This is a genomic window from Pectobacterium peruviense, assembly GCF_002847345.1.
Taxonomy (GTDB): Bacteria; Pseudomonadota; Gammaproteobacteria; order Enterobacterales; family Enterobacteriaceae; genus Pectobacterium; species Pectobacterium peruviense.
The window spans coordinates 57,672-105,575 of record NZ_LXFV01000026.1 but is presented as its reverse complement, the minus strand read 5'-3'; the positions used below and the strand labels follow the sequence as shown (position 1 = coordinate 105,575).

The following is a 47,904-nucleotide window of genomic DNA, read 5'->3' as shown; positions in this document are numbered from 1 at the left end:
TCATCTTGGGTTGCAAAAATAGTAATTGCATTATCTCAAGTTGCATCTATTCGTTACCTTTTGGATATGATGGGGGAAAAAGGATATGCTGCATTTGTTCTTCTGTCGGGACTTTTGGTTTGGGGCGGTATAGCTGATTTTGGTATAGGTAGTAGTCTCCAAAATTATATTTCAGAGTCAAGAGCAAGAGGTGAAAATTATAATCAATATATAAAAGCATCTTTTGATATTGTGTTTTTAGGGATGTTGTTTTTAGTTCTTATACTCTATGTATCATCTGATTTCTTATCTGGTATATATTTATCTAATTTCTCCTATTTAGAAATAGGTAATAAAGGTAATGTTTTCTTTGTTGCGAGTGTAATATTTTGTTCTGTTGGTATCGGTAGCATCATCTGTAAAATATGGTTCGCAGAACAAGCTGGCTGGAAAGCAAATGCAGTAAATGCAGTTTCTTACTTATTTGGTTTTTTTGGAGTTTGGTTTGCCCATAAAATGCATATGGGATTAAGTGTAAAATTATCATTGGCTATAATGTTTATTCCTTTATCTTTCTTTACTATGTTTTTTTTGGTTAATAGATATCTTAAAGATATTAATGGAGATGTGAAAGTAAAGGACTATGTCGCACTTATAAAAAGAGGTCGGGGATTCTTCTTTTTCGCTCTTTTATCTGTCCTTGTATTGCAAGCTGATTATATTGTTATGTCTCAGAAGCTATCCGCATCTGACATTGTCGTGTATTCTGTGTTAATGAAAATTTTTTCTTTGCTATTTTTTATCTACAGCGCTGTTTTGCAAGCGCTATGGCCTGTATGTGCTGAGTTGTGTGTGGGGAAAAATTGGGAGAGGTTAAATAAAATAGTAATAATAAACATAATCCTTGGCTCTGTTTTTATTTTTTTATTTACTTTTTTTATCTTTCTTATTAAAGATGAAATAATACCATTTATTTCTACTAAAATAGATTTAAATATAAATTACTCTGTTTTTTTAATGTTTGGTGCTTATTTTATAATTCGAGTTTGGTGTGATACGTTTGCTATGCTTTTACAAAGTATGAATTATCTGAAACCACTGCTTTATCTCGTACCTATTCAAGTGGTGGTAGGTTTTAGCGCGCAATGGTTTTTTACTGAAAAATATGGAATTGTAGGGATGCTTTTAGGACTTTCATTATCTTTCATTGCCACTGTTGTTTGGGGGCTTCCATATTTTTATTGCAAGTTAATTAAGGCTAAATAAGATGAAAATTTCATTTTGCATCCCAACGTATAATCGATGTGATGTTCTGGGGGAGTTAATAAATAGTATAAGCATCCAAGAGGGGCATTCATTTGATATAGAGATATGTATCTCCGATAATGCTTCAACTGACGGAACCACTGAATCAATAGAAAGATGGAAAGATATGTATGGGATTCAGATTGTCTATAAGAAAAATGAAAAAAATATTGGTCCTGATAGGAATTATTTATCGGCAGTCTCCTTAGCTTCAGGAGATTACTGTTGGTTACTGGGAAGTGACGATATATTATCTTCTGATGCGCTTCAGCAATTAGAAATTTTTATTTCGAAAGAATGTGATTTATATCTATGCAATCGAAAAGAGTTTGATGTAGATATGAAGAACATAAAGTTTGAACATCGAGAGTGGTTGAGTTCTGATAGTGCTGTTTTTTCATTTGAAAATAAAAAAGACTATATAGATTATTTCAAGAAGTGCCGAACATTAGGTGGTGTCTTCAGTTATCTAAGTTCTTTAATCGTAAAAAGAGATAAATGGAACGCAGTTTTTTTTGACGAAGATTATATTGGTTCAGCATATGCACATGTTTATGTTGTATTATCAATGATAAAAAATTCTGATTTATTTAAGTTGCAATATATTTCTCAGCCTTTAGCTTGGTGCCGGGGGGGGAATGACACATTTTTAGAGAATGGACTTGCAAAAAGAATAGAAATTGATTTAACCGGATATGTCAATCTTGCATATGATTTCTATGAAAATCAAGGTGTCAGGCATGAGTTTTTGAGCGTGCTGCTGAGAGAACGCCCTTGGTTTTATAGTTCATTGATTGTGGGCCATTCTGGTTCAGAAAGTGTAAAAGAGAGTGTTGCTGAGTGTTATAGAAAAATGGGAAAAAGAAAAATTTTCACTCAGCTTTTTTTTAAATTTGGGACTCTGGGTTTTTATGCCTACAAACTTCCATTTATTCAGAAAAAAGTAGCTCCGTTAATTAAATCTGTTAGATAGTGAAATTTCTCGTTGTCTTACTTTTTTTTGTACCCGAACGGAAACGTATTTTATGTTTTTTTCGATGTAAAAGGAAATGAAATGATTTTCCCTGTTATTATGGCTGGCGGTTCAGGAACTCGTTTATGGCCACTCTCTCGTACTCAATATCCTAAACAGCTAATTGCGTTATGTGGCGATGAGACAATGCTCAAAGCAACGATAAAACGTCTGAAGCAGTTAAAGGCAGAGAAGCCATTAGTTATTTGCAACGAAGAGCACCGATTTATAGTCGCAGAGCAACTCAGAGAGCTGAACACGAGTGGAAAAATAGTATTGGAGCCAATAGGTCGTAATACTGCACCAGCTATTGCTGTGGCAGCGTTGCTATCGATGAGAGAAACACCTACACATGATCCTATATTGTTAGTATTGGCCGCAGATCATGTAATTCAAAATGAATCGGCTTTTACTGATGCTGTTAAGCTGGCAGAGCCATTAGCCGCTTTAGGAAAATTAATTACTTTTGGAATTGTACCAACTGAAGCACATACAGGATATGGCTATATCCGCCGTGGTATTAGCGCTGATGGAATAGCATTTCCTGTTGACTGTTTTGTTGAAAAACCTAATCTAAGTACAGCCGAGGAATATTTTTCATCGGGCGACTACTATTGGAACAGTGGAATGTTTATGTTTAAGGCAAGTTCTTACCTTAAATCGCTCCAGGAACATCGACCAGATATTTTCGCTGCCTGTGAACAGGCTTGCGCTGATTCCAGTGAAGATCTAGATTTTACACGTCTTAATGAAATAGCCTTTACTCGTTGCCCAGATGATTCTGTCGACTATGCCGTCATGGAGAAAACCAGTGATGCGGTCGTTATTCCATTGGCTGCTGGATGGAGTGATGTCGGCTCATGGTCATCGCTATGGGACATTTTAGAAAAGGACGAATCGGGTAACGTTAATATTGGTGAGGTAATCGCGCTCGATAGCCATAATAACTATATCTCTTCTGACTCGGCATTGGTTGCAACAATCGGCATTAATGATGTTGTCATTGTTAATACCGGAGATGCGCTTTTGGTCGCCGCTAAAGATAGATCGCAAGATGTAAAAAAAGTGGTCGATCGGCTGAAAGAAAGTAATCTCCATCACTACCGTGAACACCATGAGTCATTTCGTCCTTGGGGTAAAATTAGCAATATTGATTCTGGCGATCATTACCAGGTAAAAAAAATAATCGTTCACCCTGGGCATGGCCTCTCTCTGCAACAACATTTCCATCGGGCAGAGCATTGGGTTGTGTTAGTGGGCACGGCCAAAGTCAATATTGATGAAAAAGAGTTTTTCCTTTCAGAAAATCAATCTACGTTTATTCCGCCTGGGGCTGTTCATACTTTAGAAAACCCTGGCGTTATTGATCTTGTAATGATTGAGGTACGTTCAGGACACTATTTGGCTGACGATGACATCGTCAGACTGCAAGATCGATACGGCAGAATATAAAAGGTATTATTGATGTCTACGCTCACCTGTTTTAAAGCCTATGATATTCGGGGTCGTCTGGGCGACGAACTTAATGAAGATATTGCTTACCGGATTGGTCGGGCTTATGGTCAGTTTACAAGAGCCAAAAATGTTGTTGTTGGCGGTGATGTCAGGCTAACCAGCGAGAGTTTGAAATTAGCGTTGTCCGATGGCCTACGGGATGCAGGAACAAACGTATTAGATATCGGATTAGTCGGTACAGAAGAGATCTATTTCGCGACACATCATCTGGGGATTGACGGAGGCATTGAAGTCACCGCAAGCCATAACCCAATTGATTACAACGGTATGAAATTGGTTTGCAAAGGTGCTAAGCCAATTAGTGGTGATTCGGGATTGCGCGATATTCAGGTATTGGCAGAGAACAATGTTTTTACCCCGATACTTGCCGAAGAGAAAGGTGAATACACAAAGATTTCTGTGCTTGATGATTATGTTCAGCATTTAATGACCTATATAGAGCCTGCGAATTTTAAACCGTTAAAGCTAGTCATCAACAGCGGTAATGGTGCGGCAGGACACGTTATTGATGCGCTGGAAGCACGCTTCAACCAATTAAATATTCCCGTCACTTTTATCAAAGTACACCATCAGCCCGATGGCTCTTTCCCTAATGGTATCCCTAATCCGCTCTTACCAGAGTGTCGAAAAGATACCTCTGATGCGGTTATTGCCCATTCGGCTGATATAGGGATTGCCTTTGATGGCGATTTTGATCGGTGTTTCTTGTTCAATCATCTCGGTGAGTTTATTGAGGGATACTATATTGTTGGTTTATTGGCCGAGGCTTTTCTCCAAAAAGAGCCCGGTGCCAAAATCATTCATGATCCTCGGCTGAGCTGGAATACCATTGATATCGTTAATTCCTGCCAAGGCAAACCGGTTATGTCAAAAACAGGACATGCCTTTATCAAGGAACGGATGCGGCAAGAAGATGCCGTCTACGGCGGAGAAATGAGCGCTCATCATTATTTCCGCTCATTTGCGTACTGTGATTCTGGAATGATCCCCTGGTTATTGGTCGCTGAATTGCTTTGTGTAAAAAATAAAAGCCTGCGCGATTTGGTGAGTGAAAGGATGCAGGCTTATCCGGCATCTGGAGAAATTAACTCCATATTAAGCGAACCTGCTAAGGCGATAGAGCGAGTGAAAGCGACTTACTTGCCGAAAGCGTTATCTATTGATGAGACCGATGGTATCAGTTTAGAATTTGAAAACTGGCGTTTCAACCTTCGTTCTTCTAATACAGAATCAGTTGTTCGCTTAAATGTAGAATCAAAGTCAGACAAAGCGTTAATGATTAAAGAGACGCAAGGTATTTTATATCTACTTAATAAATATATTTAGGTGTGGAATTTCATTGCTATAATTAAATTAAAAAACGTTGGTAGATATGAATGTTTTATACAGAAAAAGCAGTGGTAGTCTTGCTATAAGTAGAGGATATCGTGTTCACAAAGATGTGGTGGTATCTAATTTAATCGGGTTGGCGGTTTTTTCCACGTTTTTGCCATTTAAAATATATCCATTTTTCTATTTAATTGCTTGCATTTCTCTTATGGGGGCGCTAAGAAATAAAACTTACCTCTACAATATTTTTCTGTTCCTTTTTTGTTGTGTCTCTGGCGTTGTTTTTTTATTGCATCCTATAGATGATGATACGATTTCAGCATTAATTAAACTTTATCTTAATGCTATTTTACTGTTTTTTTTATCTATATCTGAAAGGAAAGTTTCGGGAGGTTTTAATTCGTTAAAGACAATTGAATTATACTTGCGATTTATAATGTTACTTTGTTTTATTCAGATTCTTACTTTGCAATTGATTTCTGGCGGGATATCTATAACGGCTGGAGATTCTTATTCAGCTGGTCAGATATTTGACAGTGATTTTGCTTTATTTGGTGGTGGTGATAAAAATATGTTTGGCGCAAAAGTTGCGTTATTTGGATATTTACATTATGTATTATATTCTATTATATATAGGAAATATCATTTTTTATATGCAGGGTTAACTGTTTTGACTGCTCTTCTCAGTTTATCAAGAACGTCTTTTATATTTATACTTATTGCTATTTTTGTTTTTTATTTCTTAAAAAAAGATAGGCCTTTTGCAAAGATTTTTTTTGTGCTAACAACTATAATTATTGTTTTCTTTGCGATGCCTTATATTTTAGATTACATTAGGATTTCATCAATAACAAGCTTTGAAAGAAATGATGGCATGTCCATTAGGCTTTTATATTGGATTTCTGTTTTTAAAGAGTATGATGAGATTGGCTTTTTGGGACAGGGTATCCTTTCTGCAAGGCAATTTTTACCGAGGTTTAGTGAATATTATAATGGAGAGCCAAATGTCCATAATTTATTCCTTAATACATACTTAGATATCGGTTTTTTAGGTTTTGTTTTATATCTTTCATTCTTTTTCTCTCTTTTTATTAATATGAGAAAAAAAGATAGTAAGTTAACGTTGATTGTTTTTTTACCATTATTGTTAATGATAAATACATTATATACTGCTTATGATAGTGAGCCTTGGGCATATTATATATTATCAATATTAATTATCAGATCTAAGCAGTTAGTTTCACCGTTGGAACGTAAATGTTAAATCTATTGCTTAAATTAAGTTTATTATTTTTTACATCACGTTATGGTTTTTATTTATAAGTAAATGACACTGTTTGATTTTTAAGGCGCTTGTTTTTTTACACAAGCGCCTTGTGCCTTGTGACGACATGAGGAAAGTATCAGATAAAATCACCAATTTTTCTATATGACCGTTAATAGTGATTGTTAATATCTAATTATTCCTTTAAGCCTTTGCTCCCAATTAGAGCATTTTATACTGATTCTTTCTATTTTTTCACACGACAATGAAGAGTATTGAGGCCGATATGCTGGGGTAGGATATTGCTCAGCTGTTATCGCCGTTAACTGTGGGAGTTTATCGATAACGCCTTGCTGTTTTGCCATTTCAAAAATGGTTTTTGCAAATTCATACCAGCTAACTTCTTTATCACCGCAATAGTGATAAATTCCACATTCCGCATTTTTCTCAATAAGAGAAATAATCGCCTGCGCTAAATCCCCTGCATAAGTTGGACATCCCTTTTGATCGGCAACGATACTTAATGTGTCACGTTCTTTTGCCAACCTCAGCATCGTCTTAACGAAATTATTACCGTATTCACTGAACACCCAAGCGGTACGAACGATGATGGCGTCGGGGGCTGCTTTCGTTACGGCCTGCTCGCCAGCTAACTTTGTTTTACCGTATACACTTAAGGGATTGGTAGTACTGGATTCAAGATAAGGCGTCGTGGCATTTCCATCAAAGACATAATCCGTCGAAACGTGGACTAATCGGATCCCCTTTTCATGTGCTACGGTAGCCAAATTATGGGGACCTGTGGCATTTATCTTTTCTGCTAATACTGATTCTGATTCCGCTTTATCAACGGCGGTATAGGCTGCCGCATTAACAATCGCGTTTGGTTGATAACGTGCTATAGCCGCTTCAATCTGCGTTAAATCAGTGATATCAAGTTCGCTAGCATCCGTTGACCATATTTGCCAGTGGGCGGGAAGACGATCCTGAAAGCAGCGACCCAATTGCCCATTTGCACCCGTCAGTAATATTTTCATTTTGCTAGATCCTTGAATAACTTTCCTACTTTGTCTTTCTCGGATAACTGTGGGGTTGATATTGGCCATTCGATACCAAGATCAGGATCGTTCCATAATAGGCAACCCTCATCGCTAGGATCATAATAATCTGTACACTTGTACTCGAAATCTGCGATATCTGAGAGGACAACAAAACCATGTGCTAGCCCCGGAGGGAGCCAAAATTGAGTTTTGTTCTCTTCAGAGAGGAGTGCTCCATACCATTTCCCATAGGTAGGAGAATCTTGACGAATATCTACTGCAACATCAAAAACTTCGCCACGTACAACGCGGACAAGTTTCCCCTGCGGGTTTGTTTTCTGGAAATGCAGACCTCGTAATACACCTTTACTTGAGCGGGAATGATTATCCTGGACAAAGTCTACATCGATATCCAGCATCTCCTGATAACGTCTCTTTTCAAACGTTTCCAGAAAAAAACCTCGTGCATCACCGAATACCTTCGGCTGAATAATTTTTGCGCCGTGAACAGCAGTATTAATGATTTGCATATTATTTTTCTGCGATGAGTTGGGTTAAATATTGTCCGTAAGACGTTTTGAGCATCACTTTTGCTTCATCGGCAACTTGCTGTTTAGATAGCCACCCTTTGCGAAATGCAATCTCTTCCAGGCAGGCAACCTTCAGTCCCTGACGCTTTTCGATGGTGTGAATAAATTGTGAGGCTTCAATCAGACTGTCGTGTGTGCCGGTATCTAGCCATGCGAAACCTCTGCCCAGCAGCTCGACATCCAGTCTGTTTTGTTCAAGATACATTTGGTTCAGAGTGGTAATTTCTAACTCGCCGCGGTGCGACGGTTTTACCTGCTTCGCCATTTCAACGACATTTCTGTCATAGAAATAGAGCCCAGTAACGGCCCAGTTAGACTTTGGTTTAATCGGTTTTTCTTCTATCGATAACGCTCTGAAATCCTGATCAAATTCGACAACGCCAAACCGCTCGGCGTCGGTGACTTGATAACCGAAGATTGTTGCCCCTTCTTCTTTAGCTGCAACGGCTTCAAGTTTTTTACCAAAGCTCTGACCGAAATAAATATTATCACCGAGTACCAGCGCACAGCGTTCCCCATTGATAAATTCTTCACCGATGATAAAGGCCTGAGCAAGTCCATCAGGGCTAGGTTGAATCGCGTAGCTAAGTTCGATGCCAAAACGGCTACCGTCCCCCAGAAGACGCTGAAATGCTGGCATATCCTCAGGCGTAGTGATAATCAATATTTCACGGATACCAGCGAGCATAAGAACCGAAATAGGATAATAAACCATCGGCTTATCATAGATCGGCAGTAACTGTTTGGAAATTCCGCGAGTAATTGGATACAACCGAGTACCACTTCCCCCCGCGAGCACGATCCCTTTCATCAACTAGTCCACCCTTTGTCTTTATTTCATTAAAAATATCTTTGAATAGTCGATCCATTATATCACTCTGCTCCACCAGAATTGTCTGATGTATCAGAAAAAGTCGATGCTTGAGATCGCTTTGTGGCTGATTGGGTGTAATCTTAGTGTCATGCGTGGCGTGTGGCATTACCCCCCGCAGGGTGAAAACGATCGGCCAGATCAACACAGTTAGATAAAAACCATCAGATTGAAGAGAGTCAATCCATGACATCATTAAAAGCTATTATCCCTGTAGCAGGTTTAGGGATGAATTTGTTACCGGTGACCAAGGCCATTCCTAAGGAAATGTTGCCGCTGGTTGACCGCCCTGTGATTGAGAAGATCGTCAATGAGTGCGTGAGGGCGGGGATTAAAGAAATTGTCCTGGTGACGCATGCGTCAAAAAATGCGATCGAAAACCACTTCGATACCTCGTTTGAGCTTGAATCTTTGCTGGAAGAGCGCGCTAAGCGCCAATTGTTGGCTGAAGTTCAGGCCATTTGTCCGAAAGGCGTGACGATCATGAACGTCCGCCAAGGGGAAACGCTGGGGCTGGGGCATGCCGTTTCCTGTGCTCGCCCAATCGTAGGGGATAATCCGTTTGTGGTGGTGTTACCTGATGTGGTGCTGGATGAAAGCACGGCCGATCAGACGCAGGAAAACCTGGCGCTGCTGATTTCCCGCTTTGAAGAAACTGGGCGTAGCCAAGTGCTGGTGAAACATCGCCCTTATGAGGTGTTGCCAGAGTACTCTGTTGTCGATTGTGAAAAACCGCTAGTGAACCCAGGCGATGCTGCCGCGATCACCTCAATGATTGAGAAACCCGAGGCACCATCCGAAACGGGATCCGATCTTTCTGCGGTAGGGCGCTATGTGTTAACTGCCGATGCTTGGGCATTGCTGGATAAAGCCGAACCTGGCGCATGGGGACGTATTCAGTTAACAGATGTGATTGCCGATATGATTGCGACTCAGCAGGTCGATGCGGTGCAGATGTCGGGCAAGAATTTTAACTGCGGCCGTAAATTGGGTTACGCGCAGGCATTTGTGTCTTATGGATTACGCAATCCTGAGTTTGGTGCCGAATTTAAAGAAAGTATTAAGGCGCTGCTGAAAAAGTAATATTGAGTGGTAATATGCAGTAAAACCGTAGATCGCTGAATCGTTCTGCGGTTTTTTCTTTTGCCCGCCATATGTTCATGTTGACGGGGCTTTCGCTATCAAACCAATCACTACCCACTCACGCAAAGCTGAGTTACCATGTCGACCTGTTTTTAAATTGCTTGCGAGGTCGCAGCGCGAGGCGTTGTCGCCGTTTCAGGCAGGTTATCCTTCAGACTGGAGTTGCTTTAATGTCCAAACAGCAAATTGGCGTTGTCGGTATGGCGGTGATGGGGCGCAATCTGGCGCTGAACATTGAGAGCCGTGGCTATAGCGTTTCCATCTTTAACCGTTCTTCCGATAAAACCGATGAAGTTATCGCGGAAAATCCGGGCAAAAAACTGGTGCCTTCTTACACCGTTGAAGCGTTTGTTAAATCCCTGGAAGAACCCCGCCGTATTCTGCTGATGGTGAAGGCTGGCGAAGCAACCGATAAAACCATTGAATCGCTGAAACCTTATCTGGAGAAGGGCGATATTCTGATCGATGGCGGTAATACCTTCTATAAAGATACCATTCGCCGTAACCGCGAACTGTCTGCTGAAGGGTTTAACTTCATCGGTACTGGCGTATCCGGTGGGGAAGAGGGGGCGCTGAAAGGGCCTTCTATCATGCCGGGTGGTCAGAAAGAAGCCTATGAACTGGTCGCGCCGATTCTGGAGCAGATTGCCGCACGTGCGGACGGCGAGGCCTGTGTGACCTACATTGGCGCTGATGGCGCAGGTCACTATGTCAAGATGGTGCATAACGGCATTGAATACGGCGATATGCAGCTTATTGCTGAAGCCTATGCATTGCTCAAGCAGGCGCTGAATCTGGACAACGACGAGCTTGCTACCACATTCTCTGAGTGGAACAAAGGCGAGTTAAGCAGCTACCTGATTGAAATCACGGCCGATATCTTCAAGAAAAAAGATGAAGAAGGTAAATATCTGGTTGACGTGATTCTGGATGAAGCCGCTAACAAAGGTACCGGTAAATGGACCAGCCAAAGCTCTCTGGATCTGGGCGAACCGCTGTCTCTGATCACGGAATCTGTTTTTGCCCGCTACCTTTCTTCACTGAAAGATCAGCGTGTTGCGGCATCTAAGGTGCTGACGGGCCCGACGACTCAGCCATTTGGTGGTGATAAAGCCGAGTTTGTTGAGAAAGTACGTCGTGCGCTGTACTTAGGCAAAATCGTTTCTTATGCTCAGGGCTTCTCACAGCTGAAAGCGGCATCAGACGAAAACAGCTGGGATCTGAACTACGGTGAAATCGCCAAAATTTTCCGCGCGGGTTGCATCATTCGTGCACAGTTCCTGCAAAAAATCACCGATGCGTACGATCAGAAGGCGGATATCGCTAATCTGCTGCTGGCGCCTTACTTCAAGAAAGTGGCGGATGAATACCAGCAAGCACTGCGCGATGTCGTCTCTTACGCCGTTCAGCAGGGTATCCCGACGCCAACCTTCTCAGCGGCAATTGCCTATTACGACAGCTACCGCTCAGCCGTGCTGCCAGCTAACCTGATTCAGGCTCAGCGCGACTATTTCGGCGCGCATACCTACAAGCGTACAGATAAAGAAGGTGTATTCCATACCGAATGGTTGGAATAATCATTTCTTATGCTTAGGTAATGCGGTTTGTTAATAAAACGCCAGATTAGGAAATATCTGGCGTTTTATTATATTGGTGAATCAATGGATTGATATCGCTAAGATATTTATGACTTTTTTTCTGGAATACTGTAAATTTCATTAAAGAAATCTGCTTTTTTACCGAGATCATTGCTGTTTATTACATCGGGATCTTGCTATTTTTAACGGTGTTGCAAAAATTGAGTTGTAGTTTTGCTTTCTGGTATTGCTTATCAGAGGTGGTAGCCTCTCAAAAATGCTTTGCGTGATAGAGAATTTTATCGCCATTGGATTGAACGCATTGCTGGGAGGATCCCGGTAACGGTCGGTAACGGGCTAAATAGAGATGTTTGCTGTTGTGCTGACTAGAATGAAGGACGGGGTATGGTCTTTTTGACGGTACTCCACCCTGAAGTACTTCATGTTAAAAAGGAAATCGTAATGAAGAAAACGTTAATCGCGCTGGCCGCTGTTCTGGCTATGTCGTCAAGTGTGTATGCAGCTGGTCCTGCTGGTGCTGCTGCCGCTGGTAGTGCTGGTGCTGGTGCGGGTGCTGCTGCAGGTACTACGGCACTGATTGCAGTGGGTGTTACTGCCGCTGTTGCTGTTGGTGTTGCTGTTGCTGTTGCTAGCAATGACGATAACAACAGCACGGGTACGACAACGACGACGGGCACCCGTTAATTTTATATCTACTCTAAGGCCACTTCGGTGGCCTTTCTTTTTCCAGGCTGCGCTGTTCAACGAGAACTGCATTTCATGACAAAAATAAAACGAATGGCAAAGGTACGTTCGCTGATTGCCATACCTCTTTTATCGATTGTGTTGACTGGCTGTTCCCAAAATGTGGAGCAGGTGGGGAAAACGTTCAAACTGGCGTTTTTTGGTCAGGATGACACCCATGTGACGGCCAAACGGGTTTCCGATACACCCTATGCGTCGGCCTATCTAAAAGTGGGAGAGGCGCCACAGGCGTTTGTCATTCTCGTTTTTGCCGAACAGAACCAATTGAAATGGATTGGGGCTGATAAAAATATAATATCGACCCAACATGGTCGTTTAGTGAAAACGCAGGGCTTTGGCGAAGACATTACCTATGTGGATAACCTGCAACAGGATCCGCTGACATTAGGTCTATTGAAGACATCAACGCCAATGACATGGCAAAGCCGTGTTGAGTGGTCTCAGGTCTTCCGCGGTGGGTACGATACCCGGTCCGTTTTTCAGGCCCGTGGCAAAGAAACAGTAAAAATTCTGGATACCTCGCGTGAGCTGTTGCGCTTTGATGAACAGGTTACCGTCCCCGCCTTGAATAAATCTTACACCAATAGCTACTGGCTCGATCCGATTAACGGAAGTGTGATTCAAAGCCAGCAGTATATGGGGCCGGATATGGCATTGGTAACATTCACCGTATTAAAACCCTACGTACAATAAGGGGCTGCAATGTTGGCACTCAATCGTATCGCTACCTTGTTGCTGCTGGTTTCCGGTGTCGCGACGTCTGCACAGCTCACTGTGAAATCGCCTCAAGAGACGATCGCCGTTGTTAAACTGGACGACGGTACGCGTCTTGAAAAGTTTTATGAGCAGGTTTCCTGGCCACAGAACATCAACTGGCGAACCGCGCTTATTTCTGATTTCGCGACGACACAGAAAGTTCGTGTACAGGGCGATGTCTTAATGCAAAAACTGGCTGAGCTGGAAACGCGCTGGCGTAACTCCGGTGATGGCGATCTGGCGATCTCCGCCTGGCTTCTGAGAAAAGCCCTTAACCCCATTGATGTGGCCGGCCGTATCCGTACCGATCTGGATCCTGACCGCGTGCGTGTTTATATAGAAAATAATCACCCTCTGGTGGGGGAATATGCACTGTATGTGGCTCCTCATGATGACAGACTGTCTCTGATCGGTTTGGTGAATACCTCCGCCGATGTGGGTGAACTGGAGACGTCGGGAAATGTTGTGCTACGTGCAGGATGGTCGGTCGAGAATTATCTCGCTGGACGGCGGCTTTTAGCGGGAGCAGATAATAGTTACGGCTATCTGATTGGGGGAAATGGCCAGTGGCGCAAGGTACCGCTAGCGCTGTGGAATCGTCAGCATATTGAACCTGCTGCGGGCGAAACGATCTTCATCGGTTTCAATCCTTCTGTTTTACCACAGGATATGTCATCACTTAACGAGCAGCTTGCTGACTACCTTGCTAACCGGATCCCACTCGAATGACCAAGAACAGAAACGTTAAACTAGGCTGTCTGTCGTTGGCGATTGGCGGCATTCTGAGTGCGCAGGCTATGGCGGCTGAAACAGAAAACAGCCGTACTGCGACGAACCCGAATCTGCGTTTTCAGCCTGCGGGTGTGTCGCAGTCTGATTTCGGTGGCACGGGCTTATTGCAAATGCCAACCGCACGCATGGCGGAAACGGGTGAATTTAGCCTTAACTACCGCGACAATGAGGAGTATCGACGTTACTCCGTGTCCCTCCAGCTCTTTGACTGGCTGGAAACAACGGTGCGTTATACCGATATCCGTACCCGACTTTATAGCGACGACGCGTCTTTCAGCGGTAATCAAACCTACAAGGACAAAGCCTTCGATCTCAAGGCTCGCTTGTGGCAGGAAAGCTACTGGATGCCGGATGTATCGCTGGGGTTGCGCGATATTGCTGGTACCGGGTTGTTCGATAGCGAATATCTGGTAGCCAGCAAGCGTATGGGGCCGTTTGATTTCACCTTGGGTATGGGGTGGGGCAATATGGCGGAGAGCGGGAATATTAAAAACCCAGCCTGTTCGCTTAAAGCCAGCTTCTGCAATCGTACTCAGAATACAGAAATCGGTCAGTTTGAGGTTAAGAATTTCTTACACGGTCCGGCGGCACTGTTTGGTGGAATTGAATATCAGACGCCATGGGATCCGCTGCGCCTGAAACTCGAGTATGACAGCAACGATTATAGTAATGAGACTGCAGATGGTGCGCGAAGCGAGAAAATCAAGCAGGATTCTCCTTTCAACATCGGAGCGGTTTACCGTGTGGGCGATATACTGGATACCACGCTGTCGTGGCAGCGGGGCAATACCCTGATGTGGGGCTTTACCCTACGTACCAACTTCAACAGTTTGAAACCAAACTATTTAGACGATGCGCCACCAGTCTATGCGCCAGTGCAGGATGGTAAAGGGACAAACTGGCAGCTCGTTTCGAAAGAGCTGAATGATAAGGCTGGCTTTAAGGACGCCGATATCTACGCGGACCAAAAGCAGGTCACCATTGTTGCCGATCAGACAAAATATCGTGATAGTGAGCAGGCCACACAGCGTGCTGCCACCGTATTGGCGAATCATGTCCCAGGTAGTCTTGATGAATATCACATTGTTCAGCGCAGCCAGCGCTTACCGATTGCCAGTACGGAAGTCGATGCCAAAGCCTTCCATCAGGTTCAACAGGCTGCTATTCCGCTTGGTCAACCTGAACCTGCTACGCATCGCAAAGAGCCGGTATCTGACGTGCGCGGTCAGCAGGTGCTGCTCGCAGAGCCCGATCGCCTGACGTATTCATTAGATCCGACGCTGGTGCAGTCTTTCGGTGGTCCTGAATCCTTCTATATGTACCAAATCGCGCTTAAAGGCAATGTGGACTACCGTCTAAGCGATCACTGGAGCGTGGGGGGAACCGCGCTGCTGAATCTGGTGAATAACTATGACAAGTTTAACTATAAATCACCGCCGGCCGATGGCGCGGCATTGCCGCGAGTCAGAACCTGGGTGCGTGAATATTCCACATCTTCCGATCTGTTATTGACCAATCTGCAATTGACCCGCAGGGATAATCCCGCGCAGGACTGGTATACGCAGGTCTACGGCGGCTATCTGGAAATGATGTATGCTGGCGTTGGCTCTGAAGTGCTGTATCGTCCGTTCGGTAAAAGCTGGGCGCTGGGGATGGATGTTAACTATGTCAAACAGCGTGACTGGAACGACATCATGAGAATGGCCGATTACGATGTGGTGACAGGTCATCTGACCGCGTATTGGGAACTGCCGTTTGTAGAAGGTGCTGTGGCGAAAGTGAGCGTAGGTCGTTATCTGGCTGGTGATAAAGGGGTCACGCTCGACTTGTCTCGCCGCTTTGACAGCGGGATTGTTGCGGGTGCCTTTGCAACCAAAACTAACGTCAGCGCCGCTGAATACGGTGAGGGGAGCTTCAGCAAGGGCTTCTACGTCTCCATACCGTTTGATCTGCTGTTCACTGAGCCTACGGTGAAACGTGGCGCGGTTGGTTGGGTACCGCTGACGCGTGACGGTGGTCAAATGCTACAGCGTCGTAGCTCGCTGTATGGCCTCACCGATCACTAATCGATCCCGTTCGTTTAGGGCGTAAATCAAGCCCGTCATGGCCAAGTGCCACGACGGGCTTTTTTGTGCGCGTTTGCTTTATCGATCAATATCGCCACTTGATAACTTATTTGAACTATTTCATTTGGTCATTGTTTGTATCTTAATCATCCAATGTTGATGATTGTGCTTCTGAGACATGATTCCGTAGTTGCTTGTAATTTAAAACGTTAATGGCAGGAATTGCGACAGATGGGGAAATTTTTAAGAGGAAGTGTGTCCTATGGGTAATGATTGAAATAGTTTCGTCATGGAAGATTCATATAGCGAAATCTATTATCTCCTGCCGCAATGGCAAAATAAAAACATAGCCATAGATGTTCATGGTAGTGCTGACAGGAGAGTGCAACCCAATGAATTTGCCTATTTCCGCTGTTATCTCGTTAGTGATGAGTTCTGCCTGGTGTCTCCCTCTGCATGCAGCCGTGCAGGATGATTCTCTTGGTATCTATCAACTTATTCAGGAGAGGATGGCGCTCATGAAAGATGTTGCGGGGTACAAAGCCCGTCAACACCTGCCGGTTGAGGATTTGAAGCAAGAGGACCGTATTTTGAGTAAGGCGCGGGAACAATCTGCTGCCGTTGGTTTATCCCCTCAGAGTACACAGCTGTTCTTTACTTCATTAATGAATGCCAGCAAAGCCATTCAGTATCGATACATGGCGGACTGGCTCGCGACACCGGAGAGCGACTGGACACCTCGTTCGCTGAACGACACGATCAGGCCCACGTTACTCACGATTGACGACCAACTTCTGATTAGTATTAAACGTTATCTCGCGAATGGTGGGCATTTTGCGCCTCAACAAGAGGCCACGTTTCTTTCTTCTATTAATGTTGAGCATCTGTCACAGAACGACAAACGCCAGATTTACGTGGCATTGAGTCACATTGAACCAGACGGCAAATAGCTGAGTGGGAGAGAAGACGATGACTTACCAATTATTGAAAGGGAGTGAGCGCGGAAACATCGCTGACGCAGCGTACCGTGAGCGCTGTAATGTTAATGAGAGCGTCAGGGTCATGTTGGTACTGCGTTTTACTACGCCAGATGATGAGTATTACACCGAACTGCACGATAGCATCGATCCACAATTTGGCGGCATCAACGCCAATAAGCCGCTGTCGCGTGCCAGTTATGCCAGAAAATTCAGCGCTGATGATGCTGATATCGAGCATGTTCGTGCGTTTGCGCGACATTATCGGCTATCTATCGAACGTGAACATCCTGCCAGCCGCACCGTCTTCTTGACGGGTACTGCAGGGCAGATAGAGCAAGCGTTTCGCGTGAGCTTAGCCCGTTATGATCACAAAAACGGGGCTTTTCGTGGGAGATCGGGAGGGATTTATCTGCCCGAATATCTACAGGGCGTGGTTATCGCCGTGCTAGGGCTTGATGAGCGTCTGGCGACGGATTGTTGCCTGCGTATGAATCGTCCGTTCTCTAATACAGAAAAGCGCCCGCTGGGCTATACGCCGCTAGAGCTGGCTGAGCATTATCACTTCCCTGAGCATGATGGCGCCGGGCAGTGCATTGGCATCATTGAACTGGGGGGCGGGTATCGCTTACCGCAGTTGGAGCACTATTTTAAACGAATGGGCGTTAATCCACCGCAGATTGTCGATGTTTGTGTGGGAGGTGCCAAGAATGCCCCAGCATCGTTGGATAGCGATAAAGAAGTGAACCCGATTGATATCGAAGTACAGATGGATATCGAGATTGCTGGCACGTTGGCACCGGCGGCCAAAATTGTGGTGTATTTTGCCCCGAATACCGATGCAGGGTTTTTAGAAGCAATCAATACCGCGATTCATGATGAGAAAAACGCACCGTCGGTTATTTCGATTAGCTGGGGCGGCAGTGAGTCGAAATGGACAGCGCAATCGTTACAGGTTTACAACCAGGCTTTTCAAACCGCCGCTGCATTAGGTATCACTGTGTGCGTGGCCTCTGGCGATCAGGGAGCGAAAGATGGCGAGCCTCACGGGCTGCATGTGAACTTTCCTGCTTCCAGCCCCTACGTTTTAGCCTGTGGCGGCACTCGGCTGCAAAAAGCAATGGAAGAAACTACCTGGCACAGCCGAGACGGCAGCGCGACGGGGGGCGGCGTCAGCCAATATTTTGCGCTTCCCGGTTGGCAGTTAGGGTTATCTCTGGCAGACAAATACGGTGGCCATCACCCTCTGCAACACCGTGGCGTACCGGATGTCAGTGGTAATGCCGACCCCGAAACGGGCTATCTGATTGAAGTCAACGGACGGGAAGGCGTGGTTGGCGGAACCAGCGCCGTCGCGCCGCTGTGGGCGGGATTGCTGGCGCGAATGCTCGCACTGACCGAGTCGGCATCGTTGTTTATTCCCCCCTTGCTGTACCGTAATCGTAATAGCTGCAAGGATATCGTGCGGGGGAATAATGGGGCGTTTGTGGCTTCAGAAGGATGGGACGCCTGTACGGGATTGGGCTCGCCCGATGGAATGAAGCTACTCAGGCTGTTGAAGCGGCTCGTTAGGCTTAACGGTGCACGAGACCATGATGGTGGTGAACGGTAGTCTGCATTCTTGGGATGGCTGGCGTAGGGGACGAATCATGCTCAGACGAGGGGATTATCGGTGATATTCATCACAGATTGCCCGACCTTGGTTTGAGTCTACGACGGTTAGCAGATATAACCCGATAAGAAGGACGTGATCGGGCTTAGGCCTGAGCGAAACCTGATACGACGCATGTGATTCAGACATGTCCGTATCAGGTTTTTTTTTGCCTGAATTCAACCCGATCGCGTGCCACCCATAACATCAGCGATGTCTTGCTGACATTATCTCGTTAAGGAAAGGAGAAAAACTGTGAAATACCGTCATCTTAAACGTTTCCCAGAGGGGTTTTTATGGGGCGCGGCGACATCGGCTTATCAGGTTGAAGGGGCATGGAATGAAGACGGCAAGGGGCCGTCGGTGATTGATGCCAGAACATCCTATCCTGAGGGCACCACGGATTTCAAAGTCGCCAGTGACCATTATCATCGCTACAAAGAAGATGTCGCACTGTTTGCCGATATTGGCTTCAAAACCTACCGTTTTTCCATCGCGTGGAGCCGCATCATCCCCGATGGCAGCGGTGAGGTAAACCCGGCAGGCATTGCGTTTTATCACAACCTTATCGATGAGCTGCTGCATTACGGTATTGAGCCGATCGTCACGATGTACCACTTCGACCTGCCGCAGGCGCTACAGGAAAAAGGTGGCTGGTACAACCGGGAAACGGTGGACGCGTTTGAACGCTTCGCCAACGTACTGTTTGATGAATACGGCGAAAAGGTGAAGTACTGGCTGACCATCAATGAACAAAACATGATGATTTTGCACGGTTCTGCATTAGGCACGTTGGATCCGACGCTGGAAAATCCTAAGCAGAATCTCTATCAGCAGAATCACAACATGCTGGTGGCTCAGGCAAAAGCAATGAATGCGCTGCATGAAAAAGTGCCCGGCGCGAAAATTGGGCCAGCACCCAACATTGCGTTGATTTATCCGGCCTCAGCGAAGCCTGAAGATGTGATGGCGGCGTTCAACTATAACGCGATCCGTAACTGGCTCTATCTGGATATGGCGGTATACGGACGTTACAACACGGCGGCCTGGCGCTATATGGAAGAAAAAGGCTATACGCCGGAGATTCTGCCCGGTGATATGGACATTCTGGCATCGGCCAAACCTGATTTCATCGCGTTTAACTACTACACCTCGCAAACGGTTGAAGCCAGCAAAGGCGACGGGTCGGATGAGATCGCTCGCGGAGGTGACCAACACCTAAAATCGGGGGAAGAGGGCGTGCACCGTGGCGCAAGCAACCCGTGGTTGCAGAAAAATGCCTTTGGCTGGGAAATCGATCCTATCGGCTTCCGCAATACCTTGCGTGAGCTGCACGATCGCTATCATTTACCGCTGATCATTACAGAAAATGGGCTGGGCGCGTTTGATACGCTGGATGAAAACGGTGAGGTTCAGGACGATTATCGCATCGACTATCTGCAACGCCACGTTGAGCAAATTCAGCTTGCGATTACCGATGGTGTGGATGTCTTCGGCTATACGCCATGGTCGGCGCTGGATCTCATTTCTACCCATCAGGGATGCTCGAAACGCTATGGTTTTATTTACGTTAACCGTGAAGAATTCGATCTGAAAGATTTGCGGCGCATCCGTAAAAAAAGTGCATACTGGTATGCTGATGTCATTAAAAACAATGGGCTGGATAGCTCAGAAGCGTAAATGATGAAAGAAGACGCCTCGACAATATGACGTTCGAGGCGTTAAACGGCAGGGAGGGTCGCAAGCCTTCCCGTGAGACAGGACGGCTGATGCGATGATCATTGAAAAAATACTGAGCAATAACGCCGTGCTGGTGCTGGCTGATGACCAACGGGAAATTGTGGCGATTGGTAAAGGTGTCGGCTTTGGCAAAAAGGTCGGCGATCCTATCGATCCGCTACGCATTGAAAGTCAATTCGTGAAGAAAAGCGACGGTATCGCGGACGTGCTATCACAACTGCTGGCGGATATTCCGCCTGACTGTCTGGCGGTCACGCAGCAGATTATTACTCTGGCGCAAAAAACGCTGCGGCTCGATGTGCAGGACACGTTGTTTCTGGCATTAAGCGACCATATCAACTTTGCAATCCAACGCCATAAGAAAGGACAGACGATCAAGAATCTGATGCTATGGGATATTCGCCAGTTCTATCGCGGTGAGTTTGCCGTTGGGTTAGAGGCGCTAGCGTTGATTCGCTCCAGATTGGATATCGATTTACCGGAGGATGAAGCAGGGTTTATTGCGCTGCATCTGGCGAATGCGACAAATAACAGCGACATGCAGAGCACGATGCAAAGCGCGGGTATCATTAAAGATATTTTGACCATTCTGAAATACGATCTCCACATCACGTTTGACGAGCACTCTCTCAATTATCAGCGTTTGATTACGCACCTGAAGTTCTTCGCGCTACGTTTGTTAAACCGGGAAACGGTGAGCCACGGTGACGACTCCATCTATCAGGGAATTACCGAACTGATGCCGCGTGCCTATGCCTGTGCGATGAAGGTGTATGAGTATGTGGAGAAGAATTACGACTGCCGGCTGACCACCGACGAAGTTATGTTTCTGACCATTCATATTAACCGTTTACAACCCTCTCCCTCTTAGCCACATCGGCCATCATGACTGACATGGCGGCGCAATAACAGGTACGGCGCGAAAGCCACGGGTAAGACCACCGGGAGTTAACATTCGTGTTACTCTGTTTAGCCGTTACGACACGAGTCTGTTATGTAACAGAATAAATTAAAATACTGTTCACTGATGCTCACATGCTTTCAGTCATAATGTTCTTTTTTCTCGCTATTCGTTAGTGAACCGCATGGGGGTCGCTATGTCAGCCTCGTCGCCGATGTTTTTGACGGTAGATGTACGTCGCTCAGGGCTACGCTTTTCCCAGCGAGTCTATATTCCACGTATTGTCGGTACGATACTGTGCTCTCTTTTTATTTCCTCGGTATTGATTGCCAAACCCGTGCCGATTCTCGCGTGGGGGCTCCTTTTTCTTAATGCCTTTGTCTGGCCTCACATTGCTTACACGCTATCCCTACGTTCGCGCGATCCTATGCGGTGTGAGAAGCGTAATTTATTGATTGATGTGGCATTTGGTGGCATCTGGATAGGATTCATGGGCGTGAATCTTTTGCCCAGCGCACTGATTGTCGCGATGGTTGGTATGAACGGTACGGCGGGTGGTGGAATCAAGCTATTTGTTCAGGGCATCGTATTACAGTGTGTGACCTGCGTGCTGGTTCTTATGTTGTTTGCTGTACCCATTTCGCTGGATACCACGCCGGTTCAGCTTTATACCTGCTTGCCGATGTTACTGATTTACCCGATTTTTTTGGGTTATGTCACCTACACGACCGCGCTAAAACTGGCAGAGCACAAGCGTATGTTGATGGAAGTCAGCATTCATGACGGTATGACCAGCCTCTATAACCGTCACCACTGGGAACGCCTGCTGAAGCACGAGTATGATATTTGCCAGCGTTATAAGCGTACCGCCACGTTAGTCCTGTTTGATATCGACCATTTTAAAGCCTTTAACGATAACTTTGGGCATAACGTCGGCGATCAGGCGATATTGCTGCTGGCGCGTGAACTGACGTCAGGTTTTCGGGAGACGGATGTGATCGGGCGATTCGGCGGCGATGAATTTGCCGTTATTTTACCGCAGACTAGCGCGGGGGATGCGTTGGACGCGGTGAACCGCATCCGAGAGAGTTTATCGCTGAAGTTCCTGAACCAGACGCCGCAGTTGGCGGTTTTTGTCAGTGTCGGGATTGCGGAGATTTCACCCACTATGGCCCAATACATTGACTGGTTAAAGGCGGCAGATATGGCGCTTTATCGGGCAAAAAATAAAGGTCGTCGCCGAACCGAAGTGGCATGAATACACAAGATAGCCGATTGATATTTTGATGTGTTCTGGGTAAAAGACAAAAAAGCCCTTATTGCCATTGCTATGGTGATAAGGGCTTTATCTTATTATAAGACTACTTATTATAAGGCGAGGAATAACGTATTAATGGGGTAATGCTTCTTTTGGATGCAGCCCTAAGTTACCCGGAGACGGTTCGCCTTTCACTTCGCCGAGATACAGACCGATCTGAGCGCGGAATGATTCTACCGCAGCACGATCGCTCATGAAGTCGGCAAAGGCTTGCGGACTGGTGTTCTTATATTCCCAGATAGGCTTATAGCCAGCTGGTGGCGCAACGTCAGTACGAACTGACCACATATACCAGACATTGCTCTGCGTCTCTTTATCCAGCAACCAGCTCAGATACAGCTTGGCGCTTTCCGGGTGCTGAGCCTGTTTGAAAATAGCCGCACGCTGTGCCCAAGAGACAAACGGATCGTTTTTAGGCAGAACAAAACGGGAGTTGGCGTTTTGATCGGGAGCGAGCGCGCCGTCTGTAGAGAATGTCGCTGCTGATTTGCCGCTTTCAACATCGTCTGCGGGAGCCTGTGTGCCGCGTACATAAACCGGATTCTGTTCTTTGAATTTAGCGACATATTCCCAGCCGTATCTATCAACAACCTGTTTAAACCAGAACAGTACCGCGTCGTCATCATTCGGGTAGGTTAAGACAATACTGCCTTTCAGATCGGGACGCAGATAGTCATTAGCTTCTGTCGGCCAAGCGTTTTCGGCAATCAGCTTGGTATTGACCACGTTGCTGAACGCATCGACAAACACGCCAGTCCAGGCGCCGTCTTTGTCTTTAAACGCAGGGTACACTTTATCCCAGCCGATCGGCTTGTAATTCAGTAATACGCCATCTTTCTTCCAGCGCGGGTAATCCTGAAGGGTTTGTAGCTGTACCACATCCGGCACCAGCGTCTTGGTCGCTAGCTGGTTATCAATACGTGCATCGTGGAATTTACTGTAATCCACAATGACGTTGAGTTTCATGCCCGGAAAGCGTTTTTCAAACGCTTGTTTGATGCCATCCTGCTGACCCGGTGTGTCTCCACCAGCATAGACGGTCACAATACCGCCTTCTCGAAGCGCGTTCTGATAAAGCTCATTGATCGGACGCTTATCGGCCTCTACTGCCGCATAGCTGGTCGCTGCCGCCGCCATCAGCGCCGTAAATGCGACCACCTGTTTTATTTTAAACATCGATTCCTCCTGAATGAGTGCCGATATCTACCGACACATTATTTATCCCTTAATATTGTTGGTTGGATAAGAATGCGTTGGCGATATTATTAGAATGATTATCAAATTATTTCATTTGTTTGATATTCATTATCCTGCTGAGTTAACAGTAAAATGACCTGTTGTCAGAGGGTTTTTGTATGTTATCTGGTTGTGAAAAATGTGAAACAGGAAAAAATTGAGATTTTAATTCAAAAAAAATGAATTAAATTTGAGTGTGAAAAAAAGCAAAATGAGGAAGGCGTTGTGACGATATGTAGGCCGCATGGCGACCTAAAATTGGATTGATTCAAACGGTGGGAATATTACTGTCAAATGGATCCATCAGCAGAAATGTGCACTCGGCTCGCTGGTGGCTATTTATCATGGGAACCAGACGCTGGAAGTGTTCGGTCTGGCAGTGAATGTCCAGTGCCGCTCTATCTGGCCAGGTTTCGATAAAGGTGAAATGCCCCGGATCTTTCTGGTTGATAAACAGCGCGTAGGAGATGCACAGCGGTTCCTGTCGCGTTTTCTCTACTAATTCGCGGTACAGCGGCATGACGATCTCAATGCTCTCAGGTTTAATAAAATCCTGTGCGATGACTTGAAGCATAAAACGGGTCTCCCTATATGTTGCATCCTGCTACGTAAATAGTTCCGGCTAGCCGCGCTGCTGTTTTTCGCTCTGTTCTGCGCCGTTTCCCTGCCGATAGGCTAGCGATACCATCAACGACTGCACCAGACACAGCGTGGCAGACTGTGAACGGAACGCATCAACCTGCGCTTCCTTCACCACAAAACAAACGTCGCTGAGCGTTGCCAGCGGACTGATTTGGCTGTCGGTAATCACAATTTGTCGCGCACCAGCTTTAGCCGCCATTTCGCTGACCATCACGGTTTCCTGTGAATAGGGTGAGAAACTGATGGAGACCACCACATCGCGCGAGTTAACGCGGCTGAGTTGTTCGCGAAACATGCCACCCAGACCGTTGACCAGAATCGCACTGCTTTCCAGATGGCTGAGTGCATAGGTGAGGTAGGTCGCGACGCTGAACGAGCGCCGTAGCCCCACGATATAAATCGTGTCCGCCTGCGCCAGCAGATCGACCGCTTTTTGCAGATCCTCTTGCGGAGTGCGTGCTGCCAGCTGTTGCATCGCCTGCGCGTTTGAACGTGCAAACTCATGCAGAATATCCAGCGGCGTTTCTGGCACCGCGTCAGCTTCCATCGCTCGAAACAGCCGTGCACGGTCGGTATAGCTTGCCGTCTCCTCCACCAGATTCATACGGAATAGCTGTTTCATTTCATTGAAGCCGCTGAAATCAAAGGCGTTGGCGAAGCGGATCAACGTTGAGGGGGGAACATCCGCGCGTTCGGCGATCACCGCAACGGTATCGAACGCGATACTGTTGGTATTATCCAGCACATAGTGCGCGACCTGCTGTAACCGCTTGCTGAGCGAATCATAACGCTCACGGATCTGTTCCTGTAACTCTCTCAGGCTGGTTGCCATGGGCATATCGGGTCATCTCCCAAAGACGTATAAGACTCACATATCACAATTCTGCCCACTTCCGTCGTGCCTGTGATGATTGGCGCTTGAAACGGAACAGAAAATTCATTTCTGGATACGGCTGTTTTATCTGTACGGCATTTCTGGCGACAAACCTTTTATCGATAAGGCTATTTTCAGAGGCTGCTCGCCTGTCTTTGTGGACAGCTGGCTTCAAGTTTACATAAAAATTCGCAGCGGATCACAATAATCAACATTTATTTTATTTTTACATTAAATGGAATATTCATTTCATATACTGTAATCCGATGTCAGCCGTTTGTCTCCTCAAAACCCACAAAGGTGTAAACATGGAAACCGTATCTAACTTCGTTCAGGGGGCGATTGCCTCCAGCAACAGCCAGCGCTACGCGGCGGTGTATAACCCGGCGACGGGCGAGCAGATTCGCCAGGTTATGATGTCTGATAAGGCGGAAGTTGAGCAGGCCATTGCCAGCGCGGCGGCGGCATTCCCTGCGTGGTCGAAGCACTCTCCGCTACGCCGTGCGCGCGTTCTGTTTCGCTTCAAGGCGCTGTTGGAAGAACGAATGGATACGCTGGCTCGGCTGATTTCACAGGAACATGGCAAGGTCTATTCCGATGCCGTGGGTGAGGTGACGCGCGGGCTGGAAGTCGTTGAATTTGCCTGCGGTATTCCGCACCTACAAAAAGGTGAGCACTCGGCGAATGTTGGCACGGGTGTGGATAGCCATTCACTCATGCAGCCGCTCGGTGTGTGCGTCGGAATTACGCCGTTTAACTTCCCGGCGATGGTGCCCATGTGGATGTTCCCGATTGCACTGGCGACGGGTAATACCTTTGTGCTTAAGCCGTCGGAAAAAGATCCGTCACTCTCGCTGTTGTTGGCGCAGTTGCTGAAAGAAGCCGGTCTGCCAGATGGCGTGTTTAACGTGGTTCAGGGCGACAAAGAAGCGGTGGATGTGCTGTTGACCGACCCACGCGTGCAGGCGGTGAGTTTTGTGGGGTCGACGCCGGTGGCGGAATACATTTACCAGACTGCATCGGCGCACGGCAAACGCTGTCAGGCGCTGGGTGGAGCGAAAAATCACTGCATCCTGATGCCGGATGCTGACATGGACATGGCTGCCAGCGCGATTATGGGCGCGGCATTTGGTGCGGCGGGCGAACGCTGCATGGCGCTGTCGGTAGTGGTCGCGGTAGGTGATGACACGGCAGAAGCACTACACCAGCGTCTGAGCGCGCAGATAAAAGCGATGCGCGTTGGACCGGGTCTGGTAGACGGGCAGGAAAATGAAATGGGGCCTGTAATCAGCGCGCCGCATCGGGCGAAAATTGCCGACTATATTCAAAGTGGCGTCGATCAGGGTGCGACGCTGCGTATCGATGGTCGCACGCTGTCTGTTCAAGGGCACCCGCAAGGCTATTTTATCGGGCCAACGCTGTTTGATAACGTCACGCCAGAGATGAAAATCTATCAGGAAGAAATTTTTGGCCCAGTGTTATCTGTCGTACGCGTGCCAGATTACCAGACGGCGGTGACGCTGATTAATAACCATGAATACGGCAACGGCACGGCTATTTTTACTCGCGATGGCGAAACGGCGCGCCAGTTCTGTGAAGAAGTGCAGGTCGGCATGGTTGGCGTAAACGTACCGATTCCGGTGCCGATGGCGTTCCACAGCTTCGGCGGCTGGAAGCGCTCCATTTTTGGGCCACTCAACGTCCACGGCAACGACGGCGTGCGCTTCTACACCCGCATGAAAACCGTCACCAGCCGCTGGCCCGCCAGCGTCCGTCTGGAACACCACACCAGCAGCTTCATCATGCCCACGCTGGAGTGAGTTGAGTATCTATCAGTTAATGGGTAACAAACCGCGTGCGCTGGTTTTTCTCTTCTGGCGTTAAAAATTATGCTGAGGTTAGGGGCACCGCCGAAAGAGCGACAGGGATGTCGCGAAAGCCAGTGCCGTGCATGACAAAAACGTCTGAGACGTTTTTGAACAGCACTTGTGCTGGACCGGCAGGGTGAGCCCCGTTTATGGGGCGAGTAATCACGTCACTGGCGGTTCGGATTGCGGTGACACATACCGAAGGACCCGCGTAGCGGCATAATTTATCGCCACTAGCCTAGGTTCTCAGGGCGGCGGCGATTGAGCGCCCTGAGTCGGGCGCGTGCTATGACGTAGCATAAAAATAGCTAAATTTTTGCGCACGAAATACTCGCTGAATATACATAGTTCATTATAGAAATCAGATCCTTATTTAAGGAGTAGATCAATGGATACGTGTCGCATCACCATGGCGCAGGCGCTGGTCAGGTTTCTCAACCAGCAATACATCAGCGTAGACGGTGAAGAATCCCCCTTTGTGCAGGGTGTCATGACCATTTTTGGTCACGGTAATGTGCTGGGCATCGGCCAGGCGCTGGAGCAGGAGGCAAACCGTCTCACCGTGCATCAGGGGTGCAACGAGCAGGGAATGGCGCATATCGCCGTCGGGTTTGCTAAACAGCACAAGCGGCGGAAAATCTATGCGGTGACCTCATCGGTGGGGCCGGGAGCGGCGAATATGGTGACCGCTGCGGCGACCGCTACCGCCAACCGCATCCCGATACTGCTGCTGCCCGGCGATCTGTTTGCCTGTCGCCAGCCGGATCCGGTATTACAGCAGGTCGAGCAATACCACGATCTGTCGATTAGTACCAATGACTGCTTCAAACCGGTTTCCCGCTACTGGGATCGTATTAATCGCCCTGAACAACTGATGAGTGCGCTGATTAACGCCATGCGTGTCCTGACCGATCCGGCAGACACGGGCGCGGTAACGCTGTGCTTACCGCAGGATGTACAGGCGGAGGTCTGGGATTATCCGGCATCGTTTTTCCGCAAGCGCGTTCATCACCTCGAACGTCGTCCGCCGGATGCTGCGCGGCTGGATGATGCGGTGGCGCTAATTGCGAGAAAACGTCGTCCAATGCTGATTTGCGGCGGCGGTGTCCGTTATTCCGGCGCACATGATGCGCTGGCACAGTTTGCCGAGCAGTTTGCGATTCCCTTTGGCGAAACGCAGGCGGGCAAGGGTGCACTTGTTTCATCGCACCCGCTGAACTGTGGCGGTATTGGCGTCACGGGCGGGCTGGCGGCGAATCGGCTGGCGCAAGAGGCGGATCTGATTATCGGGGTTGGAACCCGTTTAACCGACTTTACCACGGGTTCCAAATCACTGTTTCAGAACCCAGATGTCGAATTTTTACTGCTCAACGTTGCCGAGTTTGATGCGCTAAAACTGGATGCGCTGCCCTTGATTGCTGATGCCCGTGTCGGGCTGGAAGCGTTGAGTGAACGATTGGCAACGGTGTCGTATCGTAGCGGCTGGCAGCAGGCTGTCGAACAGGCTCGTGCGGAATGGGAGCGCGAACTAGAGCGGCTGTTTACCGTGCAGGATAAGGGTGAGCTGGTGCCAGAAGTGGTAGATGGTCTGGAAGACAAGTTGGATGAATACCGCCAGATGCTGAATACCCATCTGACGCAAACGCGCGTACTGGGCATACTGAATGATGAGCTGGAGGATAACGCGATTGTGGTTGGTGCGGCTGGCTCGTTGCCGGGCGATTTACAGCGTGTGTGGCAGGTGAAAACGCCGGACAGCTATCATCTGGAGTATGGCTATTCCTGCATGGGGTACGAGATTGCGGCGGCTATTGGCGCACGCCTTGCGGCACCGCAGCAGCCTGTCTACGCGATGGTTGGCGACGGCTCCTATTTGATGCTCCACACCGAACTGCAAACGGCGGTACAGGAGGGCATCAAAATCACCGTGTTGTTGTTCGACAACGCAGGTTTTGGCTGTATCAACAACCTGCAAATGAGTCAGGGGATGGGCAGCTTCTGTACGGAAAACCGCTATCGCGATGCGGAATCGGGGCAACTGCGCGGTGCGCTCATTCCGGTGGATTTCGCCAAGAATGCGGAAAGTTACGGCTGCAAAGCGTGGCGGGTGCATGATGAGGCATCGCTCAAACTGGCGCTGGCGGAATCACGTCAGCATGCAGGCCCGGTACTGCTCGATATCAAGGTGCTGCCGAAGACCATGACGCACGGCTATGAATCCTGGTGGCGCACGGGCACGGCGCAGGTTGCGGATAATCCAGAGATTGAGTCTGCTGCCAATAGTGTGAAAGCTGCGCTCTCCCGTGCGCGGCAATATTAGGGGGCTATGCCAAGTGGCTGGTATGAGTTTTGCCGTTTCATTCCAGCCTCTGCGAAGGTTTCGGGCGTGTTAAGCATACTTATTTCCTCAGTGTGTCCACACACGCCCGACAAGGCGCGCTCAATCGCCGCAGCGCCTTGACCACTGGCTTTTCGGCGCTAATAGCGTCGCTACGCGATACCTTCGGCGTTCGTGACCGCTGTTCGGGCCGTCAGTGACGCGTTCCCAACGCGGCACTGCCTTTCGCGGCGTCCATGCCGCTCACCCGGCAGTCACGCCCACCTCAGCGCAATTTTTTACGCCGAGAAAACAGAAACAGCAAGACACTCATATGGCTTTAGATATTGTTAGCTTAGCGTCATAGTGCTGCTTAGCGCTGCTTAAGATTTCTCTCACATGTAACATTAAACTGAAATATCCATTTCATTTCAAACCACGGTTTCATTTTCCCTCCTGCTGTACGCCAGCACCTGACCGATCCGCTGATAGTCATATATATCCCCATAAACGTTCTCACCCGATGTGTGATTGTGGTTGCAGAAAACAGCGAAAATGTCATGAAAATGTTAACTGACGCGCAAAAATATAATTTTCAATTTATACAAAACTGAAATAAATGTTTTATTTTAGCTATCAGGATTTGCGGTAAAAAGTGGGTGATGGGGATGGAGAGAAGAGACTAGCCGTTAGCCCGTCACTTTATCAGTCTGGCGTTAAATACCACTCAGGTAGCAAGGGAGCATCTATGTTTAACATCGCTTTATTGGGCGCGGGTCGTATCGGTCAGGTCCACGCAGTGAACATCGCGGCACACAAAGAAACCAACCTGTACGCGGTGGTCGATCCCAACCCCGCAAATGCCACGGCGCTGGCAGAACGTTACCATACCAAAGTGCAAACTGTTGACGAGGTCATGAACGACCCAGCCGTGCACGCCGTTCTTATTGCCTCCGCGACCGACACGCACGCTGACCTGATTGAGCTGGCCGCCAAGCATGGCAAAGCCATTTTCTGTGAAAAACCGGTACATCTGGATATTGCCCGCGTTCGCGACTGCCTGACCGTCGTCAAACAGCAGAACGTGCCATTGTTTGTGGGCTTCAATCGCCGCTACGACCCGCAATTCCGACGCGTCAAAACGCTGGCTGGCGAAGGCAATATCGGCAAACCAGAATCTCTCCTGATTATCTCCCGCGATCCGTCCCCGCCGCCTGCCGAGTATGTCCGCGTTTCCGGCGGTATGTTCCGCGACATGACGATCCATGATTTCGATATGGCGCGCTTCATTATGGGCGAAGAGCCAGTGTCGGTCTTTGCACAAGGCAGCAATCTGGTCGATCCGGCGATTGGTGAGGCGGGCGATATTGATACTGCATTTATCGTGCTGAAATTTGCCTCTGGCGCGATGGCGACCATCGTTAACAGCCGCCGTTCGGGCTACGGCTACGATCAGCGCCTTGAATTGCACGGCGCGAAAGGTGTGCTCACTGCTGGCAATATTCGTGAAAACGTAGTCGAGCAGTGGACGGATGACGGTTGTCTGTCCGCGAAACCTGAATATTTCTTCCTGCAACGCTATCACGCGGCCTACGCGGCAGAGTGGCAGCACTTTGTCGATGTGCTGAATGGTCGTACGCAGCCTGAGTGCTCCGGGCTGGACGGTGAACGCGCGTTGAATCTGGCGGATAAAGCGTTTGAATCACTGGCTCAAGGCAAGGAGGTCGCCGTGTAACCGCATCGGCACAGCGCGTTTTACCTGCTTTCAACCCTACACCTATACCCATAACAGAAGCAGAGAAAAGACATATGAAAAAGATCATTAGCGTTACCGCAATCGCCATCGCACTGGGTCTGTCTGGTCTTGCTCAGGCCCAAAATGAACAAATCGTTTTCAGTACGCCGAATCTCGCTATGCCGTTTGAAGTTCACATGCAGCGCACTGCTGTCAAAGCCGCCAAAGAACTGGGCGTGAATTTGCAGGTTCTGGATGGGCAGGGTAGCTCGCCGAAGCAGGCCGCCGATTTGGAGAATGCCATCACGCGTGGTGCGCAGGGCTTCGTGGTGTCACCAAATGACGTTAATGCGGTTTCCAGCGCCGTGACCGAAATTCAGGATGCCAAGCTGCCGGTGGTGACGCTGGATCGTTCGGTGAAAACGGAAAAAGCGGTGCCGCATTTTGGTGCCAACAACTACAAAGGCGGCCAGGCTATTGCCGACTATGTTAAAACCAAGTTCCCAGATGGGGCAGAGATCATTTTGCTGACCGGTCAGCCGGGTTCTTCTTCCAACATTGAACGGACGCAGGGGATTCGCGATAGCCTGAAAGCGGGCGGTAGCAAATACCACATTGTGGCTGACCAGACGGGAAACTGGATGCGTTCTGAAGGGATGCGCATTGTGGAAAGTGTTTTTCCTTCGCTGCCTAAACGTCCGCAGGTGATCCTCTCTGCGAATGACGATATGGCGCTGGGCGCGATTGAAGCGTTACAGGGACAAGGTCTGAAACCCGGCGATGTGCTGGTGACGGGATTTGATGCCGTACCGGAAGCGCTGGCTCGCGTACGCGACGGCTGGCTTGCGGTTACCGCCGATCAGCGTCCGGGCTATGCCGTGACCACTGCATTGACGCAGTTAACCAATAACATCCGCAGTAAAGCGCCTATCACCGGGGCAGACTACCAACCGACCATGATTACCAAAGATAACCTGAACGATGCCGAGCGCATTGGCGAAGCGGGAAAATAAATCGTTTTCCACGCCATTGTTAAATCATATACCCCAAATAATTCGAGTGGCAGGAAGGCGGCAAGAGAGGGAATCCCGATGAGCTTACTCAGGTAAGTGATTCGGGTGAGTGAACGAAGCCAACGCACATGCAGCTTGAAGTATTACGGGTATAAAAGGTATTCAGCAGGCCGCATCCGTGCGGCCTTGCGGGAGGAAGGTACGCATGACGGAACCCCTACTGAACATCACCAATCTGGCAAAGAGTTTCTCTGGCGTCTGGGCGCTGAGCAATGCGCAACTGACCGTACAGCCGGGAGAAATTCACGCGCTATTGGGAGAGAACGGCGCGGGTAAATCGACGCTGTTAAAAGCGCTGGCAGGGGCGCAGCCGCAGACCAGTGGCGATATCTGGTTTGGCGGCCAGCAGCTGTTACCGCTCGAATCACCGGTTGAACGCCAAAAGCGGGGAATTATCACCATTTATCAGGAATTTAATCTGCTGCCGAATATGAGCGTGGCGGAAAACATGTTCCTAGGGCGTGAACCGCAGCGCAGTGGATTATTTGTCGACGCGCTGGCGGTCAATCGCGAGGCGAAAGCGGTACTGGATTACCTGAAATTGAATATTGCGCCGATGACGCAGGTGGCGCGTTTGAGTGTAGCGCAGCAGCAAATGGTGGAGATCGCCAGAGCGCTGACGCTGAACGCCAAACTGATTGTGATGGATGAGCCATCGGCGGCGCTGAGCGATAGCGAAGTCGACAGCCTGCACCGCGTGGTACGTGAGCTAAAAGGTCGCGGTGTGAGCGTGGTGTATGTGACGCACCGACTGCATGAAGTTTTCCAACTATGCGACCGCTTTACCGTGTTTCAGGATGGCCGCTACACCGGTTCTGGGGATGTTGCCAGCACCAACGTGCAGGAAATTATTCGCCTGATGGTGGGGCGTGACGTGGTGTTTAACCGTCGCCCGCCTTCCGAGACGCATCATCAGGATAAGCCGGTACGTCTGGCGGTGAAGGGCTTAAGCCGGGAAAAACCGCCGTTGGATGCGCACGGCATTGCGCTAAAAGATATCAGCTTTCAGGTGCATGAGGGCGAGGTGCTCGGCATTGCTGGGCTGGTCGGTGCAGGGCGCACGGAAATCGCACGCTGCCTGTTTGGTGCCGATGGGTTCTCTACCGGTGAGTTTGTGCTGGATGACGCGCCTTATCATCCGTCCACGCCGCTGCATGCGCTGTCGCAGGGTATTGCTCTGGTGCCGGAAGACCGCAAGAAAGAGGGCGCGGTACTGGGGTTATCGATCAGGGAAAATATCTCGCTCTCCAATCTCTCGTCGCTCATGCGCTGGCGCTGGTTTGTGAACACCCGTAAAGAAGACGATCTGATTGACGCCTACCGTCAGGCGCTGCACATCAAGATGGTGAATAGCGATCAAGAGGTGCGCAAGCTGTCGGGTGGTAACCAGCAAAAGGTGATTCTTGCCCGCTGTATGGCGCTGAACCCCAAGGTATTGATCGTGGATGAGCCCACGCGCGGCATTGATGTCGGCACCAAGTCCGAAGTCCATCAGGTGCTGTTCGATATGGCGAAACGGGGCGTCGCCGTGATTGTGATTTCCTCCGACCTGCCGGAAATCATGGCGATTTCCGACCGCATTATCACGCTCAGTGAAGGGCGGATCAGCGGGGAAATTCATGGCGATGACGCCACAGAAGAAAAACTGATGACGATGATGGCCATTTGCCACGACGCATTACACGCAGCATAACGGAGGTGACGCATGTCCCAGCAGCCGCTTTCTAAGACCATTACGCCGTCCAATACGCGCGGACGTTTTGACCCGATTGCCTTTTTTGAACGCTTTGGCGTGTTTATTTTCATGATTTTGCTGCTGATTTTCTTTCAGTCGCAGAACGGCAACTTTCTGTCCGAACGCAACATCACCAACATCCTTACCGAAGTGTCCATCTACGGCATCATGGCCGTAGGGATGACGTTCGTCATTTTGACTGCCGGGATCGACCTGTCCGTTGGCTCGATTCTGGCGGTATGTGCGATCACTGCCGCCTCAGTGATTAAAGGCGACAACTTCACCACCGTCGATCCCGATGCCTGGTACGGCTTGAGCTGGCTGGTCGCGTTGGGCGTCTGTCTGGCAATGGGCACTTTCATTGGTTTCCTGCATGGTTTAGGGGTGACCAAACTGCGTCTGCCACCGTTCATCGTCACGCTGGGCGGGATGACCATCTGGCGCGGATTAACGCTGGTGATGAACGACGGTGCGCCGATTGCGGGCTTTGATCCCGGCTATCGCTGGTGGGGACGGGGAGAGATCCTCGGTATTTCGGTGCCGATTTGGATCTTCGCGCTGGTCGCCTTGCTGGGCTATCTGGCGCTGCATAAAACCCGCTGGGGTCGCTTCGTCTACGCCATTGGCGGCAACACCGAAGCGGCGCGACTGGCTGGTGTGAATGTGCAGCGTGTACTGGTCAGCGTCTATGTCGTGATTGGCTGCCTGGCCGGACTGGCGGGCTTTATTCTCAGCGCCCGTCTCGGCAGCGCAGAAGCCGTCGCGGGGATCACCTTCGAACTGCGCGTCATCGCCTCGGTGGTGATTGGCGGCACCTCGCTGATGGGCGGCTATGGCCGGATCAGCGGCACGATTATCGGCTCGATCATCATGGGCATTCTGATTAACGGACTGGTGTTGATGAACGTATCGGCCTACTACCAGCAGATTATCACCGGGTTGATTATCGTGCTGGCCGTGGCGTTCGACACCTATGCCAAGAGCCGTCGCGGCGCTATCTGATCCGCGCCTGTACCGAATCTTTTTTGCACTGAGGTGGATATGAAGGATGTACGCATTGGGTTAATCGGCACTGGCTACATCGGGCGTGCGCATGCTATCGCCTACGCGCAGGCACCGACGGTCTTCCCGCTGAAAGGGAATCTGGTGAAAGCCATGCTGGCGGAAGTGTCGCCGGAACTAGCGGCTAAACGGGCGCAGGAGTTCGGTTTTCAGCGTTCAACCGGTGACTGGCGTGAACTGGTGGCCGATCCCGACATTGATGTGGTGGATATCTGTGCGCCGAACTTTCTGCATAAGACGATGGCGATGGCGGCCATCCAGCACGGTAAGCATGTTTACTCAGAAAAACCGCTGGCGCTGAACGCGCGTGATGCCAGAGAAATGGTTGATGCTGCACAGCGGGCGGGCGTGAAAACGCTGGTGGGCTTCAACTACATGAAGAACCCGACCTCACAGCTTGCCAAAGAGATTATTGCCAGCGGAGAAATTGGCGAGGTAGTGCATTTTTACGGCACGCACAATGAGGATTATCTGGCCGATCCTAACAAACCTGCAGACTGGCACTGCTTTAAAGAAACGGCAGGGCTAGGGGCGTTGGGGGATCTGGCGGCGCACATCGTCAACATGGCGCAGTATCTGGTTGGCGATATCGCCAGCGTCTGTGGCGATCTGCAAACGGTAATTGCGCAGCGTCCGACGGCATCGGGCAGCAGCGAATGGGTACAGGTGGAGAATGAAGATCAGGCGCATGCCATGGTGCGGTTTGCTAGCGGCGCGCGCGGCGTGATTGAAACTTCGCGTATCGCCTGTGGGCGAAAAATGGGTCTGACCTACGTGGTGACCGGCACCAAAGGCTCGCTGAGTTTCACGCAGGAACGCATGGCGGAGCTGAAGCTGTATCGGCATGACGAGCCGGAAAATCGGCAGGGATTTAAAACGCTGCTGACCGGGCCACAACACCCGGATTACGCGGCCTTCTGTGCCAGCGCCGGACACGGTATTGGATTTAACGATCAGAAAACGGTGGAAGTGCGCGATCTGATCGATGGTATTGCGGCCGACGTACCCCTATGGCCGGATTTCGAAGAGGGCTGGAAAGTATCGCGAGTTCTGGATGCGATAGTGCAGTCACACGAAACGGCGCGCTGGGTGAACGTGGACGAGGTGGGCTAATTAAGGCTTTTTTTACGCGACTTTTTTACAGGGCTTGCTGCTATGAGTAAGGAAAAGACGTTTGATGTGATTTGCATGGGGCGCGTTGCTGTCGATCTGTACGGGCAGCAAATCGGCGCGCGTCTGGAAGATATGGGCAGTTTTGCCAAGTATCTGGGCGGGTCGTCCGGCAACGTGGCTTACGGTACGGCGCGGCAGGGGTTACGTTCTTCCATGCTAGCGCGGGTGGGCGACGAGCATATGGGGCGTTTCCTGCGCGAAGAGCTGAATCAGGTCGGCTGTGACACCAGCCATTTGATTACCGATAAGGAACGCCTGACGGCGCTGGTGCTGTTGGGCATTAAAGATCGCGATACCTTTCCGCTGATTTTCTACCGCGACAACTGCGCTGATATGGCGATTTCGTCGGAGGATTTCACCGAAGATTACATCGCATCGTCCCGCTGTCTGGCGATTACCGGCACGCATCTCTCTCACCCTAACACGCGTGCCGCGGTGCTGACGGCGCTGCAATATGCACGGCGCAACGGGGTGAAGACGGCGCTGGATATTGACTACCGTCCGGTGCTGTGGGGACTGACGTCGCTGGGCGATGGCGAAACCCGTTTTGTTGAAGCGCAGGCAGTCACGGCGCAGTTGCAGCAGGTGCTGTCGCTGTTCGACGTGATTGTCGGCACCGAAGAGGAATTCCACATTGCTGGCGGCAGCACGGATACCTTGCAAGCGCTGCGCACGGTACGGCAGCATACGCAGGCAGAGCTGGTGTGTAAACGTGGAGCGCTGGGCTGTTCGGTGTTTAGCGATGCCATTCCCGACCATCTGGATAAAGGCATCACGATCAAAGGGGTACGCGTGGATGTTCTCAACGTGCTGGGCGCGGGCGATGCGTTTATGTCCGGCCTGCTGCGCGGCTATCTCAACGGTGAAGGTTGGGAGAAAGCCTGTGCTTACGCCAATGCCTGTGGTGCGCTGGTGGTATCACGCCACGGCTGCGCGCCAGCAATGCCAAGCAAGATCGAACTGGATAACTATTTAGCCCGTGCGGCGAGCGTTCCGCGTCCCGATCTGGATGAAGAGCTTAACCATCTACATCGCGTTACGACACGCCGTAAACAGTGGAATGAACTGTGCGTGATTGCGTTCGATCACCGCAGTCAACTGGAAGACATGGCGCTGAACTGCGGCACGGAAATCAGTCGTATTCCGGCGCTGAAGATGCTGATTTTGCGTGCCAGCTATTATGCGGCTCAGCAGGCGGGGCTGGAGGGCAAAGCGGGTCTGCTGTGTGACGGCACGTTCGGTCAGGATGCGCTGAATGATATCACCGGAAAAGGCTGGTGGATTGGTCGACCGATTGAACTGCCGGGTTCGCGCCCCTTAATCATGGAGCGGGGCAACATCGGCTCACAGCTGGTGAGCTGGCCGCTGGAGCACGTGGTGAAATGTTTGGTGTTCTTCCACCCGGAAGATGCCCACGCGCTGCGGCGCGAGCAGGAAATGAAGGTGATGGAGGTCTATCAGGCCTGCCGTCAATCCGGCCATGAACTGCTGCTCGAAGTTATTCTTCCCGCAGGGATGGCGCACAGCGATGCGCTTTATCTACGCGCCATTCAGCGCTTCTATAACCTCGGCGTGCGGCCAGACTGGTGGAAACTGCCACCGCTGTCCGCCGAAGGCTGGGAGCAACTCACGCCTCTGTTGGCACAGCGCGATCCTTACTGTCGCGGCGTGGTCATCCTTGGGCTGGATGCGCCGCTGGAAACATTGCAACAAGGCTTTAGCGCCGCCGTCAATTTCCCGATCGTGAAAGGGTTTGCCGTCGGGCGCACCCTGTTTGCCCAGCCTGCGCAAAAGTGGCTGCGCAATGAGATCGATGACGCCGAATTGATTGAGCAAGTTAAACATAACTACCTGCAACTGATCGCCGTCTGGCGTCAGCGCGGTTAACCCGTTTCTATGTGATCGAATAAAGGGAAAATAACATGACTGTTCAACTTGGTATAAATCCACTCACCTGGACAAATGACGATCTGCCTTCTCTGGGCGCGGACACGCCGCTGGAAACCTGTTTGACTGAAGGGCGGCAGGCGGGTTTCGCTGGTTTTGAATTAGGCAACAAGTTCCCACGTCAGGCCAGCGTACTGGGGCCGATCCTGCAAGCGCACGACTTGCGCTTAGTTTCCGGCTGGTATTCCGGTGAACTACTGACCCGCTCGGTTGAAGAAGAGATCGAAGCGGTGCAGGGGCATCTGGCGCTATTGCGGGATCTCGGCGCGACGGTGCTGGTGTTTGCAGAAGTGACGGGCGCGATTCACGGCGACCAGCAGAAACCGGTTCATCTGCGTCCGCGTTTCCCAGAAGAACGCTGGCCTGAATATGGCAAAAAGTTGACTGAATTTGCGCGCTACACGCAAAGTCAGGGCGTGCAGATTGCTTATCACCATCATATGGGCACGGTAATTGAAAGTGCGCAGGACGTGGATAATTTGATGGAACACACCGGGCCGGAAGTCGGGCTGCTGCTGGATACCGGTCACTTGACGTTCGCGGGAGCCGATCCGGTAGCGGTGGCCAAACGCTGGATTAATCGTATCAACCACGTTCACTGCAAAGATATCCGCCCAGACGTGCTGAAAGACGTGAAAAACCGTAAAACCAGTTTTCTGGACGCGGTGCTAAGCGGCGTCTTTACCGTGCCAGGCGATGGCTGCATTGATTATCCAGCGGTGTTCAGCATCCTGAAAGCTAATAATTACAGCGGATGGCTGGTTGTCGAAGCGGAACAGGATCCGGCCGTCGCACATCCGCTAACCTATGCCACGCTGGGCTACAATAACTTGCAACGTTTCGCCCAGCAGGCGGAACTGATCTGATTTGTGGTGGTATAGGAGGTAACAAGATGTCCCGACTCTTATCTCGTCATCGCGCGCCTGATGAACACGGGCGCACGCAACACATCACGCCGGAAACGGCGGGCTGGCGATATGTGGGGTTCGATATGTACCAACTGGCACCGGGGCAGGTCCTATCGCTACCCGCCAGCGATAACGAACGCTGTCTGGTACTGGTCAGCGGTAAAGCTACCGTTGTCACGCCGAGTGAGCATTTCGAGCAGATTGGCGACCGAATGAGCCCGTTCGAGCGCAGAAAGCCCTATGCGGTTTATGCCACAGCTGGCGAAACGATTACGGTGACGGCACACACCGCGCTGGAGCTGGCAGTGTGCGCTGCACCGGGGTTCGGCACACATCCGACCCGGCTGATCGCGCCGCAGGATATTGACGCCGAGCAGCGTGGCGTCGGCAATAACCAGCGCTACGTGCATAACATTTTGCCGGAGGATAAAGCGGCGGATAGCCTGTTGGTGGTCGAAGTGTACACCGACGAGGGCTGTACCAGCTCCTATCCTAGCCACAAGCATGACGTCGATAATCCGCCGCAGGAAACTTATCTGGAAGAAACCTATTACCACCGGTTGAATCCAGAACAAGGGTTCTGCCTGCAACGCGTCTATACCGATGACCGTTCATTAGATGAATGCATGGCGGTACACGATAGGGATGTGGTGCAGGTACCGCGAGGCTACCATCCGGTCGCCACGATTGCGGGTTATGACAGCTATTATCTGAATGTGATGGCTGGCCCCACGCGCCAGTGGCGTTTCACCTGGGAAGCGGATCACCAGTGGATCAATAGCCCGGAATACGCGGATAAACATAGGCAGGGCAACGCGTAGTTATGCTGCGTTGGTAACAAACAAGAGCAGGGAGCGTTGTGGTGTGCTCCCTGTTTTTTTGTTTTTAAATCATGTTTTTTTTTAAAATCATGTAGCTGCTGTTAGCGCTGTTCCCGCCATTCCAACGCACCTTCTTTCAAATAGCCAATGTGGCTGGCCATGAGTTCGGCTTCCTGTTCACTGTGCGTGACTAAAAGCGCGGTTTGTCCGGCGTCGCGCAGGATGTCGCGGACTTCCTGCCCGAGTCGTTTTCGGCTGTCGGGGTCGAGGCTGGATAGCGGTTCGTCGAGCAGTAGCACGGCAGGTTGAGGCGCTAATGCGCGTGCCAGCGCGATACGCTGCTGTTGTCCGCCGGACATCTCATGTGGATAGCGCTGCCCTAACGCGGCGAGATCGACCAATTCAAGCATGGCTCGGACGCGCGATTGCTGAAGATCTTTCGGCTGTTTTCGCAGGCCAAAGGCAATGTTCTGCGCGGCAGTCAGATGGGGAAACAGCGCGTAGTCCTGAAACACCATCCCGACGTTGCGCTGTTCCGGTGGCAGATGCATGTCTGGGCCCGCCACGCAGCGCCCGCCGACGTGAATCGTTCCCTGAGTCACGTGTTCGAAACCGGCAATGGCGCGCAACGCTGTGGTTTTGCCGCATCCGGATGCACCGAGTAAACAGGCCAGTTCCCCTGCGACCACCTGCATGGAGAAACCGTTCAGCACATGATGGAAATTATGCTTGTGCCCGTAGGCGACGTGGACATTATTCAGAACGAGTGTAGCCTCAGGCACCTTGACTCTTCCTCATGATTTTCATTCTTTCTCAATCGACGTTTTTAGCTGACTTCGTGCCAGCAGCACAACGGGGAGTGTACCGGCCAGCACGATCAGCAGTGCGGCAATCGCGCCTTCCTCATAGGTACCTCTGGCGGCCTCGGCATAGAGGACGGTCGCCAGCGTCTCGAAATTGACGGGGCGGAGCAGCAGTGTCGCAGGAAGTTCCTTCATTGCATCGGCAAACACCAGTAGCGCGCTGGTCACCAGTGCTGGGCGCAGCAGGGGAAGATGCACGCGGAAAAACGTCACCAACTCGCTTTCACCCAGCAAACGCGACGCCTGTTCCATCACGGGCGGAATGCGTGTCAGCCCGGCATCAAGCGCGCCTATCCCAATCGCCATAAAGCGAATAGCGCAGCAGACCACCAGCAGGATACCGGCTGAAAGCAGCGGTAATCCTTTATAACCGATCAGGTCGGCGAGGAAATTATCCGTCGCCATACCGGGCGTCAGCAGGCCGATGGCGAGTACAGTACCGGGAACGGCATAGCCCAGTGAGGCGATTCTCAATAGGGTACGGCGTCGTTCTGGCGTTCGGTCAGTGATGGCAGAATGGCGGGCATACCACGCAATAATCAGGCTAACGACGGTAACGACCAGCGTGACACCAACGGCCAGCAGCAGCGAGTTCTGTAACGACTGTATCAGACCCGCGGAGATCGTCACGTTATCGCCCAGTCGTTTGGCGCTTTCCCACGCGAGAAAGAGGGCTGGGGCGATAAAGCCAAGCAGAATCGGCAACGTGGTTGCGTAGGTCGCCAGCCCCGCACGGACGCCTTTCAATGGTGTCGGTATGATGCCGCGCATCTGTCGGCTGGTGCCGTAGCGCTGGTTTTTCCGACCATAATATTCCAGTGTCAGCAACAGAATGACCACCGTTAGCATGGTGCAAGCGATCTGTGCCGCAGCGGGTAAATCCGAACGGGTGACCCAAGTCGTGTAGACCGTCACTGTCAGCGTATTCACCCCAAGGAATTCGGACGCGCCAATATCATTCAGCGTTTCCAGCAACGCCAGACTAGTGCCGACGGCAAGCGCAGGACGTGCCATCGGCAGGGCAACGTGCAGAAAGGTGCCCGTCGCGCTCAAGCCCAGCGTGCGTGCGGCTTCCAGCAGGTGTGCGGGCTGGCTGATAAACATGGCGCGCATGGTCAGGTAAACGTACGGATAGAGCACCAACCCAAGCAGTAGAATCGCGCCTGTCATGGATCGTAGATCTGGCAGGCGGAACTGGCGTGGGCTGTCGTAGCCCAGCACGCTGCGGATCGCTTCCTGAATCGGGCCGATAGGGTGCAGTAGATCGAGCCAGGCAAACGCGACAATATAAGTTGGCATCGCCAGCGGTAGCAGCAGCGCCCAGCTAACGAACTGTCTGCCGGGGAAATCAAATGCGGTCACCAGCCAGGCGCAGCCCGCGCCAATCACCATCACTAATGCGCCGACGCCGACCAGCAGAATCAGCGTGTTTAGCGCAGCATCGGGCAGCACGTAGCGCGTCAGGTGATCCCAATGGCCAACGCCCGCACCCGCCGCTAGCCAAAGCAGAGAAACCAGCGGAGCCAGTACGCCAAGCGCAATGACGACGGCGGCGATGCGAAGCGGAGAAAAAAAGAGGCGCGGCCGCCCGAAGGCGCCGCGCAGGGTTGACGAACCGGTCTTATTGATCGAATCCAACTTTATCTACCAACTGACTAGCTTGTTTACGGAATTTAACGATGTCAGTCAGCGGAATGCTATCCACATTCACTTCACCAATCGCGCTGCCGATGGTGGAATCCAGCGTAACGCCTTTGCGAACTGGGTATTCATAGTTCGCCTGTGCGTAGAGCTGCTGAGCAGGGGCGGAAACCAGATATTCCATCAGCTTCACGGCTTGATCTTTATGCGGCGCATGGCGTGCAACGGCTGCGCCAGTGATATTGACGTGCGTACCGCCGTTTTCAAAGGTAGGCTGAACCACTTTGATGGCATCGCCCCACTTACGGGCATCGGTGCCTTCTTTGGCATTCTTCATGTGGCCGACATAATAAGAATTCGCCAGACCCACATCACAGATACCGCCGAGGATATCGCGTGCGACATCGCGGTCACCGCCAGTGGCTTTACGTGCCAGATTCTCTTTCACACCGCGCAGCCAGGTTTCGGTTTTAGCTTCGCCATGGTGTGCGATCATTGCTGCTACCAGCGCGGTATTGTAAGGGTGTTGACCCGCACGGATACATACTTTGCCTTTCCATTTCGGGTCGGCCAGATTTTCGTAAGTAATGCCGGTCAGCGGCAGTGATTTTTCCGCATAAAGTACTCGGGAACGCATCGACAGGCCAAACCACTGGTTGTCTTTATCGCGCAGCGCAGCAGGGATGACGTCGGTTAACGTGCTGGACTGAATCGGCTGCGTGACGCCCGCTTCCACCAGATCGATCAGGTTGCCAGCATCAACGGTCATCAGCAGGTCAGCCGGTGAATTTTGGCCTTCTGCTTTCACGCGTTCCAGCATGCCGTCCTTGATGAACACGGTGTTTACTTTGACGGATGTCTCTTTGGTGAAGGCATCAAGCAGCGGCTGAATCAGCCCTGGTTCGCGCGTGGTGTAGAGAGTCAGGGAATCTTCTGCGGCGACAGCTGGCAATGCATAGGCCACCATCAGCGATGAGGCCAGCGTGAGCAGGCGCGCTTTTTTGCGCAGAACAGACAGCGTTTTTGACATGTTATTATCTTCTCCAGAGTAAATGTGATGCATAAATTAATAAAATAAGGAGATATTTTCGGCAGGCGATTAAAACAATATATGATAATCACTCTTGTTTGCAATCTCATTAACGCGGTTTGTTCACTATCGTGATGAGGGTCAACCTACGCGTGCATCAGGAGAAATCAGCGTTTTACTTGTGGGAATATTGATAAAAACAGTGATGATTTGCTGTATTGAGTAAAGCGATGACTACGGCGTCTGACTTGCGGCCAGCCTGCTGATATGAATAGTCAGCCAGGTGAGCTCGTCTTTCGGTAAGGCCATTTGGTATTTTTCCTGAACGTAATCTCGGATGGCCCAGGAAATAGCCATCGCCTCAGGGTAGTGTTTCAGTAGCTCCTGATAGAAATCGTCGGTGTGTCCCGGCGCGATTTTGCGCGCAATCACTCGCTCGGAGAAATAGCGAAGATGGGTGATAAAACGGAGATAATCGACGGCGTTGACATCAATATTCTTGTTTAATTTATAGCGGACAATTTCTGCCAGACGATTCACCAACTGAACCTGCTGATGCGCATCGGCAATTTCGGCGCTGCCAGCGGCATTAATCAAGTGAAACGCAATGTTGACAGCTTCATCATCAGGCAGCGTGACGTTAAAGCGTGCCGACACGCAATCTTTTGCCTGCATCCCGATGGCGTACTCTTTTTGGTAATAGCGTTTTACTTCCCAACTGAGCTTATTGATGAAGTGGTTGCCCGTTTTGCCGCGTTCAACCGCAAAATAGAGATGTTCCGCCAGCGTAAAGAACAGCACCGAATTCAGTTTTTCGGCGTACTGACTTTGCGCCAGCGTGACGATCTCCTGCGTAACGTCAAAAAAAGCCGCAGGAATGGTGCCGGTCAAGGAGAGAAAATGGCGCGATTTCAGGTTTTCCAGTGGAATGAAAACCTGCTCAACGTGCGTCACATCAATCAAGGAACCGGGTCTGGCACCAAATCCGATACCTTTACCCAACAGGATCATCTCCTGCTGTTCATGATCGACTAACAGCATGCTGTTGTTTAAGGCTTTCTTCACTTTAATCACACGGGTTTCCTCATCACGCTAGCTTTCTGGTCACGATGACTTTTTGATCATGGCAGCGCCCTGCGATGACACACCTCGCCTGCGACTAAGTCTGTCCGTCAGGTGAGATCGCTGCCGTTGGTGGCGATGACTTTTTGATACCAGTAGAACGAATCCTTTCTCAGACGCGCCAGCGAACCGTTGCCTTCGTCATCCTGATCGACGTAGATGAAGCCATAGCGCTTGGACATCTGTGAGGTGCCAGCGCTGATGATGTCAATCGCTCCCCAACTGGTGAACCCCATCAACTCAACGCCTTCGCCAATCGCTTCACGCATTTGCTCGAAATGTGAGCGGAAATAGTCAACGCGATAAGGATCGTGGATTTTGCCGTTCTCGACAATGTCTTTCGCGCCCAGACCATTCTCGACAATAAACAGTGGTTTCTGGTAGCGATCGTAAAGTTCCAGCAGGGAGATTTTCAGTCCGATGGGGTCGATCTGCCACCCCCAATCTGAGGCGGGAAGGTACGGGTTTTTCACCCCCAGAACGGTATTTCCCGGTATTCTCTCGGCGTCTGGCTGTGTGGATTCGGTAAGCGACATGTAGTAGCTAAACGACACAAAATCCACGGTGTGCTGCTTGAGAATCGCCAGATCGTCGGGCTGCATAGTGATGTGTATACCGCGCCGTTCAAGATCGCGTTTGATAAGCGGTGGGTATTCGCCGAACACCTGCACATCGGCATAGAAATAATTTTCGAGATTCTTCTTCAACGCCGCTTCGACATCCTGTGGTCGGCAGGAATGCGGATAGGTTGTTAGCTTGGTCAGCATGCAACCCACCTGACTGCCGGGGATTTTTTCATGGCAGTCGCGGGTGACGAGAGCCGAGGCGACAAACTGGTGATGCAGCCCCTGATAAATATCTTGTTGAGCCTGACCCGGTGCGCTTTTCTCTTCACGGATACCCGCCGTGGTAAACGGGTGACGGTGGATACTGTCGATCTCGTTAAAGGTCAGCCAATAGCGGACGAGATGCTTATAACGATCGAAGCAGACATTGCTGAAACGCACAAAGGCATCCAACACATTACGGTGCACCCAGCCGTTGTATTTCTCACTCAGCGCTAATGGCATTTCATAATGTGAAAGTGTCACCAGCGGCTCGATGCCACGCTTACGTATCTCACTGAACAGATCGTCGTAAAATTGTAAACCGGCCTCATTCGGCGTGCTGTCTTCTCCGGTAGGGAAAATACGCGACCAGGCGATGGAGACGCGTAGCACCTTGAAGCCCATTTCAGCAAATAGTGCCAGATCGCCTTGGTAGCGGTGGTAAAAATCGATGCCGCGCCGTTTGGGATAGAACGCGTCATTTTTCCCGTTGAACGCATCAGAGATGTTTTCATCCGTCAGCGCCATGTGAGCATGGTAATTCTTCAGATCGAGATTCGGCTTCCAGGTGATGGCGTCCGCGACCGACGGCCCTTTGCCGTCCTCATTCCAGGCGCCTTCGGCCTGATTCGCGGCAATCGCGCCGCCCCATAAAAAGTGTTCCGGGAATGCGATGTTTTTATCCATTACACAGACTCCTTTAAGGTCATGATGATGGTGTGGGGATGGATGACTACGTCAGTAGCTTCCGGTATCACGCGAAAGCACTCGCTGTTGGTGATGACCATCATGACAACGGGATCGTAACCCGCAGCGATGAGGCTATCGAGGTCAAATTCAACGAGGATATCGCCAGTGTTAACCTGCTGTCCCGCCGCGACTTTCGGCTGAAATCCCTGACCATTGAGTTTTATGGTATCGATGCCGATATGGAAAATCAGTTCGGCACCGCTGTCGGTGAGCATGCTGACGGCGTGACCGGTTTCAAACACGTTTTCAATGGTGCCGCTTGCCGGAGCGTAGAGCACGCCTTTCTCTGGGATGATAGCGATGCCGTCACCCATAATACGTTTGGAGAAAATTTCGTCATTCACGCTTTCCAGCGGAATCACTTTTCCTTCAATCGGGCTGGCGAACTGGCACTCGGTAACCGCGTGATGGCGTTCTTCTTCCTCTATTGCGGCAACGGTTTTTTCTTCTCGCCAGAGGAACAGCGCGGAGAGAAAGGCAATGACAAAAGAGAGCGCGGCACCGGCGATGGCGTAGACGATGTTCCAGCTATTTTCCGGAGAGACGAACATGGAGATGCTTGCCAGACCGGGGCCAACCAGCGCAAAGGCTTCAACTGCCATCCACCCGATAAACGCGCCGCCGACCAGACTACCAGCCAGCACGCTGTAGAGCGCTTTTTTATTCAGCAATGTAATCCCGTACAGCGCGGGTTCGGTAATACCGAATAGGGCGGAAATACCGGCTGAAAGCGCCGTCGATTTTAGCGTTTTGTCTTTGCTCTTGAGCGCAATCGCCATACAGGCACCGGATTCGGCAATGTTGTGGGCGAGCGACGCGGGAAGGTAGAGCATTTCCTTACCAAACTGGCTCATGGATGAAACGGCATAAGGCAGCATCGGTTTATGCATCCCCGACGCCACCATGAAGGGCAATGCGGCGGCGAGCAGCGCTGTCGCCACAAAACCGAGCTTGCTGTATAGCCAGAGGATCACGCTAGCCAAACCTGCACCGAGTTCATAGCCGAGCGGCCCCAGAACCAACAGCGTGACGGGAACGGTTACCAACAGCGAGAGCATCGGCGATAGGAAAATACGCAGGGCGCTCGGCGAGTAGCGGTTAAAGATTTTTTCGGTTTGTGCGTAAAAAAGCACGCACAGAATCGCTGGGAAAACCTGTGACGCGTAAGCGACGTTCTTCAGGTCGAGAGAGAGAAACTCTGCGCCTTCCGCCAGTTGTTTAGACATGGCGGGCAGCACCATGACGGAGACGGCGGAAACGGCGACCAGCACATTCACTTTCAGCTTCATCGCGGTGGTAATGCCCACCAGAATCGGTAGGAAATAGAGCGGGGCGGAACCGATGTTATCCAGCACTTTATACGTTGAACTGTCTTTGGTGAGCCAGCCGAGTAAGTCCATCAGCAATAACAGCGATTTGAGCACGCCGCCACCGGCAATCGCAGGCACCAGCGGCTGAAAAACGCTGATGATAAAATCGATAACCAAAGCCGTACGGCTGGTTTTTGCTGGTGTAGTGCGGGCGGTTTCCTTACGGCCAGCAGCGAGATGCTGCACCGCATCGTAAACCTGCATGACTTCGCTACCGATAATCACCTGACACTGCACGTTGACGCGAACGCCCAGCACGCCGGGCACTTTTTCCAGTTCGCGCTGGTTCACCCGGCTGTTGTCGTAAAGGCTCAACCGA

The 47,904-nt window shown here is 50.2% G+C and carries 38 protein-coding genes (1 of these 38 cut by a window edge); 26 read left to right on the top strand and 12 right to left on the bottom strand.

From position 1 onward, the window contains the following. The 5 genes from A0G03_RS17890 to A0G03_RS17870 all read left to right on the top strand — a co-directional run. Positions 1-1,245 (top strand): MATE family efflux transporter (locus A0G03_RS17890; protein ID WP_101749534.1); only part of this gene is annotated, 1,245 nt, incomplete at its 5' end. Between the two features lies 1 nt (position 1,246). After that, on the top strand, positions 1,247-2,257 hold the full coding sequence (locus A0G03_RS17885) for a glycosyltransferase family 2 protein (RefSeq protein ID WP_072062009.1): 1,011 nt from the start codon (positions 1,247-1,249) through the stop codon (positions 2,255-2,257). Positions 2,258-2,338: 81 nt separating this feature from the next. Continuing rightward, positions 2,339-3,748: a mannose-1-phosphate guanylyltransferase/mannose-6-phosphate isomerase gene (locus A0G03_RS17880; RefSeq protein ID WP_048259380.1), complete on the top strand. Its 1,410-nt coding sequence runs from the start codon at positions 2,339-2,341 to the stop codon at positions 3,746-3,748. A 12-nt stretch (positions 3,749-3,760) separates the two neighbouring features. Then, entirely contained in the window at positions 3,761-5,137 is a 1,377-nt protein-coding gene (gene cpsG / locus A0G03_RS17875) for a phosphomannomutase CpsG (protein ID WP_048259382.1), read from the top strand. 46 nt (positions 5,138-5,183) lie between these two features. Beyond that, on the top strand, positions 5,184-6,404 hold the full coding sequence (locus A0G03_RS17870; protein ID WP_080965221.1) for an O-antigen ligase family protein: 1,221 nt from the start codon (positions 5,184-5,186) through the stop codon (positions 6,402-6,404). Positions 6,405-6,589: 185 nt separating this feature from the next. Here A0G03_RS17870 and rfbD read toward each other — a convergent pair whose 3' ends face one another. Genes rfbD through rfbA form a run of 3 tightly spaced genes read right to left on the bottom strand, consistent with a single transcriptional unit; the run spans position 6,590 to position 8,845 of the window. Beyond that, on the bottom strand, positions 6,590-7,441 hold the full coding sequence (rfbD, locus tag A0G03_RS17865) for a dTDP-4-dehydrorhamnose reductase (RefSeq protein WP_048259383.1): 852 nt from the start codon (positions 7,439-7,441) through the stop codon (positions 6,590-6,592). Next, on the bottom strand, positions 7,438-7,974 hold the full coding sequence (gene rfbC, locus A0G03_RS17860; protein ID WP_048259384.1) for a dTDP-4-dehydrorhamnose 3,5-epimerase: 537 nt from the start codon (positions 7,972-7,974) through the stop codon (positions 7,438-7,440). The genes rfbD and rfbC overlap by 4 nt, the downstream gene beginning before the upstream one ends. Position 7,975: 1 nt before the next feature. After that, entirely contained in the window at positions 7,976-8,845 is an 870-nt protein-coding gene (rfbA, locus tag A0G03_RS17855) for a glucose-1-phosphate thymidylyltransferase RfbA (protein ID WP_048259385.1), read from the bottom strand. Positions 8,846-9,091: 246 nt separating this feature from the next. On the opposite strand from rfbA, the gene A0G03_RS17850 reads away from it, so the two are divergent. The 11 genes from A0G03_RS17850 (at position 9,092) to adrA (ending at position 22,531) form a co-directional block, all read left to right on the top strand. Next, positions 9,092-9,988 (top strand): sugar phosphate nucleotidyltransferase, encoded by an 897-nt coding sequence (locus tag A0G03_RS17850; RefSeq protein ID WP_048259386.1) that lies wholly within the window; start codon positions 9,092-9,094, stop codon positions 9,986-9,988. A gap of 230 nt (positions 9,989-10,218) precedes the next feature. Beyond that, entirely contained in the window at positions 10,219-11,625 is a 1,407-nt protein-coding gene (gene gndA / locus A0G03_RS17845) for an NADP-dependent phosphogluconate dehydrogenase (RefSeq protein WP_048259388.1), read from the top strand. Positions 11,626-12,087: 462 nt separating this feature from the next. Next, positions 12,088-12,330 carry an exopolysaccharide production protein YjbE gene (yjbE, locus tag A0G03_RS21785; RefSeq protein WP_048259389.1) on the top strand — a complete coding sequence of 81 codons (243 nt, stop codon included), beginning with the start codon at positions 12,088-12,090 and terminating at the stop codon, positions 12,328-12,330. Positions 12,331-12,405: 75 nt separating this feature from the next. Beyond that, on the top strand, positions 12,406-13,083 hold the full coding sequence (locus tag A0G03_RS17835; RefSeq protein ID WP_048259390.1) for a YjbF family lipoprotein: 678 nt from the start codon (positions 12,406-12,408) through the stop codon (positions 13,081-13,083). Positions 13,084-13,092: 9 nt separating this feature from the next. After that, complete coding sequence (locus A0G03_RS17830; protein WP_048259391.1) at positions 13,093-13,875, top strand: capsule biosynthesis GfcC family protein; 783 nt, start codon at positions 13,093-13,095, stop codon at positions 13,873-13,875. Next, a complete protein-coding gene (locus A0G03_RS17825; protein WP_048259392.1) occupies positions 13,872-16,004 on the top strand; it encodes a YjbH domain-containing protein in 2,133 nt (710 codons plus the stop codon). Before A0G03_RS17830 ends, A0G03_RS17825 begins: the two co-directional genes overlap by 4 nt. A 392-nt stretch (positions 16,005-16,396) precedes the next feature. Then, the gene (locus A0G03_RS17820) at positions 16,397-16,954 is read left to right on the top strand and encodes a chorismate mutase (RefSeq protein WP_048259394.1); all 558 of its coding nucleotides are present in this window, start codon (positions 16,397-16,399) and stop codon (positions 16,952-16,954) included. 19 nt (positions 16,955-16,973) lie between these two features. Beyond that, positions 16,974-18,593, top strand: a complete 1,620-nt coding sequence (locus A0G03_RS17815; protein ID WP_048259395.1) for a S53 family peptidase — start codon at positions 16,974-16,976, stop codon at positions 18,591-18,593. A 294-nt stretch (positions 18,594-18,887) separates the two neighbouring features. Beyond that, positions 18,888-20,312, top strand: a complete 1,425-nt coding sequence (locus A0G03_RS17810) for a glycoside hydrolase family 1 protein (protein ID WP_048259396.1) — start codon at positions 18,888-18,890, stop codon at positions 20,310-20,312. Positions 20,313-20,406: 94 nt separating this feature from the next. Next, positions 20,407-21,243: a BglG family transcription antiterminator LicT gene (licT, locus tag A0G03_RS17805; protein WP_048259397.1), complete on the top strand. Its 837-nt coding sequence runs from the start codon at positions 20,407-20,409 to the stop codon at positions 21,241-21,243. A 226-nt stretch (positions 21,244-21,469) separates the two neighbouring features. Beyond that, positions 21,470-22,531 (top strand): diguanylate cyclase AdrA, encoded by a 1,062-nt coding sequence (adrA, locus tag A0G03_RS17800; protein WP_048259398.1) that lies wholly within the window; start codon positions 21,470-21,472, stop codon positions 22,529-22,531. A 132-nt stretch (positions 22,532-22,663) separates the two neighbouring features. Here adrA and A0G03_RS17795 read toward each other — a convergent pair whose 3' ends face one another. The 3 genes from A0G03_RS17795 to A0G03_RS17785 all read right to left on the bottom strand — a co-directional run bounded on the left by A0G03_RS17795 (position 22,664) and on the right by A0G03_RS17785 (position 25,307). Continuing rightward, on the bottom strand, positions 22,664-23,767 hold the full coding sequence (locus A0G03_RS17795; protein ID WP_048259399.1) for an ABC transporter substrate-binding protein: 1,104 nt from the start codon (positions 23,765-23,767) through the stop codon (positions 22,664-22,666). Between the two features lie 328 nt (positions 23,768-24,095). Then, a complete protein-coding gene (locus A0G03_RS17790) occupies positions 24,096-24,401 on the bottom strand; it encodes a putative quinol monooxygenase (RefSeq protein WP_048259400.1) in 306 nt (101 codons plus the stop codon). A gap of 48 nt (positions 24,402-24,449) precedes the next feature. Then, positions 24,450-25,307, bottom strand: a complete 858-nt coding sequence (locus A0G03_RS17785; RefSeq protein WP_048259401.1) for a MurR/RpiR family transcriptional regulator — start codon at positions 25,305-25,307, stop codon at positions 24,450-24,452. 344 nt (positions 25,308-25,651) lie between these two features. Here A0G03_RS17785 and A0G03_RS17780 point away from each other — a divergent pair, with 344 nt between their 5' ends. From A0G03_RS17780 to iolB, 10 genes are all read left to right on the top strand, one after another. Continuing rightward, positions 25,652-27,163 (top strand): CoA-acylating methylmalonate-semialdehyde dehydrogenase, encoded by a 1,512-nt coding sequence (locus A0G03_RS17780; protein WP_048259402.1) that lies wholly within the window; start codon positions 25,652-25,654, stop codon positions 27,161-27,163. A gap of 436 nt (positions 27,164-27,599) precedes the next feature. Then, entirely contained in the window at positions 27,600-29,531 is a 1,932-nt protein-coding gene (gene iolD, locus A0G03_RS17775) for a 3D-(3,5/4)-trihydroxycyclohexane-1,2-dione acylhydrolase (decyclizing) (protein ID WP_048259403.1), read from the top strand. A gap of 745 nt (positions 29,532-30,276) precedes the next feature. Beyond that, positions 30,277-31,263: an inositol 2-dehydrogenase gene (gene iolG / locus A0G03_RS17765; protein WP_005974129.1), complete on the top strand. Its 987-nt coding sequence runs from the start codon at positions 30,277-30,279 to the stop codon at positions 31,261-31,263. Positions 31,264-31,337: 74 nt separating this feature from the next. Continuing rightward, positions 31,338-32,276 (top strand): substrate-binding domain-containing protein, encoded by a 939-nt coding sequence (locus tag A0G03_RS17760; protein ID WP_048259404.1) that lies wholly within the window; start codon positions 31,338-31,340, stop codon positions 32,274-32,276. A 205-nt stretch (positions 32,277-32,481) separates the two neighbouring features. Continuing rightward, positions 32,482-34,029 carry a sugar ABC transporter ATP-binding protein gene (locus A0G03_RS17755; RefSeq protein WP_048259405.1) on the top strand — a complete coding sequence of 516 codons (1,548 nt, stop codon included), beginning with the start codon at positions 32,482-32,484 and terminating at the stop codon, positions 34,027-34,029. Positions 34,030-34,041: 12 nt separating this feature from the next. After that, entirely contained in the window at positions 34,042-35,073 is a 1,032-nt protein-coding gene (locus A0G03_RS17750) for an ABC transporter permease (RefSeq protein ID WP_048259406.1), read from the top strand. Between the two features lie 39 nt (positions 35,074-35,112). Next, on the top strand, positions 35,113-36,246 hold the full coding sequence (locus A0G03_RS17745; protein WP_039290923.1) for a Gfo/Idh/MocA family protein: 1,134 nt from the start codon (positions 35,113-35,115) through the stop codon (positions 36,244-36,246). 42 nt (positions 36,247-36,288) lie between these two features. Continuing rightward, positions 36,289-38,193 (top strand): bifunctional 5-dehydro-2-deoxygluconokinase/5-dehydro-2-deoxyphosphogluconate aldolase, encoded by a 1,905-nt coding sequence (locus A0G03_RS17740; RefSeq protein ID WP_039290926.1) that lies wholly within the window; start codon positions 36,289-36,291, stop codon positions 38,191-38,193. A gap of 35 nt (positions 38,194-38,228) precedes the next feature. Further along, on the top strand, positions 38,229-39,119 hold the full coding sequence (gene iolE, locus A0G03_RS17735; protein ID WP_048259407.1) for a myo-inosose-2 dehydratase: 891 nt from the start codon (positions 38,229-38,231) through the stop codon (positions 39,117-39,119). A gap of 26 nt (positions 39,120-39,145) precedes the next feature. Beyond that, positions 39,146-39,982 carry a 5-deoxy-glucuronate isomerase gene (gene iolB / locus A0G03_RS17730; RefSeq protein ID WP_048259408.1) on the top strand — a complete coding sequence of 279 codons (837 nt, stop codon included), beginning with the start codon at positions 39,146-39,148 and terminating at the stop codon, positions 39,980-39,982. A gap of 101 nt (positions 39,983-40,083) precedes the next feature. On the opposite strand, the gene A0G03_RS17725 is transcribed toward iolB, so the two are convergent. The 6 genes from A0G03_RS17725 to A0G03_RS17700 form a co-directional block, all read right to left on the bottom strand. Continuing rightward, complete coding sequence (locus A0G03_RS17725; protein WP_048259409.1) at positions 40,084-40,764, bottom strand: ABC transporter ATP-binding protein; 681 nt, start codon at positions 40,762-40,764, stop codon at positions 40,084-40,086. Between the two features lie 21 nt (positions 40,765-40,785). Continuing rightward, positions 40,786-42,483, bottom strand: coding sequence for an ABC transporter permease (locus A0G03_RS17720; protein ID WP_048259410.1), 1,698 nt, complete (start codon positions 42,481-42,483; stop codon positions 40,786-40,788). Then, complete coding sequence (locus A0G03_RS17715; RefSeq protein WP_039296147.1) at positions 42,467-43,516, bottom strand: Fe(3+) ABC transporter substrate-binding protein; 1,050 nt, start codon at positions 43,514-43,516, stop codon at positions 42,467-42,469. Before A0G03_RS17715 ends, A0G03_RS17720 begins: the two co-directional genes overlap by 17 nt. A 234-nt stretch (positions 43,517-43,750) precedes the next feature. Further along, the gene (locus A0G03_RS17710; RefSeq protein WP_048259411.1) at positions 43,751-44,590 is read right to left on the bottom strand and encodes a PRD domain-containing protein; all 840 of its coding nucleotides are present in this window, start codon (positions 44,588-44,590) and stop codon (positions 43,751-43,753) included. A 98-nt stretch (positions 44,591-44,688) separates the two neighbouring features. Beyond that, on the bottom strand, positions 44,689-46,152 hold the full coding sequence (locus tag A0G03_RS17705; RefSeq protein ID WP_048259412.1) for a glycoside hydrolase family 1 protein: 1,464 nt from the start codon (positions 46,150-46,152) through the stop codon (positions 44,689-44,691). Next, positions 46,152-47,904, bottom strand: the 3' portion of a protein-coding gene (locus A0G03_RS17700; protein ID WP_048259413.1) for a beta-glucoside-specific PTS transporter subunit IIABC. Its footprint extends 119 nt past the window's final position; only the last 1,753 of its 1,872 coding nucleotides appear in the window; its start codon lies off the right edge, out of view — the gene reads right to left on this strand; the stop codon is at positions 46,152-46,154. Before A0G03_RS17700 ends, A0G03_RS17705 begins: the two co-directional genes overlap by 1 nt.

Coding starts and splice junctions, on each gene's coding strand:
- A0G03_RS17885 (WP_072062009.1), top strand. CDS start 1,247: ATGAAAATTTCATTTTGCATCCCAACGTATAATCGATGTGATGTTCTG.
- A0G03_RS17880 (WP_048259380.1), top strand. CDS start 2,339: ATGATTTTCCCTGTTATTATGGCTGGCGGTTCAGGAACTCGTTTATGG.
- cpsG (WP_048259382.1), top strand. CDS start 3,761: ATGTCTACGCTCACCTGTTTTAAAGCCTATGATATTCGGGGTCGTCTG.
- A0G03_RS17870 (WP_080965221.1), top strand. CDS start 5,184: ATGAATGTTTTATACAGAAAAAGCAGTGGTAGTCTTGCTATAAGTAGA.
- rfbD (WP_048259383.1), bottom strand. CDS start 7,441: ATGAAAATATTACTGACGGGTGCAAATGGGCAATTGGGTCGCTGCTTT.
- rfbC (WP_048259384.1), bottom strand. CDS start 7,974: ATGCAAATCATTAATACTGCTGTTCACGGCGCAAAAATTATTCAGCCG.
- rfbA (WP_048259385.1), bottom strand. CDS start 8,845: ATGAAAGGGATCGTGCTCGCGGGGGGAAGTGGTACTCGGTTGTATCCA.
- A0G03_RS17850 (WP_048259386.1), top strand. CDS start 9,092: ATGACATCATTAAAAGCTATTATCCCTGTAGCAGGTTTAGGGATGAAT.
- gndA (WP_048259388.1), top strand. CDS start 10,219: ATGTCCAAACAGCAAATTGGCGTTGTCGGTATGGCGGTGATGGGGCGC.
- yjbE (WP_048259389.1), top strand. CDS start 12,088: ATGAAGAAAACGTTAATCGCGCTGGCCGCTGTTCTGGCTATGTCGTCA.
- A0G03_RS17835 (WP_048259390.1), top strand. CDS start 12,406: ATGACAAAAATAAAACGAATGGCAAAGGTACGTTCGCTGATTGCCATA.
- A0G03_RS17830 (WP_048259391.1), top strand. CDS start 13,093: ATGTTGGCACTCAATCGTATCGCTACCTTGTTGCTGCTGGTTTCCGGT.
- A0G03_RS17825 (WP_048259392.1), top strand. CDS start 13,872: ATGACCAAGAACAGAAACGTTAAACTAGGCTGTCTGTCGTTGGCGATT.
- A0G03_RS17820 (WP_048259394.1), top strand. CDS start 16,397: ATGAATTTGCCTATTTCCGCTGTTATCTCGTTAGTGATGAGTTCTGCC.
- A0G03_RS17815 (WP_048259395.1), top strand. CDS start 16,974: ATGACTTACCAATTATTGAAAGGGAGTGAGCGCGGAAACATCGCTGAC.
- licT (WP_048259397.1), top strand. CDS start 20,407: ATGATCATTGAAAAAATACTGAGCAATAACGCCGTGCTGGTGCTGGCT.
- adrA (WP_048259398.1), top strand. CDS start 21,470: ATGTCAGCCTCGTCGCCGATGTTTTTGACGGTAGATGTACGTCGCTCA.
- A0G03_RS17795 (WP_048259399.1), bottom strand. CDS start 23,767: ATGTTTAAAATAAAACAGGTGGTCGCATTTACGGCGCTGATGGCGGCG.
- A0G03_RS17790 (WP_048259400.1), bottom strand. CDS start 24,401: ATGCTTCAAGTCATCGCACAGGATTTTATTAAACCTGAGAGCATTGAG.
- A0G03_RS17785 (WP_048259401.1), bottom strand. CDS start 25,307: ATGCCCATGGCAACCAGCCTGAGAGAGTTACAGGAACAGATCCGTGAG.
- A0G03_RS17780 (WP_048259402.1), top strand. CDS start 25,652: ATGGAAACCGTATCTAACTTCGTTCAGGGGGCGATTGCCTCCAGCAAC.
- iolD (WP_048259403.1), top strand. CDS start 27,600: ATGGATACGTGTCGCATCACCATGGCGCAGGCGCTGGTCAGGTTTCTC.
- iolG (WP_005974129.1), top strand. CDS start 30,277: ATGTTTAACATCGCTTTATTGGGCGCGGGTCGTATCGGTCAGGTCCAC.
- A0G03_RS17760 (WP_048259404.1), top strand. CDS start 31,338: ATGAAAAAGATCATTAGCGTTACCGCAATCGCCATCGCACTGGGTCTG.
- A0G03_RS17755 (WP_048259405.1), top strand. CDS start 32,482: ATGACGGAACCCCTACTGAACATCACCAATCTGGCAAAGAGTTTCTCT.
- A0G03_RS17750 (WP_048259406.1), top strand. CDS start 34,042: ATGTCCCAGCAGCCGCTTTCTAAGACCATTACGCCGTCCAATACGCGC.
- A0G03_RS17745 (WP_039290923.1), top strand. CDS start 35,113: ATGAAGGATGTACGCATTGGGTTAATCGGCACTGGCTACATCGGGCGT.
- A0G03_RS17740 (WP_039290926.1), top strand. CDS start 36,289: ATGAGTAAGGAAAAGACGTTTGATGTGATTTGCATGGGGCGCGTTGCT.
- iolE (WP_048259407.1), top strand. CDS start 38,229: ATGACTGTTCAACTTGGTATAAATCCACTCACCTGGACAAATGACGAT.
- iolB (WP_048259408.1), top strand. CDS start 39,146: ATGTCCCGACTCTTATCTCGTCATCGCGCGCCTGATGAACACGGGCGC.
- A0G03_RS17715 (WP_039296147.1), bottom strand. CDS start 43,516: ATGTCAAAAACGCTGTCTGTTCTGCGCAAAAAAGCGCGCCTGCTCACG.
- A0G03_RS17705 (WP_048259412.1), bottom strand. CDS start 46,152: ATGGATAAAAACATCGCATTCCCGGAACACTTTTTATGGGGCGGCGCG.